The 56,635-nt window shown below is 45.6% G+C and carries 49 protein-coding genes; 25 read left to right on the forward strand and 24 right to left on the reverse strand.

Going from position 1 to position 56,635, the window contains the following annotated elements; translation table 11 throughout:
• Positions 1 to 708: 708 nt before the first annotated feature.
• Both SAPGRDRAFT_RS00005 and SAPGRDRAFT_RS00010 read right to left on the reverse strand, forming a co-directional pair.
• Positions 709 to 1,056, reverse strand: coding sequence for an Hpt domain-containing protein (locus SAPGRDRAFT_RS00005; RefSeq protein ID WP_002656127.1), 348 nt, complete (start codon positions 1,054 to 1,056; stop codon positions 709 to 711).
• A 10-nt stretch (positions 1,057 to 1,066) separates the two neighbouring features.
• The gene (locus SAPGRDRAFT_RS00010) at positions 1,067 to 2,344 is read right to left on the reverse strand and encodes a sigma 54-interacting transcriptional regulator (RefSeq protein WP_002656129.1); all 1,278 of its coding nucleotides are present in this window, start codon (positions 2,342 to 2,344) and stop codon (positions 1,067 to 1,069) included.
• A 246-nt stretch (positions 2,345 to 2,590) separates the two neighbouring features.
• Here SAPGRDRAFT_RS00010 and SAPGRDRAFT_RS00015 point away from each other — a divergent pair, with 246 nt between their 5' ends.
• From SAPGRDRAFT_RS00015 to SAPGRDRAFT_RS00080, 14 genes are all read left to right on the forward strand, one after another.
• A complete protein-coding gene (locus tag SAPGRDRAFT_RS00015) occupies positions 2,591 to 3,172 on the forward strand; it encodes a TetR/AcrR family transcriptional regulator (protein WP_002656130.1) in 582 nt (193 codons plus the stop codon).
• A gap of 98 nt (positions 3,173 to 3,270) precedes the next feature.
• Positions 3,271 to 5,349: an alpha-ketoacid dehydrogenase subunit alpha/beta gene (locus SAPGRDRAFT_RS00020; RefSeq protein WP_002656132.1), complete on the forward strand. Its 2,079-nt coding sequence runs from the start codon at positions 3,271 to 3,273 to the stop codon at positions 5,347 to 5,349.
• 199 nt (positions 5,350 to 5,548) lie between these two features.
• On the forward strand, positions 5,549 to 6,619 hold the full coding sequence (gene paaE, locus SAPGRDRAFT_RS00025; RefSeq protein WP_002656134.1) for a 1,2-phenylacetyl-CoA epoxidase subunit PaaE: 1,071 nt from the start codon (positions 5,549 to 5,551) through the stop codon (positions 6,617 to 6,619).
• A gap of 91 nt (positions 6,620 to 6,710) precedes the next feature.
• Entirely contained in the window at positions 6,711 to 7,673 is a 963-nt protein-coding gene (paaA, locus tag SAPGRDRAFT_RS00030; protein WP_002656135.1) for a 1,2-phenylacetyl-CoA epoxidase subunit PaaA, read from the forward strand.
• A gap of 155 nt (positions 7,674 to 7,828) precedes the next feature.
• Complete coding sequence (paaB, locus tag SAPGRDRAFT_RS00035; RefSeq protein WP_002656138.1) at positions 7,829 to 8,113, forward strand: 1,2-phenylacetyl-CoA epoxidase subunit PaaB; 285 nt, start codon at positions 7,829 to 7,831, stop codon at positions 8,111 to 8,113.
• A 33-nt stretch (positions 8,114 to 8,146) separates the two neighbouring features.
• A complete protein-coding gene (gene paaC, locus SAPGRDRAFT_RS00040; RefSeq protein ID WP_002656140.1) occupies positions 8,147 to 8,905 on the forward strand; it encodes a 1,2-phenylacetyl-CoA epoxidase subunit PaaC in 759 nt (252 codons plus the stop codon).
• A 173-nt stretch (positions 8,906 to 9,078) separates the two neighbouring features.
• The gene (paaD, locus tag SAPGRDRAFT_RS00045; protein WP_002656141.1) at positions 9,079 to 9,570 is read left to right on the forward strand and encodes a 1,2-phenylacetyl-CoA epoxidase subunit PaaD; all 492 of its coding nucleotides are present in this window, start codon (positions 9,079 to 9,081) and stop codon (positions 9,568 to 9,570) included.
• A 9-nt stretch (positions 9,571 to 9,579) separates the two neighbouring features.
• Positions 9,580 to 10,365, forward strand: coding sequence for an enoyl-CoA hydratase-related protein (locus tag SAPGRDRAFT_RS00050; protein WP_002656143.1), 786 nt, complete (start codon positions 9,580 to 9,582; stop codon positions 10,363 to 10,365).
• A 10-nt stretch (positions 10,366 to 10,375) separates the two neighbouring features.
• Positions 10,376 to 11,533 carry a 3-hydroxyacyl-CoA dehydrogenase NAD-binding domain-containing protein gene (locus SAPGRDRAFT_RS00055; RefSeq protein ID WP_002656145.1) on the forward strand — a complete coding sequence of 386 codons (1,158 nt, stop codon included), beginning with the start codon at positions 10,376 to 10,378 and terminating at the stop codon, positions 11,531 to 11,533.
• Positions 11,526 to 11,960 carry a PaaI family thioesterase gene (locus SAPGRDRAFT_RS00060; RefSeq protein ID WP_002656147.1) on the forward strand — a complete coding sequence of 145 codons (435 nt, stop codon included), beginning with the start codon at positions 11,526 to 11,528 and terminating at the stop codon, positions 11,958 to 11,960. Before SAPGRDRAFT_RS00055 ends, SAPGRDRAFT_RS00060 begins: the two co-directional genes overlap by 8 nt.
• 267 nt (positions 11,961 to 12,227) lie before the next feature.
• Complete coding sequence (locus SAPGRDRAFT_RS00065) at positions 12,228 to 13,445, forward strand: acetyl-CoA C-acyltransferase (protein WP_002656150.1); 1,218 nt, start codon at positions 12,228 to 12,230, stop codon at positions 13,443 to 13,445.
• A gap of 257 nt (positions 13,446 to 13,702) precedes the next feature.
• On the forward strand, positions 13,703 to 15,769 hold the full coding sequence (gene paaZ, locus SAPGRDRAFT_RS00070; protein WP_002656153.1) for a phenylacetic acid degradation bifunctional protein PaaZ: 2,067 nt from the start codon (positions 13,703 to 13,705) through the stop codon (positions 15,767 to 15,769).
• A gap of 181 nt (positions 15,770 to 15,950) precedes the next feature.
• A complete protein-coding gene (locus SAPGRDRAFT_RS00075; protein ID WP_002656156.1) occupies positions 15,951 to 16,724 on the forward strand; it encodes an enoyl-CoA hydratase/isomerase family protein in 774 nt (257 codons plus the stop codon).
• A 15-nt stretch (positions 16,725 to 16,739) separates the two neighbouring features.
• Positions 16,740 to 17,342: a transferase hexapeptide repeat family protein gene (locus tag SAPGRDRAFT_RS00080; protein ID WP_002656157.1), complete on the forward strand. Its 603-nt coding sequence runs from the start codon at positions 16,740 to 16,742 to the stop codon at positions 17,340 to 17,342.
• Positions 17,343 to 17,381: 39 nt separating this feature from the next.
• On the opposite strand, the gene SAPGRDRAFT_RS00085 is transcribed toward SAPGRDRAFT_RS00080, so the two are convergent.
• A complete protein-coding gene (locus SAPGRDRAFT_RS00085) occupies positions 17,382 to 17,750 on the reverse strand; it encodes a helix-turn-helix domain-containing protein (protein ID WP_002656159.1) in 369 nt (122 codons plus the stop codon).
• Positions 17,751 to 18,766: 1,016 nt separating this feature from the next.
• Positions 18,767 to 19,420 carry a MarC family protein gene (locus SAPGRDRAFT_RS00100; protein WP_002656161.1) on the reverse strand — a complete coding sequence of 218 codons (654 nt, stop codon included), beginning with the start codon at positions 19,418 to 19,420 and terminating at the stop codon, positions 18,767 to 18,769.
• Positions 19,421 to 19,634: 214 nt separating this feature from the next.
• On the opposite strand from SAPGRDRAFT_RS00100, the gene SAPGRDRAFT_RS00105 reads away from it, so the two are divergent.
• Together SAPGRDRAFT_RS00105 and SAPGRDRAFT_RS00110 are read left to right on the forward strand one after the other, a co-directional pair.
• Positions 19,635 to 20,096 (forward strand): Lrp/AsnC family transcriptional regulator, encoded by a 462-nt coding sequence (locus SAPGRDRAFT_RS00105; RefSeq protein WP_002656162.1) that lies wholly within the window; start codon positions 19,635 to 19,637, stop codon positions 20,094 to 20,096.
• Positions 20,097 to 20,309: 213 nt separating this feature from the next.
• Complete coding sequence (locus SAPGRDRAFT_RS00110; protein ID WP_002656164.1) at positions 20,310 to 21,224, forward strand: glycoside hydrolase family 73 protein; 915 nt, start codon at positions 20,310 to 20,312, stop codon at positions 21,222 to 21,224.
• A 163-nt stretch (positions 21,225 to 21,387) separates the two neighbouring features.
• Here the strand turns inward: SAPGRDRAFT_RS00110 and SAPGRDRAFT_RS00115 are convergent, their stop codons facing one another.
• Positions 21,388 to 22,053, reverse strand: a complete 666-nt coding sequence (locus SAPGRDRAFT_RS00115; RefSeq protein ID WP_002656166.1) for a recombinase family protein — start codon at positions 22,051 to 22,053, stop codon at positions 21,388 to 21,390.
• Between the two features lie 646 nt (positions 22,054 to 22,699).
• On the opposite strand from SAPGRDRAFT_RS00115, the gene SAPGRDRAFT_RS00125 reads away from it, so the two are divergent.
• Entirely contained in the window at positions 22,700 to 23,752 is a 1,053-nt protein-coding gene (locus SAPGRDRAFT_RS00125) for a hypothetical protein (RefSeq protein ID WP_002656168.1), read from the forward strand.
• On the opposite strand, the gene SAPGRDRAFT_RS00130 is transcribed toward SAPGRDRAFT_RS00125, so the two are convergent.
• The 12 genes from SAPGRDRAFT_RS00130 to SAPGRDRAFT_RS00190 form a co-directional block, all read right to left on the reverse strand.
• On the reverse strand, positions 23,746 to 24,660 hold the full coding sequence (locus tag SAPGRDRAFT_RS00130) for a nucleotidyl transferase AbiEii/AbiGii toxin family protein (protein ID WP_002656170.1): 915 nt from the start codon (positions 24,658 to 24,660) through the stop codon (positions 23,746 to 23,748). The genes SAPGRDRAFT_RS00125 and SAPGRDRAFT_RS00130 overlap by 7 nt on opposite strands.
• A complete protein-coding gene (locus SAPGRDRAFT_RS00135; protein ID WP_156001771.1) occupies positions 24,653 to 25,567 on the reverse strand; it encodes a type IV toxin-antitoxin system AbiEi family antitoxin domain-containing protein in 915 nt (304 codons plus the stop codon). The genes SAPGRDRAFT_RS00130 and SAPGRDRAFT_RS00135 overlap by 8 nt, the downstream gene beginning before the upstream one ends.
• A 205-nt stretch (positions 25,568 to 25,772) precedes the next feature.
• Positions 25,773 to 27,176, reverse strand: a complete 1,404-nt coding sequence (gene pyrF, locus SAPGRDRAFT_RS00140) for an orotidine-5'-phosphate decarboxylase (RefSeq protein ID WP_002656174.1) — start codon at positions 27,174 to 27,176, stop codon at positions 25,773 to 25,775.
• Positions 27,177 to 27,484: 308 nt separating this feature from the next.
• Positions 27,485 to 28,918 (reverse strand): amidophosphoribosyltransferase, encoded by a 1,434-nt coding sequence (purF, locus tag SAPGRDRAFT_RS00145; protein WP_002656176.1) that lies wholly within the window; start codon positions 28,916 to 28,918, stop codon positions 27,485 to 27,487.
• A gap of 2 nt (positions 28,919 to 28,920) precedes the next feature.
• Positions 28,921 to 29,502, reverse strand: coding sequence for a phosphoribosylglycinamide formyltransferase (purN, locus tag SAPGRDRAFT_RS00150; protein WP_002656178.1), 582 nt, complete (start codon positions 29,500 to 29,502; stop codon positions 28,921 to 28,923).
• A 154-nt stretch (positions 29,503 to 29,656) separates the two neighbouring features.
• Entirely contained in the window at positions 29,657 to 30,922 is a 1,266-nt protein-coding gene (gene purD, locus SAPGRDRAFT_RS00155; RefSeq protein WP_002656180.1) for a phosphoribosylamine--glycine ligase, read from the reverse strand.
• Between the two features lie 379 nt (positions 30,923 to 31,301).
• Positions 31,302 to 32,666, reverse strand: a complete 1,365-nt coding sequence (purB, locus tag SAPGRDRAFT_RS00165) for an adenylosuccinate lyase (protein WP_002656182.1) — start codon at positions 32,664 to 32,666, stop codon at positions 31,302 to 31,304.
• Between the two features lie 3 nt (positions 32,667 to 32,669).
• Positions 32,670 to 33,605: a phosphoribosylaminoimidazolesuccinocarboxamide synthase gene (locus tag SAPGRDRAFT_RS00170; protein ID WP_002656183.1), complete on the reverse strand. Its 936-nt coding sequence runs from the start codon at positions 33,603 to 33,605 to the stop codon at positions 32,670 to 32,672.
• 176 nt (positions 33,606 to 33,781) lie between these two features.
• Positions 33,782 to 35,383: a bifunctional phosphoribosylaminoimidazolecarboxamide formyltransferase/IMP cyclohydrolase gene (gene purH / locus SAPGRDRAFT_RS00175; RefSeq protein ID WP_002656185.1), complete on the reverse strand. Its 1,602-nt coding sequence runs from the start codon at positions 35,381 to 35,383 to the stop codon at positions 33,782 to 33,784.
• A 173-nt stretch (positions 35,384 to 35,556) separates the two neighbouring features.
• Positions 35,557 to 36,372: a phosphoribosylformylglycinamidine synthase subunit PurQ gene (locus SAPGRDRAFT_RS00180; RefSeq protein ID WP_002656187.1), complete on the reverse strand. Its 816-nt coding sequence runs from the start codon at positions 36,370 to 36,372 to the stop codon at positions 35,557 to 35,559.
• Between the two features lie 32 nt (positions 36,373 to 36,404).
• Complete coding sequence (locus tag SAPGRDRAFT_RS00185) at positions 36,405 to 39,416, reverse strand: phosphoribosylformylglycinamidine synthase subunit PurL (RefSeq protein ID WP_037349545.1); 3,012 nt, start codon at positions 39,414 to 39,416, stop codon at positions 36,405 to 36,407.
• A gap of 60 nt (positions 39,417 to 39,476) precedes the next feature.
• A complete protein-coding gene (locus tag SAPGRDRAFT_RS00190; protein ID WP_002656190.1) occupies positions 39,477 to 40,556 on the reverse strand; it encodes an AIR synthase-related protein in 1,080 nt (359 codons plus the stop codon).
• Positions 40,557 to 41,291: 735 nt separating this feature from the next.
• Between SAPGRDRAFT_RS00190 and guaB the strand changes: the two genes are divergently transcribed.
• Both guaB and guaA read left to right on the forward strand, forming a co-directional pair.
• Positions 41,292 to 42,758, forward strand: coding sequence for an IMP dehydrogenase (guaB, locus tag SAPGRDRAFT_RS00195; protein ID WP_156001773.1), 1,467 nt, complete (start codon positions 41,292 to 41,294; stop codon positions 42,756 to 42,758).
• Between the two features lie 10 nt (positions 42,759 to 42,768).
• The gene (gene guaA, locus SAPGRDRAFT_RS00200; RefSeq protein WP_002656193.1) at positions 42,769 to 44,301 is read left to right on the forward strand and encodes a glutamine-hydrolyzing GMP synthase; all 1,533 of its coding nucleotides are present in this window, start codon (positions 42,769 to 42,771) and stop codon (positions 44,299 to 44,301) included.
• A gap of 38 nt (positions 44,302 to 44,339) precedes the next feature.
• On the opposite strand, the gene SAPGRDRAFT_RS00205 is transcribed toward guaA, so the two are convergent.
• Positions 44,340 to 44,843: a hypothetical protein gene (locus tag SAPGRDRAFT_RS00205; protein WP_037349547.1), complete on the reverse strand. Its 504-nt coding sequence runs from the start codon at positions 44,841 to 44,843 to the stop codon at positions 44,340 to 44,342.
• Between the two features lie 47 nt (positions 44,844 to 44,890).
• Here SAPGRDRAFT_RS00205 and SAPGRDRAFT_RS00210 point away from each other — a divergent pair, with 47 nt between their 5' ends.
• Positions 44,891 to 45,835 carry a dihydroorotate oxidase gene (locus tag SAPGRDRAFT_RS00210; protein ID WP_002656195.1) on the forward strand — a complete coding sequence of 315 codons (945 nt, stop codon included), beginning with the start codon at positions 44,891 to 44,893 and terminating at the stop codon, positions 45,833 to 45,835.
• A 109-nt stretch (positions 45,836 to 45,944) separates the two neighbouring features.
• Here SAPGRDRAFT_RS00210 and SAPGRDRAFT_RS00215 read toward each other — a convergent pair whose 3' ends face one another.
• From SAPGRDRAFT_RS00215 to SAPGRDRAFT_RS00225, 3 genes are all read right to left on the reverse strand, one after another.
• Positions 45,945 to 46,808, reverse strand: a complete 864-nt coding sequence (locus tag SAPGRDRAFT_RS00215) for an IS3 family transposase (RefSeq protein WP_037349549.1) — start codon at positions 46,806 to 46,808, stop codon at positions 45,945 to 45,947.
• Between the two features lie 20 nt (positions 46,809 to 46,828).
• Positions 46,829 to 47,251: a transposase gene (locus SAPGRDRAFT_RS23230; protein WP_037349551.1), complete on the reverse strand. Its 423-nt coding sequence runs from the start codon at positions 47,249 to 47,251 to the stop codon at positions 46,829 to 46,831.
• 687 nt (positions 47,252 to 47,938) lie between these two features.
• Complete coding sequence (locus SAPGRDRAFT_RS00225; protein WP_002656199.1) at positions 47,939 to 48,931, reverse strand: hypothetical protein; 993 nt, start codon at positions 48,929 to 48,931, stop codon at positions 47,939 to 47,941.
• On the opposite strand from SAPGRDRAFT_RS00225, the gene SAPGRDRAFT_RS00230 reads away from it, so the two are divergent.
• Positions 48,921 to 49,100, forward strand: coding sequence for a hypothetical protein (locus tag SAPGRDRAFT_RS00230; RefSeq protein ID WP_037349553.1), 180 nt, complete (start codon positions 48,921 to 48,923; stop codon positions 49,098 to 49,100). The genes SAPGRDRAFT_RS00225 and SAPGRDRAFT_RS00230 overlap by 11 nt on opposite strands.
• 186 nt (positions 49,101 to 49,286) lie before the next feature.
• Here the strand turns inward: SAPGRDRAFT_RS00230 and SAPGRDRAFT_RS23730 are convergent, their stop codons facing one another.
• Complete coding sequence (locus SAPGRDRAFT_RS23730) at positions 49,287 to 49,418, reverse strand: hypothetical protein (RefSeq protein WP_002656201.1); 132 nt, start codon at positions 49,416 to 49,418, stop codon at positions 49,287 to 49,289.
• Between the two features lie 101 nt (positions 49,419 to 49,519).
• Positions 49,520 to 50,476 carry a glycosyltransferase gene (locus tag SAPGRDRAFT_RS00235; protein ID WP_002656202.1) on the reverse strand — a complete coding sequence of 319 codons (957 nt, stop codon included), beginning with the start codon at positions 50,474 to 50,476 and terminating at the stop codon, positions 49,520 to 49,522.
• 91 nt (positions 50,477 to 50,567) lie between these two features.
• Between SAPGRDRAFT_RS00235 and SAPGRDRAFT_RS00240 the strand changes: the two genes are divergently transcribed.
• The gene (locus SAPGRDRAFT_RS00240; RefSeq protein ID WP_037349556.1) at positions 50,568 to 51,467 is read left to right on the forward strand and encodes an OmpA family protein; all 900 of its coding nucleotides are present in this window, start codon (positions 50,568 to 50,570) and stop codon (positions 51,465 to 51,467) included.
• A 67-nt stretch (positions 51,468 to 51,534) separates the two neighbouring features.
• Here SAPGRDRAFT_RS00240 and SAPGRDRAFT_RS00245 read toward each other — a convergent pair whose 3' ends face one another.
• The gene (locus SAPGRDRAFT_RS00245) at positions 51,535 to 52,593 is read right to left on the reverse strand and encodes a tryptophan 2,3-dioxygenase family protein (protein ID WP_002656204.1); all 1,059 of its coding nucleotides are present in this window, start codon (positions 52,591 to 52,593) and stop codon (positions 51,535 to 51,537) included.
• A 471-nt stretch (positions 52,594 to 53,064) separates the two neighbouring features.
• On the opposite strand from SAPGRDRAFT_RS00245, the gene SAPGRDRAFT_RS00250 reads away from it, so the two are divergent.
• The 3 genes from SAPGRDRAFT_RS00250 (at position 53,065) to SAPGRDRAFT_RS00260 (ending at position 56,440) form a co-directional block, all read left to right on the forward strand.
• Entirely contained in the window at positions 53,065 to 53,703 is a 639-nt protein-coding gene (locus SAPGRDRAFT_RS00250) for a ParA family protein (protein WP_002656206.1), read from the forward strand.
• Positions 53,704 to 54,004: 301 nt separating this feature from the next.
• Positions 54,005 to 54,235 carry a hypothetical protein gene (locus SAPGRDRAFT_RS00255; RefSeq protein ID WP_002656208.1) on the forward strand — a complete coding sequence of 77 codons (231 nt, stop codon included), beginning with the start codon at positions 54,005 to 54,007 and terminating at the stop codon, positions 54,233 to 54,235.
• An 834-nt stretch (positions 54,236 to 55,069) separates the two neighbouring features.
• The gene (locus SAPGRDRAFT_RS00260; RefSeq protein WP_002656209.1) at positions 55,070 to 56,440 is read left to right on the forward strand and encodes a replication initiation protein; all 1,371 of its coding nucleotides are present in this window, start codon (positions 55,070 to 55,072) and stop codon (positions 56,438 to 56,440) included.
• The last annotated feature ends 195 nt before the right edge of the window (positions 56,441 to 56,635 follow it).

The following is a 56,635-nucleotide window of genomic DNA, read 5'->3' on the forward strand; positions in this document are numbered from 1 at the left end:
CCTTGGGGTTTGCTATTTGCGACCAGTTGGCCGTTTAAAGCCCCTAGCGGCCCGCCTAAGCGATTTAAATCCCTTTGTGGTGTATTGGGTCCAGACGGTTGGTGAAAGTCGCTTAGAAGCGAACTGAGGGCCTTTTGGGTGGGTGGCTGCTTGGCCTTGGCGAAAACTGGGGGCGAATCTGAATTTTGAAAAAAAAATGGCCCCTTCTCGTCATTGGGGTTTGCTATTTGCAACCAGTTGGCCGTTTAAGCCCCCTGGCGGCCCGCCTAAGCGATTTAAATCCCGTTGTGGTGTATTGGGTCCAGACGGTTGGTGAAAGTCGCTCATAAGTGAACTGAGGGCCTTTTGCGCTGCTGGCCTCATTTTGCGGACAGAGGCGAGCGCAGCGAGCCGGCTTAGGGATGGGCAGCAGTGGCCGGCAGGCCAGACCCAGCCCCAAAAAACGCTCGGCGTTTTTTGGGGCGCAGGGCCGAGCGAATAGCGAGCTGTGAGACAGCCCGACCCGCAGGCCCAGAGGGCCGAAGGGGAAGCCCCTAAATAGCGTTATTAAATTGATTTAAAACCTGCTACTTGAAAATATTAGGGCCTTGGTTTTTGGCTTAACTTGCCCTAAGTTATTGATTTTCAGTATAAAGATTTCTTTATTTAACGGAATCTTTATTTCGTTAATTCTTTAATTAAAGAATTCGTTATATATACGAAAAATGTTTATTTGGGCCAGTTTTGGGCCTCTAGTTCTATGCATTTAAGCAGACTTAAAAAGTCTTGAAAGCTGTCTGTAAACAGGCTCATTTTTGGAGATTTCAGTTGAGTAAAAGCCTCTAAATCTTGGGCATTTTGATAAGCTTCTAGGCAGCCAAACAAATATAAATTGCTTTTTAGTTGATGTAGTAGTTGGCTAATTTTGGACCAATTATTATTGATTTTGGCGCTTTTTAGGGCTGCTTGCATCTGTTGAAGTTCTTGAGCGAAATCAAGAAGAAAGGGGCGCCATTGTTCCTCTTCTTGGCCCACTAACTGTTTTAGGCGACCTAATTGGATGTGTAGAGCAGTCATATTTTGCTATTTATTCTTCTTGTTCTAAGATGCGGTAAATGGTGGATTTTCCGATACCTAGGGCCTGAGCGGCTTTGACAACATGATTCTTTTGGACATAGAGTTGATGCCTAATAATTTGTCGTTGGTAGGCTTGCATGCTGCTTCCGTTTTTGATCCATTGTTGGACCTCTTGTTTAAAGTCATCTTCTAGCCAAAGGTCTTTACTCTTAATAAAACGGCCAGTGCTCAGTAGGGCCGAGCGTTCGATCAGTTGTTTGAGCTCGCGGAGGTTTTCGCTAAAGTACCAATTTTTCAGGCGGTTTTGTGCCGATTTTTGCAGGCTCTTTAGCTGCAGGCCCTGCTCTTCACAAAACTGTCTTAAAAACTGCTGGCTAAGCTGAATCAATTCGCCTTTTCCTCTTTCTGACAAAGAGGGAATGCGTAGTTTCCTTTCTTTTAGTTGCTGGAGTAGTTGGCTAGAAAACTTCTTTTGTTCTTGCAAATAATCGAGATCTTTGCTGCTACTCAGATACAATTTTTGGTTGAGAAAAACGGGACTATCGCCTTGGGGTAAAATGTATTTTTCTTCTTTTAATAATTTGGCCAATAGTTCTTGTAAGTCAAAGGGCAGTAGCTCTATATGTTGAATCAAGAGGGCCTGAAATCCTCGGCTAGAGAGCAGGCCAAAATGCCGTTCACGGCCTTTTTTTTTGCCTTGGCCAAAAAGCAAGCGCTCCAAATCTTCCAGTTTGTGGTCCATCAGGCTAACCCTCATAAAGGGCTCTTGCTCGAAGGGAGAAAGGCCATGCATGGCCCCCGCCAACCAGCTTTTTCCGCTACCTGCTGGCCCTTGCAAAAAGACAAAGTCCTTGCTTTGGGCCAAAAGTTTGGCTCGTTTAAAGAGACGAATCATCAGTTTGCTTTGCCCCCAAAGCCCTAGCTCGGCAAATTCGGCCAAAATAGCCTCCTCTTCCTGATCCAAGGCCATTTGCTCCTTCCACCAAGCTTGCAGAAAGGGCAAAAGCTGCTGCACAAAAATGGCGAAAGGCGCCCGAAATACCAACACCTGCCGAGCCAATAAATCTTGATAATCTTCCCAGCTGATTTCGGGCGCCCAGCAAAATATTTGCCCCAATTGACGCACTTGACTGGCACTCAAATCAGCCAAAGCCGAAAAAGGCAAAATAGAAGCTCCCAGTTTTTCCTCCCCCAATTCCCAATGCTTTATGCTTTGCAAACTGGCCAGTAGCACTTGCTTTTCTGCTTTGGGCCAAGCCCATAATCCCAGTCGTAAAGGCGCTTTCATCAGATAAAAATTGAAGAAATAAGAGGATGTTTATTTTTTGGGGCCTCCTGCCTGCGGCAGGCGCTACGTTTCGCAGCTCGCAGGTCTGCTCGGCCCTTCGGCCTAACGGCCTCGGTCTGCGGCTTCGCCGCCCCCTTTCGCATCGCTAGGCCGAGGGCCCTTTCCAAGCCTTAGGCAAAAGTTGGGGCTTTTTTGTAATTTTGGAAAACGCTCGATTTCCTTTGGGCCAAAATGAAAATAAAACTTATGCCTAGTTTAGAAAAAGAAAGCAAAAAATCTCAAATTTATCGAGCCGCCGCTCAACTCTTTAAAGAAAAAGGCTATCAAGCAGCTTCCATGCGCGACCTAGCCGAGCGAGTAGAGCTTCGAGCCTCTAGCCTATATAACTACATCGGATCCAAAGAAGAGATTTTGCAGCAAATTTGTTTTGAACATGCCCAAGATTTTCTCAAAGCCATGCAAGAGGTCGAGCAGCTGCCCATTAGCCAAGGCCAAAAAATTGAACGCCTGCTGCGCTTCCATATTCGCAAGGCCCTCAAAGAGGTCAGTAGCCTAACGGTCTTCAATGATGAGTGGAAACACCTCAGTAGCCCCCAACTCGAAGAGTTTAGAGCCCTGCGCAAAGATTATGAAAATCGCTTTAGATCCATTATTCAGCAAGCCGTAGCTAAGGAAGAATTGCCAAATTTAGATACAGAGCTCTTGCTTTATGCCCTGCTCAATGCTATTCACTGGCTACCCAATTGGAATCATCGGAATAGCGAACTTACCGCCAGCGAATTAGAGGAACAAGTGCTGCGCATTTTGCTCAAAGGAATTCAAAAATAAATGCTTGAAGGCCTTTTTTTTGAAACCAAATTTATAGAAACGAACATTTGTTCGTATTATTTAGCTCGCCCAATTCAATCAAGAGAAATAAACTACTTATGGAAAGCAATATGAGCACCCAAATCGATAAGGCGACTTTGCGCCAATCTTTCTTTTTGGCCAGCCAAGCTAGAGCTATGGCCAGCCTTTATGAAGATAATTTCAAGTTGGTCTCTAAGTATGTGCATGCCACTTCTAGAGGGCATGAAGTTTTGCAAGTGGCCTTAGGTAGCCAATTGCTTCCTCAAGATTTTGTGGCCCCCTATTACCGCGATGATGCACTTTTGCTGGCTATTGGTATGCAGCCCTATGATTTGATGCTGCAATTGCTCGCCAAAGCAAATGATCCCTTTTCTGGAGGCCGAACGTATTATTCGCACCCCAGCCTAAAGGATGAGGATAAACCCAAAATTCCCCACCAATCTTCGGCCACAGGGATGCAAGCTATTCCCACCACCGGAGTAGCCATGGGAATCCAGTACAAAGAAAAAATGGGCCTTTATACCGAAGATTTTCAGGGCCAACTCCCTATTGCAGTTTGCTCTTTGGGCGATGCTTCAGTTACAGAGGGTGAGGTGGCAGAAGCTTTCCAAATGGCCGCCCTCAAACAGTTTCCCATTTTGTATGTGGTCCAAGATAATGGCTGGGATATTTCTGCCAATGCCGAAGAAACCCGCGCCCAAAATGCCTTTGAATATATTCAAGGTTTTCACGGCATCGAGGCCCGCCAAATCCAAGGCAATAACTTTTTAGAGAGCTATCTCGAGATTCAAGATATTCTGCGCATCATGCGCAAAGAACGTCGCCCCTTTTTACTACACGCTTCGGTGCCCTTGCTCAATCACCACACTTCTGGAGTGCGTATGGAGTGGTATCGAGACGACCTCGAAGAACAGCGCAAATTAGATCCTACACCCATTTTTATCCGCCAAATGCTCACTGAAGGCTTTAGCCAAAGCGATATTGAAGAGATCGAACAAGCCGCCAAAGAAAAGGTACAAGCCGATTTTGAACGCGCCCTGGCCCAAGAAGACCCTCAAGCAGAAGATATTTTTAAACATGTTTATGCCCCCACGCCTGTTAGCAGCGAACAAGGCGAACGCCGCCCAGCCAATGGAGAGGAAAAAGTGATGGTGGATTCTGCTCTCTTTGCCGTTCAAGAACTCATGGAGGACCACCCCGAATGTTTGCTCTATGGCCAAGATGTGGGCGGCCGCTTAGGTGGGGTCTTCCGCGAAGCCGCCACCCTGGCCCAAAAGTTTGGCGATGACCGAGTGTTTAATACGCCCATCCAAGAGGCCTTTATTATTGGAAGTACGGTGGGCATGGCCGCTACTGGCCTTCGCCCTATCGTAGAGGTCCAGTTTGCCGATTATATCTGGCCCGGCCTCAATCAGTTGTTTACAGAGGTTAGCCGGTCTTACTACCTCTCTAACGGAAAATGGCCCGCAAGCATGATTCTCCGTGTGCCTATCGGCGCTTATGGTAGTGGTGGACCCTATCACTCTTCTAGCGTAGAATCAGTCCTCACTAATATCAAAGGAATTAAGATTGCTTACCCTAGTAATGGCGCCGACCTAAAAGGCTTGATGAAGTCGGCTTATTTAGACCCCAATCCCGTCGTCATTTTTGAACACAAAGGGCTGTATTGGTCTAAGGTGCCTGGCACCGCCGCCGCCCGAACGATTATGCCCGATCGCAATTATGCTTTGCCTTTTGGCCAAGCCAATATGGTCCTAGAAGCCAGCGAAGATAAAAAGGCGGAAGGCCCCGTGGCTTTGGTCGTTTCTTATGGTATGGGCGTGCATTGGGCCCTTAATGCGGCCAAGGCTTTCCCCGGCCAAGTTTCCATTCTAGATCTCCGCACTTTGGCTCCTCTAGATACCGAAATGATTTATACCCAGCTCAAAAAACATCACCGCTGCCTAGTCCTCACCGAGGAGCCTGTAAATTGCACTTTTGCCCAAAGTATCGCCGCCCGAATCCAAGAAAATTGCTTCGAGTCACTCGATGCCCCCGTCCAAACTTTAGGCGCAGAAGATTTACCCGCTATCCCTTTGCACGAAAATCTAGAAAAAGCCATGCTCCCCTCTAGCCAAAAGGTCCAAGCTGCTTTAGAAAAGTTACTGAAGTATTAGTTGGGGCCTCCCGCCTTCGGCGGGCGCTACGTTTCAGGGCTCGCAGGTCTGCTCGGCCCTTCGCCAGCAAGCTGGCTTGGTCTGGCCCTGAGGGCCACCCTTGTACATCGCTAGGCCGCTCCACCAAATAGCTAAGGCTGGGCCTTTTTCTTTGGCCGCCTAACCACTGAAGATTGAATTTAAAAAACACTGACTATATATGACCGAATTATATCCACTCCAATTGTCTGATGTTCGCCAAGAAACAGAGGATTGCCGCTCTTTGGCTTTTGCCATCCCCCAAAACCTCCAAGAGACGTTTAAGTTTGTTCAGGGCCAATACCTGACCCTGCAAACCAAAATCAATGGAGAAGATGTTCGCCGTAGTTACTCGATTTGCTCTAGCCCCCTAGACCAAGAGCTTCGGGTGGCCGTCAAATTATTGCCCGGCGGTAAGTTCTCTACTTTTGCCAATGAAACTCTAAAGGTAGGTGATGAGCTCTTGGCTATGCCCCCTATGGGAAATTTCTATACAGATTTAGACCCCCAACAAAGTAAACACTATTTCTGTGTGGCCGCAGGTAGTGGCATTACACCCATGATGTCGATTATCAAAACGACCCTAGAAACAGAACCCAATAGCCAGATTACTTTGCTTTATGGCAATAAAAATACCCGAAATATTATTTTTCATGAGCAATTAGAAGGCCTGAAAAATAAGTACTTAGAGCGCTTTACGATCATTTATATCCTCAGCCGCGAAAAACTAGATGAAGATATCCTTTTTGGCCGCATCGATGCCCAAAAGTTTGAGGCCATTAGCCAAACTTTGGTCGATCTCAATACAGTTGATGAATGTTTCCTTTGTGGACCAGAAACCATGATTCTTGCCCTCAAAGAAGGCTTGGCCAATAAGGGCATTCCTCAAAAAAATATTCACTTTGAACTGTTTGGAACCAACCAAAAGGGCCAGAAAAAACCAGAAATTAAAAAAGAAAACCAAGGGAAAGTCGCCAAAGTAGAGGTCCGTGTAGATGGCCGCAGCTTTATGTTTGATTTGCCCTTTGGCCAAGATAATTTATTGGATGCCTCTATGAAGGAAGGTGCTGACCTGCCCTTTGCTTGCAAAGGGGGCGTTTGCTGCACCTGCAAGGCCCGACTCAAAAAAGGTGAAGTGGAGATGATGGTCAATTATGCCCTAGAACCAGAAGAGGTAGCCGATGGCCTCGTTCTCAGTTGCCAAGCTTACCCCAAATCAGAAGAAATCATGCTCGATTTTGATGATATTTAATTGAGCGTACGAACAAGCGTTCGTATTTTTCCTTATATTAAAGAATCGAGCCTTAAGTCTATCCTGACTAAGATGATAAAATAGAATATTTATGACCAAGTCAATCAATATTGCAAAATTAGAAGCGCGTTTTCAAGCTAAGGTAGATGCCGAACAAAAAATAGAGCCCAAAGATTGGATGCCAGAGGCGTACCGCAAAACCCTAATTCGCCAGATTTCTCAGCATGCACACTCTGAAGTAGTGGGTATGCTACCTGAAGGAAACTGGATTTTGAGAGCGCCCAGCCTCCGCCGTAAAGTGGCCCTTTTGGCCAAGGTGCAAGATGAAGCCGGCCACGGCCTTTACCTGTATAGCGCTGCCGAAACTTTGGGCATCAACCGAGATGAGCTATTTGAGCAATTGCTAACTGGCAAGGCCAAATATTCTAGCATCTTTAATTACCCCACCCAAACTTGGGCCGATATCGGAACGGTGGGCTGGTTGGTTGATGGTGCAGCCATTATGAACCAAGTAATGCTAACCCGCACCTCTTATGGTCCTTATGCCCGCGCTATGGTGCGCATTTGTAAGGAAGAAAGTTTTCATCAGCGCCAAGGCTACGAAATTCTTTTGGCCCTTAGCCAAGGCACCGAAGAGCAGCGAAAAATGCTACAAGATGCCGTAAATCGCTGGTGGTGGCCCTCTCTCATGATGTTTGGACCAAGTGATGCAGAATCTACGCATTCTGCCCAATCTATGGCCTGGAAAATCAAGCGAAAATCAAATGATCAACTCCGCCAAGAGTTTGTCGATGCAACGGTCCGCCAAGCCGAATACTTGGGCGTAACTTTGCCCGATCCAGACCTCAAATGGAATGAAGAAAGAGGCCATTACGATTTTGGCAAAATCAATTGGGATGAATTTTGGGCCGTGGTTAAAGGTCGAGGACCTTGCAATAAAAATCGCCTGAAAACAAGACGCAAAGCGCATGAAAATGGCGCCTGGGTCAGAGAAGCTGCTATGGCTCATGCCGAGAAGCGAGCCGCCCGCCAAAAGGAAGAGGGCATCGCCTAAAACGGAATTGGCCTAGCGATGTGAAAGGGTGGCGCAAAGCGCCAGACCAAAGCCGCCAAAGGCGGCTGCAGGGCCGAGCAGACCTGCGAGCCCTGTAACGTAGCGCCGACGAGCGAAGCGAGGCGGAGGCCCCAAAACATTAAAAATAACAAGCAATGGATAAGAAATCATGGCCTCTATGGGAGGTGTTTATCAGAAGTAAATCGGGTTTGCAGCACAAACATGTGGGCAGCCTGCATGCCGTAGATGCACAAATGGCCTTAGAAAATGCCAGAGATGTATATACGCGAAGAAATGAAGGTTTGAGCATCTGGGTGATCCCCTCTAGCCAAATTGTGGCCTCTGAACCCGAAGACGAATATATCTTCGAGGCAGCAAAATCTAAGGTGTATCGCCACCCCACTTTCTATGATATTCCCGATGAAGTGGGCCATATGTAGCCCTATTTGCTCAGACCAAAAAAACTGAATCTTATGGATCAAGCTGCCGCCTTACTGGACTATGTCCTCCGATTGGCAGATAGCAACCTCGTTTTGGGCCAACGCCTAGCAGAATGCTGTGGACACGCCCCAGAACTAGAGTTAGATATTGCACTCACCAATATTTCTTTGGACCTAATGGGCCAAGCGCGCTCACTTTATCAATATGCCGCCGAGCTGAAGGGCAATGGCTGCACAGAAGATGATTTGGCCTATTTTCGGACCGAAAGAGAGTTTCGCAATCCCCTCCTAGTAGAGTATCCCAATGAGGATTTTGCCTATACTATTTTGCGCCAATTCCTTTTCGATGCCTATAATCAACTCTTTTATCAGGCCCTAGAAAATAGCAGCGATGCCCGCCTAGCAGAAATCGCCCGCAAGTCGATTAAAGAAATTCGCTACCATCTTCGCTTTAGCGCCGAATGGTGCATCCGCCTAGGCGATGGCACCGAATTGAGCCGCCAAAAAATGCAAACGGCCCTAGATGACCTTTGGGATTATACCGCCGAGCTTTGCACGCCCAATGCTACCGATCAGACGCTTTTGTCTACTGGCATTGCCGTGGATTTAGAACAGCTCAAAGCGCCTTATTTTGAGCGAGTAGAAGAAATTTTGACCAAAGCTACCCTCAGAAAACCCGATTATGAACCCTTCCAACAAGGAGGAAAAGAGGGCAGTCATACCGAATTTTTAGGCCACCTTTTGGCCGAATTGCAGGTGCTTCAAAGAACCTATCCAGGAGCAGAATGGTAATGTTTTGGGGCCTCCGCTGAATATAATGTTGCGGCGGTTACTCCCTTCGGTCGTCGAACTGCGCCCTAAAGGGCTTGTTGTGGCCAGGCCCGCACTTGGCCCATTAAAGAAATAAAGATTCCGTTATTTCTTTAATCCGTTAATTCTTTATTTAAAGAAATCTTTATCCCATTATGGCGGTACAAATTGCAGAAGTAGAAGGCTATTTGGCTCAGGTCAAAGATCCCGAAATTCCGGTCCTATCGGTTTTGGATATGGGCGTGGTCCGGGCCATTCGCCCCTTTGAAGAAGAGGGGGTAGAAATCGACTTGACGCCGACTTATTCGGGCTGTCCCGCTATGAGTACCATTTCCTTTGATATTGTAGCAGAACTAGAGGCCCAAGGCATTCATCCCGTAAAAATCAACATGGTGCTTAGTCCAGCCTGGACCACCGACTGGCTGACGGAAGAGGGCCGAAAAAAACTGCGGGCCTATGGCATTGCTCCTCCTGAGGGGCAGGCGGGCCGCATCGATGCACTTTTTGGGGAGGCGCCAAAACCCGCCTGCCCCCGTTGCGATTCTAGAAATACGAAGCAGTTGAGCCAGTTTGGCTCTACCGCTTGCAAGGCCTTGTATCAATGCCAAGATTGCAAAGAGCCTTTTGACTACTTTAAATGTCATTAAAAAGCAAATATGTCTGACTTACTACTGAAAAAACAAGAAGGGGCCATTTTAGAGCTGTCGCTCAATCGGCCCAAACAATATAATAGTTTCAATCGCCCGATGGCTTTGGCCCTTATTGCCGCTTTGGAAGAAGCCGCTGCGGACCAAAGCGTTCGGGTGATTGTGTTAACGGCCCAGGGCAAAGGCTTTTGCGCTGGCCAAGACCTCAATGAAGTGACCGACCCCAATAATGGGATTAACTTTGAGGCCATTTTAGAAGAGCATTACAATCCCATTATTCGCCTAATTCGCCAGACCGAAAAACCCATTATTGCCGCTTTGCAAGGAGTGGCTGCTGGCGCAGGAGCCAATATCGCTTTGGCTTGTGATTTTGTAGTTTGTAGCGAAAAGGCCAGCTTTACTCAAGCTTTTAGCAAAATTGGTTTGGTACCCGATAGCGGCGGAAGCTATATTTTGCCCCGCTTAGTAGGTTGGCAAAGAGCCAACGCTATGCTCATGCTCAGCGAGAAGTTTACTGCTCAAGAAGCCCTAGAGCTAGGGATGATTTATAAAGTAGTGGCCGCAGAGGAACTAAACTCCGCCACTCAACAATTGGCAGAGCGCTTGGCCAATATGCCTGGTCAAGCTTTGGGTTGGACCAAACGCCTGCTCAATGCTTCTATTACGAATACCTTAGAAGAACAGCTCGATTTAGAATCGGACTTGCAAATTAAAGCAGGCTATTCGCCTGACTTTAAGGAAGGGGTGGCCGCCTTTTTAGAAAAACGTGCCCCCAAATTTAATCAAGACAAATAAAGTGATTTACATGAAAGTTGCTGTTATTGGAGCTGGATCTATGGGCAGCGGCATTGCTCAAATTGCCGCCACTCAAGGCCATTCTGTATACTTATATGACAAGTTTCCACAGGCCCTAGAAAAGGCCCTAGGAAAGCTAAAGAAAATTCTCAATCGCTTAGTTGAAAAAGGGCGTTTGGACCAAGAAGAGGCCAAAGCCATTTATGGCCGAATTGAGCCCATCTCTGAACTCGAAAAATTGGCCGATTCGGGCCTAGTGATTGAGGCCATTGTGGAAAATCTGGAGATTAAGAAGGCCGTTTTTCAAGAGCTAGAAAGTCTAGTGGCCAAGGATTGTATTTTGGCTTCTAACACCTCTTCGCTTTCTATTGCTTCTATTGCAGCAGCTTGCCAGCATCCAAATCGAGTATTGGGGATTCACTTTTTTAATCCCGCTCCCTTGATGAAGCTGGTCGAAATTATTCCAGCGGTCCAAACGGCCAATGAGGCCACCCAAAAAGCCAAAGCAATTATTGATGGCTGGGGCAAACTGACCGTATTGGCCAAGGACACCCCAGGCTTTATTGTCAATCGGGTGGCTCGCCCATTTTATGGCGAAGCCCTTCGCATTTTAGAAGAGGGCATTGCTGATGTGGCCACTATTGATTGGGCCATGAAGGAGTTGGGAGGTTTTAGAATGGGCCCTTTTACCCTTATGGATTATATCGGGAATGATATCAATTATACCGTGACCGAAACCGTTTTTAAAGCTTTTTATTACGATCCTCGCTATAAGCCTGCTTTTACGCAAAAGCGCTTGGCTGAGGCGGGATTCTTGGGCCGAAAAACGGGCCGTGGCTATTATGATTATGCAGAAGGCGCAACCGCCCCCGCTCCACAAAAAGAGGAGCTGTTGGGCCAGCAGATTTTGCACCGCATTCTGGCCATGTTAATCAATGAAGCTGCCGATGCCCTCTTTTGGCAGGTAGCTAGCGCCAAGGATATTGATTTGGCCATGACCAAAGGCGTCAATTATCCTAAAGGATTATTGGCTTGGGCCAATGAATTGGGCGCCGCTCATTGTGTAGAGCAACTCGATGCCCTTTATGATACTTATCGAGAAGATCGTTATCGCTGTTCGCCTTTGTTGAGAAGAATGGCCCAAGAAAATACCTCTTTTGATGTCTAAAGAAAAAGCAGAATGGATCGTGGGCGAACAGATGTTGGCCAAAGATGCCTTTAGCCAATGGCTAGGCATTCAGGTAGATGAAATTCGCCCAGGTTTTGCCGAGCTAAGCATGCGGGTTCGTCCCGAGATGACCAATGGTTTTGGTATTGCGCATGGCGGCATTTGCTATTCTTTGGCCGATACAGCCTTGGCTTTTGCGGCCAATGCACATGGTCCAAAAAGCCGCTCGATCAATACCTCTATTGTGCATACTTTGGCGGTGGCGGATGGCGAAAAATTATTAGCGAGGGCCGAAGAAGAGTATTTGCACCCCAAATTGGCCCATTATAAGGTCCATATTTATAACGGAAAAGGCGAACAAGTAGCCATTTTCCAAGGCTCGGTTTACCGCTCTTCTAAAAGCTGGACCCCAGAGGAGCTGGCCTAGCCGAGACAGGCGGCGAAGCCGCCGCAGGCTTAGGGATGGATAGCAGTGGCCGTTAGGCCAGACCCAGCAGGCGAAGCCTGCGCAGGGCCGAGCGACCCGACCAACGGGAGCCGACGCAGCGAAGCAAGTAACAGCGAGCTGCGACAACCAGCCCCTAAAGGGGCGCCAGTTCGACGACCAACGGGAGTACCCAGCCCGACCCGCCCGCAGGGCGGGGAAGCCCCCCTATTTTAAATGCGTTCTAAGAGAACAACAAGCAACAACAATATGTCTAAAGCAAGTTTTTTGGTGGATGGTGTACGCACGGCCATCGGTAATTTTGGCGGGACTTTATCGCCCGTTCGGACCGATGATTTGGCGGCCCATGTGATTAAGGAATTGGTGGCCCGCCATCCCAATATTTCGCAAGATAGTTATGATGATGTGATTTTGGGCTGCGCCAATCAGGCCGGAGAAGACAACCGAAATGTGGCCCGTATGGCGCTTTTGTTGGCCGGTTTGCCTTATTCGGTACCCGGCGAAACGGTGAATCGACTTTGTGCTTCGGGTATGTCAGCGGCTATTCATGCGCATCGGGCCATTATGGCGGGCGATGGCGATCTGTTTTTGGCTGGCGGCGTGGAGAACATGACCCGCGGTCCTTGGGTCATTTCTAAGGTCTCAAAACCTTTTGGCCGAGATGCGCAGATGCATGATTCTAGCTTTGGTTGGCGCTTTGTGAACCCCAAAATGAAAGAAATTTATGGGGTAGATGGTATGGGCGTAACGGCCGAGAATTTGGTCGACCTTCACCATATTTCAAGAGAAGATCAAGATCTTTTTGCCTATCGCTCTCAAATGAAGGCGGCCGCCGCTCAAGAAAAAGGCATTTTGGCCGAAGAAATTGTGCCGATTGCCATCAAAAGGCGCAAGCAAGAGGACCTTATTTTTGATCAAGATGAGTTCATCAAACCCAATTCTAGTCTAGAAGTTTTGGGCAAGTTGCGGGCGGCTTTTCGCAAGGAAGGCGGTAGCGTGACGGCGGGCAATTCTTCTGGTCTCAATGATGGCGCAGCGGTCAACCTTATTGCTTCGGCAGCAGCGGTAGAGCGCTACCAATTGCAGCCCTTAGCCCAAATTATTAGCTCGGCGGTGGTGGGCGTAGAGCCTCGAATTATGGGGATCGGTCCCGTAGAAGCTAGCCGAAAAGCCTTGGCCAAAGCTGGACTCAGCCTCGATCAAATGGATGTGATTGAGCTCAATGAGGCCTTTGCTGCCCAAAGTTTGGCTTGCACTCGTAGCCTCGGTCTAGCCGATGATGATCCCAGAATTAACCCCAATGGCGGCGCGATTGCCATTGGCCATCCCTTGGGGGTAACGGGCGCCCGCATTCTGTTGGCTGCCGCTCGAGAGTTGCAGCGCAAAGGCGGAAAATACGCTTTGGTGACGATGTGTATTGGCGTGGGTCAAGGTTATGCAACTATCATCAAAAATGTAAATGTATAAGGTGTTTTGGGGCCTCCGCTGCGGCTTCGCCTTGCGGCGCTACGTTTCGCAGCTCGCTATTCGCTCGGCCCTTCGCCAGCTTCGCTGGCTCGGTCTGGCCTTCGGCCACTGCTGCACATCGCTAGGCCAAATAACAGTCTTGCGCTTTGGCCCTAAAATTTACAACTAGCTGATAAGTAGCTATTTGGGCCAATAAAGATTTCTTTAATTAAAGAAATAAAGAATTAACGGAATAAAGATTTAAAGAAATAAAGAAGATGTCAACAACTCCCAATATTCCCAACTTTGCGTTGGGGCAATGGCAGCCACATGAAGGCGAAGGCATTGCACAATACAATGCCATTACGGGCCAATTGATTAGCACCGTAGGCAGCCAAGGTTTAGATTATGCGGCCATGGCTCAATACGCCAGAGAAGTCGGTAACCGCAATTTGCGCAAAATGACTTTTCACCAAAGAGGTAGAATGCTCAAGAAATTGGCCTTGCACCTTTATGGAATGCGCAAGAAATATTATCCCCTGAGTTACCAAACTGGGGCCACCAAAGTCGATAGCTGGATTGATATTGATGGGGGAATTGGGACGCTCTTCGCTTATGCTTCTTTGCGTAAAAAATTTCAAGACCAACCCTATTTTGTAGATGGCGAAACGGCTCCTTTGTCTAAAGAAGGGACCTTTGTGGGCCAACATATTATGGTCCCTCGTCGTGGGGTGGCCATTCATATCAATGCCTTTAATTTTCCCATTTGGGGAATGCTAGAGAAATTGGCGGTCAATCTTTTGGCCGGTATGCCTGCTATTGTCAAACCTGCTGAGCAAACTTCTTATTTGACCCAAGCCATGGTGCAAGATATTGTGGCTTCTGGCATTTTGCCCGAGGGCGCTTTGCAGTTGGTTTGTGGTTCTGGGGTTGGCATTTTGGATCCGGTGACTTCTCAAGATGTGGTGACCTTTACGGGCTCGGCTAGTACGGGCCGTATGCTCAAAAGCTTGCCCCAAATTCTCGAGCAGGCGGTTCCCTTTAATATGGAAGCGGACTCTTTGAACTGTTCTGTTTTGGGCCTCAATGCCTTGCCCGGCACGCCCGAATTTGATCTATTTATCAAAGAGGTGCGCAAAGAGATGACCGTAAAAGCAGGACAAAAATGTACGGCTATTCGCCGCATTTTGGTCCCTCGCCAGCAAATGGATGCGGTCCAAGAGGCGTTGAGCCAACAATTGGCCAAAACAGTAGTGGGCGACCCTCAATTAGAGGGGGTGCGCATGGGCGCCTTGGCGAGCAAAGAGCAGGTTGCCGAAGTGCGCAAACAAGTTGGTCTTTTGTCAGAAGAAAACGAATTAGTTTTTGGCCAAATGACCGACTTTGACGTGATGGGCGCTTCTGCAGAAACAGGGGCATTTTTGGCCCCTATGCTCATGCGTTGTGCAGATGGTTTCAAAGCCAGTCGAGTACATGAACTAGAAGCTTTTGGTCCAGCCAGTACCTTGATCCCTTACGATAATACAGAAGAAGCTGCGGCCTTGGCCCGAATGGGAAAAGGCTCTTTAGTAGCCTCTATTGTTACTGCAGACGACACAGAAGCTAGAGATTTTGTCATGGAGGCGGCTAGTCATCATGGGCGTATTTTGATTCTCAACCGCGATTCGGCTAAAGAAAGCACTGGACATGGTTCGCCCATGCCTTTATTGAGCCATGGCGGTCCTGGACGAGCAGGTGGTGGAGAAGAAATGGGCGGAATCCGTGGTGTTAAGCATTATTTACAGCGAACCGCCTTGCAGGGAAGTCCAAGCAGCCTTTCTAATATCACGCAAACCTATCAGTATGGTGGCCGCTATATTGAGGACCAAGTTCATCCTTTCCGCAAGCATTTTGAAGAATTGCAGGTAGGCGAAACTTGGATCACGCACAAACATACCGTTAGCGAGACCGATATTACCAACTTTGCCAATGTGAGCGGCGACAACTTTTATGCGCATATGGATGCCACCTCTTTGGAGGGGACCATTTTTGAGCAGCGAGTGGCACATGGTTATTTTGTCTTGGCCAAGGCCGCCGGTTTATTTGTTGAGCCCAGAAAAGGGCCGGTTTTGCTCAATTATGGCTTAGAGGAATGCCGCTTTGTCAAGCCCGTTTATCCAGGAATGACGATTGGTGTGCGCTTGACGGTTAAGGAAAAAGTGGCCCAAGAAAAGCGAGAGCCAGAAGATATTGCTAAGGGCATTGTCAAGTTTTTGGTAGATGTCTATGATGAAACTGGCGAAAGTGTGGCCATTGCCACCATTTTGACTATGGTCAAGATGTTGGACCAAAATGGAATTGACTAAATTTGGGCGTAGAGGCGGGCCGAAGGCCCGCCTGGCCTAGCGATGTGCAGCAGTGGCCGAAGGCCAGACCGAGCCAGCGAAGCTGGCGAAGGGCCGAGCAGACTTGCGAGCTGCGAAACGTAGCGCCTGCCGAAGGCAGGAGGCCCCAAAACATTAAAATATAGTATAAAAACGAGATAGCATGGAAGATAAGAGGCAGTTAGGAAAAGTAGAATTGGCGGTAGAGAAAGGCGTGGCAAAAATTAGTTTTTACCATCCTGCGCATAACTCTTTGCCTGGGAAATTGCTGGCCAAATTGGCCAATACGATCACGGAAGTATCGGCTATGGAGGCGGTAAAAGTGATTGTTTTGCAGAGCGAGGGTAATCGCACATTTTGTGCGGGAGCTAGCTTTGATGAATTGATTTCGATTAAGGATTTGGAGACCGGAAAGGCCTTTTTTATGGGTTTTGCCAATGTCATCAATGCTTGCCGCAAATCTTCAAAATTGATTATTGGCCGAGTACAGGGTAAGGCGGTAGGCGGCGGAGTTGGTTTGGCTTCTGCCTGCGACTATTGTTTTGCCACCAAATACGCCTCCGTAAAATTGAGCGAATTGGCCATTGGTATTGGTCCTTTTGTGGTGGGGCCAGCGGTAGAGCGCAAAGTGGGACTATCGGCTTTTTCGCAAATGGCCATCAATGCGACACAATGGTATTCGGCAGAATGGGCCAGAGAAAAAGGACTCTTTACCGAAGTATTTGAGCGTGCGGAATTGATGGATGAGGCCATCTTGAAATTGAGCTTCAACTTGTCAAATTCTAGCCCTGAGGCCATGCAAGAGCTCAAAGGAATTTGCTGGAAAGGCAGTGAAAACTGGGATGAGCTTTTGGCCGAGCGAGCGGCCATTAGTGGGCGTTTGGTCCTTTCGGAGTTTACCGTAAATGCCATCAATGACTTTAAGGCCAAGGCCTAAGCAAAAGCGAAAAACATGTTTTACGAGTTTAGAGGATACCGCCCAGTGGTGCATGAAACGGCTTTTGTGCACCCTCAGGCCAATGTAACGGGCAATGTGTTCATTGGAGCGCATTGTTATATTGGGCCGGGGGCTGTTTTGCGTGGAGATTGGGGAGAAATTCGCTTAGAAGAGGGCTGCAATATTCAGGAAAACTGCGTGGTCCATATGTTTCCGGGCCGCTCGGCTTATTTTGGAGCTGGGGCGCATGTGGGACATGGAGCCATTATTCATGGGGCGCATTTGGAAGAAAATACGATGGTCGGTATGAATGCGGTTTTGATGGATGATGTTCGCCTAGGGGCCCATAGTATTGTGGGCGCTTTGAGTTTCTTAAAAGGCGAAATGCAGATTCCGCCTCGTTCTTTGGTGGTTGGAAATCCCGCCAGAATTATCAAAGAGCTAAGCGATGAAATGATTGCTTGGAAGCGAAAAGGGACCGGACTTTACCAGCAATTACCCAAAGATTGCCAAGAGAGTTTAAACGTTTGCGCGCCACTACGGCAAGCAGAAGAAGGGCGGCCTGGCCGTCAAGCTTTTGCCGAATTTGAAAGCCTGAAGCGAACAAAGCGGAAATAAATGAAAAAGCCCCTGCAAATTGTAGGGGCTTTTTTATGGCTAAGTTGTTTCTGTTTCTCTAAAAGAGAATTGAATATCAATGTTTAATCCAGCTAAAATCTTTAAAAGAGAGGAGAATTGAATATCTGCCTTTTTATTTTCTACTCTTGATATATAGCTTGCTTTTAGTCCTGTTTTTTCGGCTATATTTTCTTGCGTGAGTCCTGCTTGCTCCCTTATTTCTTTGATTAGCCCAAATATTTCCATGGCTTTGTCTTGACGAGCACTAATGTTTTCGGCAGGAATTTCATTCATCTCCTCATTAAAATGCATAAGCAAACTAGCAGTGCTAAAATTTGCTCTTTCCTTTGTATTAGGAGCGCCATACTTTTGACTAATCAGTTCATTGACACTAGTTATTTTCTTCATAGAATTTTATTTTTGCTTGTTTGCAATAGCTATGTGCCTGTTATAATCTTTAGTTCCTTTTTTTAGGGAAAAGTTTGTAAGGATAAAAGGAGTAAAAGCTTTTTTTCTTCCATTGTGTCGATTTGCTTAATAACAGGAGCTTAAAATCTGAACTTACCATCTAATAAATGTATTATTGCCCTTGTTAAGCTATGCTTCCTCCTCTCTAGCAGATCCATCTGCTATGATGAAAGTTAGTAAAAGATTTCAGTTTTTAACTGAATAGACTCACTGCAGCCAGCGCATATGCGCTGGCTTTTTTATGGCCAAAATTTACTGGTCCCTCAACTTTTTCCTTTTAATAAGAAAAAAGTGAAAAAGTCATTAAAGCTGCTTTTATAGGAGGGGAGCTAGCTGTATAATTTGGGGCCCGCGGCCAGCAAAGCTGGCCGCCGCTATGCTGCGCGGCTCGCAGGTCTGCTCGGCCCTGCAGCCGCCTCTGGCGGCTTTGGTCTGGCCCTTTGGGCCACCGCTGCGCAGCGCTGGGCCGCTCATCCATTTTTTTCAGCCTATCTTTTTTCTTTGGCCATTTTTTGATAAAAAATTTAAGCTAGTCAAGGCATTTTTAAAGGCATATAGCCGCTTGTTTTTTGTGCAAAATTTTGCTTCAATGGTTTTGGATTTAAAGCTAAATGCCTGATTTACAGCGAATAGTAGCAATAAAGAAATCTTTAATTAAAGAATTAACGAAATAAAGATTCCGTTAAATAAAGAATTAAAGATTTAAAGAAATAACGGAATCTTTATTGCTGCCGTGGACCAATTTTGCAGTTAGAGGCGGCGAAGCCGCCTGGCTGAGGGATGGTAAGGGGGGGCGGCGCAGCCGCAGACCCAAGGCAGGCATCGCCTGCCTGCAGGGCCGAGCGAAGAGCGAGCCCCGACACAGCCCGACCCGCCCGCAGGGCGGGGCAGCCCCAAAACAAAAAAGCCCTTCCCAAAAAAGGAAGAGCTTTATAAAGTGAGTATTTTGTCTTTAATTAGGGGCTGACCACCGCCAAAGAGGGAAAAATGCTGGCCAAAATGGGGCGCAAACCGCTGAGGAAAAACTCTACGGCGATCACCATCACGATCAGGCCCATCAGGCGGAGCATAATTTTGTTGCCCGTTTCGCCCAGCCATTTCGAGATGGTTGAAGAGGCATATAAAATGGCATAAGTGAGGGCTAGAATAAGGGCCATACTGCCAATGAGAATAAATTTTTGAGCAATATTATCGGCATCCTGCATCAGGATAATCGAGTTGGTGATTGCGCCGGGGCCACAAATAAGCGGAATGGCCAAGGGCGTAATGGAAATATCGGTAACATAAGATTTTACTTCTTCCTCACGGACCTTAATGCGGCCCAAGCGGGCTTGCAACATATCGGAGCCCATTTGGAAAAAGATGATTCCGCCCACAATGCGAAAAGCATTGGCCGAAATACCAAAAAAGGAAAACAAAAGCTGCCCAGAAAGGGCAAAGGCCAACATAGTTAGGAAGGCGGCAATGACGGCTTTTTTTGCTGTGGCCCGCTGCTGTTGTTTTGTCAATTCGCTGGTCATGGTCATAAAGACAGGCATAGTGCTCAATGGATTGACAATAGAAAAGTAGGAGGTGAAGGCCAAAAGGCCAAAAGCCAAGTTTTCGCTCATTGTAGTTGTTTTTTTATTGCGAATGAGTTGGATTTGTTTTGCGGGGCAAATCTAGAGCAGCAGACTAAATTTTTAGCGTTTTTTCCTTAAAAAAATCTATTTTTAGAAAATTGAACTGCTAAACTGTTTTTTAGCAGGAAATATTTTTTTTTGCCTACTCAAAAAGGCCCTGCCAAAGTAATTTTCTCCTTATTTAAAGAAAACATTAAGCCGCATGAAACTGGACCCCACTGATTTGAAGATCTTGCAACTTTTGCAAGCCGATGCCAAGTTAAGCATCAAAGAAATCTCGGCTGATTTGGGCCTGAGCAGCACGCCCGTATATGAGCGCATCAAGCGCTTGGAAAAGCGAGGATATATTAAAGGCTATGTGGCCTTGGTCAATCGAAAAAAAGTAGAAATGGGCCTAATGGCCTTTCTCTCGGTTTCCCTAAAAGAGCATTCGCAAACGGCCCTCTTAAAATTTGAGCAGGAGATCAGCAAATTCCCTAAAGTAATGGAGTGCTATCATATTGCGGGGCAATACGACTTCATCCTCAAGATTGTGGTCCGCGATATGCAAGATTATCACGACTTCACTTTTAATCGCTTAGCGGCCATGGATAATATTGGGCATGTGCAGACCGATTTTGTGATGAATGACATTAAGTACTCGACTGAAATCCCTTTAATTTAAAACAATATGTTTTAAAAAGGGCCGGTAAATTTTTTTAAGCAGCAATAACTTGCTATAAACTAGCCTGTAAAGCGCTTTTAGCTTGCTTTTGGGCCAGCAAACAGCAGAGCGGCAGCGGCAAAAAGTTGGAATTTCTTGCAGAATTGAAACAAATTGTTTTAAATTTGTGTAGGAAATGGCAACTCATCTTGCTCACCAATCAAAACAATCGCTATGCTTGAAAAAAATCTCAGCCTTTTGCGCCACAATATTGCTGTGGTCTGGAAAAACCCCAAAAGCTTGCTCATTTATCCACGACAAATGAGCAGAAAAGCCAAATTTCAATGGGTCGTTTTAGGTAGTTTGGCCTTTTTGCTCTCTCAAAGAGAATTGTCTTTTCAATTATCTTTATCTGTACCCGAAGTTTTAGAAACTGGCCAAGCTGAATTGCCCCCAACTACAGCTCGCCCACAACTTGCTGCAATACAAACTGTTGCAGCTCCTTGGTGGAAACAGATTAAGGAAAAATCTAAAGACATTAGAGATAAACTCAATTTGGCCAATGCCGCAACTGCCGTAGGTGCCGCTTTGAGTACAGAACAACAAGCCGAGGCGGCCAAATATTCTAATTTGGGCTTTGTGCTCAACCCAACTTTACCCAAACGCTTGGGTGTATCTGCTGAAGTTGTTGCTTTTAAGGTAAAAAAGTGTACTGATTATGTAGATAAATACGCCAAAATTGCTGTGGAAGAAATGGAGCTTTACGGTATACCCGCAAGTATTACTTTGGCTCAGGGGTTATTGGAAAGCAATGCCGGTGATAGCCGCTTGGCCAAAAATGAAAACAATCATTTTGGCATCAAATGCAAGAAAAAATGTTTGGGCTGCCGATGTGCCAACTATACCGACGACGATAAATATGATATGTTCCGAATTTTTGAATCGCCCTGGTACAGCTTTAGAGAACATAGCAAATTGCTACAAAGCAAACGTTATAAGCACTTATTAAAATTAGAAATTACAGATTACAAAAACTGGTCTCGTGGCTTGCAATCTGCTGGCTATGCGACCAATCCAAAATATGGCGTTACGCTTATCGAAATTATAGAAAAACTGAACCTACAACGTTTTGATAAGGCTACAAATTAGAGCTGCTGATTGTTAATTTTTCAAGCCGAAGGGCCCTAGATTTTTTCTAGGGCCCTTTTTTTTCTTGATTTTCAGCTGCTTAGCTCAATAAAGAAATCTTTATTTAAAGATTTAACGAAATAAAGATTCCGTTAAATAAAGAATTAAAGAAATAACGGAATCTTTATTTTTTGGGTCCATCTTTTTTGCGCCAGCCCTTTTGTTTGAGCCATCGATTGAGGTTGGAGGGGGTTGTTTTATAGCGGTCGGCAATATAACGTTGGCTGCTGCCCTGGGCCAAAAGCGCTTGAATTTCGGGCCAAAAAGGATCGAGTTTAGAGCGGCCGGGTCCTTTGGGTCGGCCCAAAGGCAGGCCCTTAGCTTTGCGAGCGGCTAGGGCTTCTTTGGTTCGTTGGGCAATTAGGTCACGCTCAATTTCGGCGGCCATAGAAAAGACCAGGGCCATAATTTTACTCTGCAAACTTTCGTCGAGTTGCCAGCCGCCCTTAACCGCATAAATCCGAATTCCTTTTTTGAGGGCCAATTGCAAGACCTCCATAATTTCCAACATCGAGCGGCCAATCCGAGAGAGCTCATTAACGATGATCGTATCGCCTTGCTCCAATTCTTCAATAATTTGGCCCAGCCAGCGCTCCCGCCAATTTTTTCGGCCCGATACTTTTTCGGCAATAAAAAAGACCTTGCCCAAATTTTTATCATTGGCCAAAAATAGAATCTCGGCCTTATTTTTCTCTAAATTTTGTTCTTTTGTAGACACCCGCAGGTAGGCCAGAGCCTTTGCGCCTTTTTGCCGCTTAAATTTTTGCCAAACGGCCTGATTTTCTGCCATAATGCTGCTTTTTTAGCAAAATTCGCTAAAAACCATTAAAGACCTAGTTTTTAGACAATTTTTATTGTTAATTTATCCGTGAATTATTTTACAATTTTTATTATAAAATAATGGAGGGTTTTTAATAAATTTTTTAGGATTTGGGGCCCGCGGCCAGCAAAGCTGGCCGCCGCTATGCTGCGCGGCTCGCAGGTCTGCTCGGCCCTGCAGCCGCCTGTGGCGGCTTTGGTCTGGCCCTTCGGGCCACCGCTGCGCAGCGCTGGGCCAAACAAACGCCTTGCGCTTTGGCCTAAATACTTGATCTAGAGTGTCTAGCAGCAATAAAGAAATCTTTAATTAAAGATTTAACGAAATAAAGATTCCGTTAAATAAAGAATTAACGGAATCTTTATTGCCGCCATGGACCAATTCTGCATCTAGAGGCGAGTTCATGAGGGGTTTAGCCCTCATTTATAAATCATCGCGAAGCGATACCATTTTGCTGTGGGTTTCCACCCACAGTATCGGCTGAGGGATGGTAGGGGGTGGCCGAAGGCCAGACCAAGCTTTTGAGCGTAGCGAAAAAGCGCAGGGCCGAGCGAACAGCGAGCCCCCGCACAGCCCGACCCGCCCGCAGGGCGGGGCAGCCCCAAAACATCAAAAAACTATGAAAACAAATTTGTTTGTCCTCAGTATATTGCTTCTTTTTGCTGCCTGTAGAGGGCCAAAACCTCAAAACCAAAAGGAAGTTGCAGCTTTTGCCCTAGCGCAATTGGATTCGGGCCGCATAGATTGCTTTGCCCCTCATTTTGACTCGATCGAGCAGCGCTGGACCTTCTGTGAGGGCTCGGCTTTGGCCTATTGGGCCGATCATTTTTATTTGGTTTCGGATAAGTCTTTGCCGCCAAATTTGGGGAGTCCTTTGCTCAAAATGGAGGCTCCTTTAGCTGGAAAAGCCCAGTATTTTCCGGCCAATTATTTGGCTGAAGTAGAAAAACTGGAAGCCCTGGCTGCTGGGCCAAAAGGACTTTGGGCCATGACGGCATTTGATCGTTTGAAAGCTGATGATTGGGCGGGATACAACCAACTTTGGTTTTGGAAAAATGGCGAAAAACAGCCCTTTTTAGTGGGGGCAGAAACGCAAGAAAGCTCTGGGCAAAAGGGGAGTTTGGCCCTGCAAAAGGCCATTAAAGAGCATTTGGGCCAGCCTTATTTTAAGCTAGAAGGCTTGGCAGAGGGGCCCAATCAACAGCTGTTTTTGGGCCTGCGTGCCTTGGGCAAAAGCTATAAAGAATTTGACTATCAGCGGCGCATTTTATGCTTAAAATACGACTATAATGCAGCGGGAATACCCGTTTTGGACCTCAATATCGAGGAGCTAGCGCTTGATTTGCCCAGCTGGGCCAAAGACTTGCCTTTGGGGCTTTCTTCCTTAGAATATCGAGCAGAAGAGCAGGCTTTTTATCTAGCGACGAGCATGGAAATCGAGGGCCAAGCTTTGAGCAGTTATGTTTGGCGTTTTCCCTATCAAAAAGGGTCAAAAAAGGCGGATTTAGCGGTTTTGCAAGGGGCCAAAAAACAGCCCTTTAAGGTTCCGCATAAGGCAGAAGGCCTTTGTTTTGGGCCAAAAGGCGAGCTTTACTTGCTTTTTGATGATGATCGGGAGTTGCTCTGGGGGCGGCAGCCGCATCAGTTGGATTATTATCGTTTGCGCTATTGATTTAAAGCTTTGAAAATAGATCTAGTGAGCCCTTTAATATAGGTTTTCAACTCCTTGTAGTTAATAGCTCTTTCTTCTTCAGGGAGTGTTAATTTGAGTTGCTCAAAATTACCATAATGGTAATCAAAATCTATAGTTATTAAAAAGGCGAGAGGAACCTGTTTTTTACTGAAAATAGTCTTTAGTAACCTAAGATTATCTTCAGCGCACAAATCGTTATCTGTAATTCCTTTCTTAGTCATTAAGATCATGATATCATAAAAGTCTTTTGGTCGAGGGGTTCTATATTTAGGATTGCGCCCAATAAGCTCAGGATAATGGATATCTTGTTGACAAATAGCCCTTAATTTTTCAAAAATGACCATTGCTGGACTGTATATATAAATGTATACAGATTCAAAATCAGTTTCTAGAGCTTGTTCGCAATACTCAAAAAGACTGAGGTCTATTTTAAAAACGGTAGAACCTTTTTTACCTACAGCCAATGCTCTTCTTCTGCAATCCTCTAGGTTACTTTCTTTATCTATAGCTGTTGAGCTCAATTTGAATTCAACTTCGTAGCCACCCCAAAATGAAGCATATTTTTGATCTTGAACCTTAGGTTTTTCCTTAAATTTATAATCAAACAAATAGTAACGTTCTGATTCAAGCCCTTGCTCAAAGCCCTTTTTAAGTACATCTTCTATACGTTGAGCAATATTTTGCTCAGAAATGACCGATCGATTATCAACAGTCAAGGAAAAGTCAATATCTATTGAGGGGCGTTTTGTTACTCCCCAGATTAGTTCGAGTAATGTACCTCCTTTTAATACAAGAAAATCCGCAAGTTGATCATCTTCATATAAAGAGTTAATAATTATGGTCTTTATTTGGTTAATGAACTTTTGAGAAGGTGTTGGATTAGCCATTTATGATTAAGTGTTTAGGGTAAAAAAGCTGCCATTTTTCAGAAAATGAAGTTTCTTTCATTTGATAATGTAAGTAGAACCTTTTTTCGATATTAAATCGCTGCAATATTTTTTCATAGTCCTTCTGAGGATAACCACTGATTTCAAGATAAAAACCAATAGCTTGATGATAAGGATAGTTAAGCTTCATCCTTTTTAAATAAGAAGTTAGCCTATTGATTGATAGCTGCTCCTTTGCCAACTCAAAGGCTTTTATAATTTCTAAGACCCCTCCACTATAAGCAGGGCGTATACTACAATCAATGAGTGTGCGCTCTAAATTAGATACCCTTAATTGTTCTTGATCATTTAATAAAAGCTGCTCAACCCCTAATTGTCCTTGATTTGCAGATTTTAATAAAAAAACCTGCTCTGTTTTGTATTGACAAAAATTTGTAGAAATGCGTTGCGCTTTTTTAAAGGCTAAATCAATAGCAGTCTGATGGATGTCTTCAGCTTTTATTGTAGGTTGTTTTCTCTCAATACTTAGGTAATGGCTTGTAGCAAGCTGCTCTGTTAAGTTATGTATTTGAAGGGCCGAATAATGACTAAAATACGCTTGAGGTCCTAAAGCTAAAAGTAACTCTCTAAAAGAGTTTGGCCCCCAACTAAATAGACGTTTTTTTTGTCTTGGAAAATTAAATATCTGCTCCTCTAAACCTATTTCTCTTTTTGCCTCTGCTATAAATTGTTCAAAGTTCATACTTTGAGCTAAGTCCCAACTATATCGGTAACGATCAAAAAAAAGCTGTAGCTCTTTTAATCCATAAATGCTTTTTTCTGCAAGCTGAAAACTTTTAACAATTTTAGGCTTTGCAATACTAAACTTTGTTTTTCTAGGCATTGTTATAACTTTTATAAGTTGCATATATGCAACTTATATTTCATTAAAGCTAAGGTTTTTTATTGATAAAACGGCTATTTGGAGCAACTTTTTACAAAAAATCTACGTTTAAAATACATATATGTATTTTAAACTACTAGATGTTCACCATCTCTATAAAACTAAAAAGCAGTATGGGCAACTCCCATACTGCTTGAATCTAAGTATTTTCTTCCACTTTTTGCTTGTTTTACAATCGCTTCAAATAGGCTTCCCAACCTACTTTTCGGTATTCGGCGGCCTTTTGGGCGGGCTGCTCATCTTGGTAAATTCCTCGGCCCACAATCATCAAATCAATGCCTCTTTTTTCAAAGGCTTCTTGCGGACTATTGTATTGCTGGCCCAAATTATCAGAGCCACCGCCTAGCTTAATGCCTGGGGTAAACATCAAAAGTCCCGCATCTCTTGGTCGTTTGTTTTGGCTAACCACGCCCACAACCACTTCTTGCTGCTCTTGAGCAATGGCCAAGGCTTTTTTCATGTACTCTCTGCTGGTTAAGGTATCTACAGTCGACATTTGGGCCACTACTATCAAACCCACATTTTTTTCTAGCGCAATTTGCTTTAAGGCTTCTACACTAGAGGCACCCGCCACCACATGCACGGTAATCAGATCGGCCCAATCGGCAATGCAGTAAGGGGCGGCCTTAAATTGTTGTTGAACGATATGCCCAATATCGGCAAATTTGCGGTCCTCAAATAAGAGGAAATTATGGCGTTTGGCCAAAGCTTGCAGCTCAACAACCAGCTCTTGATCAAAGTCTTCAATGCTGTCCATATGCGTTTTCAAAACGGCAATATATGGTCCTACTTCTTGGGCCAATTGCAGCAACTTGGCTTTGGTCCCCACATCCGCAGAGCAACAAAGATTGGTTTGCTTTTGCTCCATGATGTCAATGAGGCGCTTGGTGACCCCATTTTCTGCATTCACTTTGATGGTCGAGTAGTTGAGGCGGGGAACGGCCTTGCGCTGCAAACGCAATTGCTCATAACCAATCTGGTTGTTCTGCACAAAGGCCAAGGTCAAATTATACATCTGCTCATCAATGCGATCATGCCGATACAAAATGTCCAAAATCTCAGCAATGGTATAGACCGACAAGGCCTGATAACCTTGTTTTTCCAAGGTCGATACGCCCCCCTGCATACGATCCACAATCGAAATGACATAGTCCACTTCCAAGCCTTCGGCCTCAATAACTTCCAAGGTCTCAATCATCGAGATGCCACTACTGATGACGTCATCAATAACAACGGCTTTTTGGCCCTCTTCAAAGACACCTTCTACCATTTTTTTGGTCCCATGCTTTTTCACTTCCTTGCGCTTGACGATCATCGGCTTGTTGTGCATCATCGATAAGGCCGAGCTGAGCGAAAGGGCCGCATAAGGTACCCCACACAAATGGTCAAATTCCAAATCTTTGATCAATTCCCAAAGTTGCTCGCTAATTTCTTGCAGCAGTTTGGGGTAGGCCACCACTCGTCTAAAATCTAAGTAAAAAGGCGAGGACAAGCCGCTCTTTAGCGTAAACTGCCCAAATTGTAATACGCCCAATTCTTCCAATTTCAGTAAAAGCGCTTCTTTCTTTTGCATAGTTTTATTAGTTGTGATGATGTTGTTTTAATGTTTTTTTGGGGCCTCCTGCCTGCGGCAGGCGCTACGTTTCAGGGCTCGCTATTCGCTCGGCCCTTCGCCAGCAAGCTGGCTCGGTCTGGCCTGACGGCCACCCTTGCACATCGCTAGGCCGCTCATCTTTTGTACAAATTCTAAGTCTTATATCGCTGGCCTCAAACCCTAAACCGCTGATTTACAGCTATTAGCCGCAATAAAGAAATCTTTAATTAAAGATTTAACGAAATAAAGATTCCGTTAAATAAAGAATTAAAGAAATAACGGAATCTTTATTTCTTTATCGCCAAACGCTCGGCCTCAATTTGGGCCAAAGCCTCTTTTGCAGCCGGGGTCGGATAAGCCCCATCCAAGCAAGCCATGCAAAAATCAGCATGCTCAAAAATAGCTTTTAGGTCCTCTAATTTTTGATAAATTAAGGCATCAGCTCCAATGTAATCGCAAATCTCTTGATCGCTGCGACCCACCGCCAATAACTCCGTACTCACTGACATGTCAATCCCATAAATACAGGGATGCTTGATGGCCGGCGCTGCCGAAACAAAATAGACTTTTTCGGCCCCAGCTTCTCGCAAAATTTGGACGATCCGCTTGGAGGTCGTGCCCCGAACAATAGAATCATCAACTACCAATAATTTTTTGCCCTTGATGGTCCTTGCTATGGGATTGAGCTTGCGCTTGACCAAAGCCTCCCGCTCTACCTGTGAGGGCGAAATAAAACTGCGGCCAATATAATTGCTTTTGACTAAGCCCCTTTTGTAGGGAATGTCTAAGGCCTCCGCCAAACCCGAAGCCGCAAAATAACCCGAACTTGGCACATCTATAACCATATCGGCTTCTAGGCCCATTTCCCGAACTTTTTGGGCCAGCATTCTACCCATTTTTACTCTTTGACCCGCTACTAATTTGCCCTGCAACTCACTGTCTTCTCGCGCAAAGTAGATAAACTCAAACACACAGAATTTCTCCGCCGTTTTATGGCCCAAACTACTATGCAATTGACGATTTTCATCAATAAATACAATCTCTCCCGCCTTCAATTCCCGAATGGGCGTATACCCCAAATGATCAAAACAAACACTTTCTGAAGCAAAACCATAAACGGGCTGCCCATCAGGCCCTTCTTTTTGGCCCAAAACTAAGGGCCGAATCCCATTGGGGTCGCAAAAGGCCAAAAGGCCATGATTGGCAATGGCCGCAATGACCGAATAAGCCCCATGTACCTTTTTTTGGGTCTCGCTAACGGCATCAAATATATCGGCTGGACCAATCTGGGCCAGGTCTTTTTTATTCAATTCCGAGCTAAAAGTATAGAGCAAAAGCTCTAAATCATTACTGGTCGCTGGCAAAATATGATACTCCTTATACAAGCGATTATGCACTTCTTCAAAGTTGCTCACATTGCCGTTGTGCACCATCGCAATCCCAAAAGGATAATTGGCCGCAATCGGCTGGGCGTTAATGAGTTCATTGCTGCCATGGGTGGTATAACGCACATGCCCCAAACCAATGTTTCCCTGCAAACGATCAGCATGCCGCTGCGCAAAAACATCATTGACTAAGCCCAATCCCTTTTTGATATGAAAGCTTTTTTCAAAGGTAATAATGCCCGCCGCATCTTGCCCCCTGTGCTGCAAAGCACTCAAACCCAACATCAAGTCATAGACAATATTGGGCTTTCCATAAAAACCGACAATTCCACACATATTTATTGCTTGTTTTTGCTGCTAAAAAGTTGATACAAGGCCTGAGGATAAAGCTGATGCTCTACCGCCAAACCTCTCCGCTCTACCTCTTCTATCGTTTTAACCCCCTTTAAATCAACTGGAGCCTGAGCGATTATTGGACCTGTATCTAAGCCCTGATCGACCAAATGCACGGTGATTTTTGTTTCTTCCAATCCCCCATCAAAGGCCCATTTATAGGCCCCCAATCCCTGATGAACTCGGGTGTCCGCAGGATGAATATTGACAATTCTTCCCGCATAAGCGGCTACAAAAGGAGCCGATAGTACCCGCATATAGCCCGCTAAAACAATGTAATCAGGCCGATATTTTTCTAATAAAGCCAATACTTCAGCATCAAAATCAAGGCGCTTTTTGCCCCAACTCGGAATGCAATCTACCGCCAAACCCAAGGCCTCTACTTTGGCCAAAACAGGCGCCTTAGGCTGGTTGGAAAAGACCAAAACGGCCTCGGCCAGATTCGCTAAACATCCATTTTGCATGCTCGCCAAAATGTTCATCAAATTGGACCCCCGTCCAGAGGCAAATAGGGCTATTTTTTTCATTTTTTTTGATCTTTTGGGGCCTCCGCAGCAATGCTGCGGCGCTATGTTCCAGGGCTCGCAGGTCTGCTCGGCCCTGCAGCCGCCTGCGGCGGCTTGGGTCTGGCCCTTTGGGCCACCCTTGCACAGCGCTAGGCCATTAGGGCCTGGCTGTGTTTTAGGCTTTTAATACTTTATAGGTTCTCTGGCCAATATCTTTACGGTAAAAAGCCCCCTCAAAACTCAGTTGCTGACAAGCCTCATAGGCTTTTTCTTGGGCTGCTTTTAAGGTAGGCGCTTGGGCCATCATGTTTAATACTCTTCCCCCACTGCTGCAAAGTTGCCCATCTATTCGACTGACGCCAGCATAAAAAACAAGGACATCTTCAGGCATTTGGCCCCGACAAAGTAGGGGCATCCCTTTGGGATAAACACCAGGGTAACCTGGCGCAACTTGGACCAAATCCACAAAGTAGCCCGGCCAAAATTCCATTTCCGCCCGATCCAATTGACCCGATAAACAGGCTTGAACTAAGGGCAAAAGCGGCGTTTTGAGCTGTGGCAAAAGCACCTCTGTTTCCGGGTCCCCAAAACGAACATTGTATTCTAAGAGCTTTGGCCCCTCTTCCGAAAGCATGACACCAAAATAAATAACACCTTTGTAGTCTAGGTTTTCAGCAGAAAGACCAGCCATAGTAGGGGCAATAATTTCTTCTTGAATTTGGGCCAAAATGTCTTCATGGCAAGCAGGAACAGGAGAAATTACCCCCATTCCGCCCGTATTGGGCCCCAAATCGCCATCCAATAGCTGTTTGTGGTCCTGTGCTGGGGGAAACAATTTACAGTTTTGGCCATCGGTAAAGCCCAAAATGGAAATCTCGTCGCCAATGATTTTTTCTTCTAATAAAAAGCGAGCGCTGGGACCATATTTTTTAATCAGCTCGTCCAAAGCGGCTGTTAATTGGTCCATATTGCTGCAGACAAAAACGCCTTTGCCGCCCGCTAGACCATCAAATTTTAGGACCAAATTTCCCGAATACTGGGCCGCAAATGCTTTGGCCTCAGCCAATTCTTGGCCCGAAAAAGCCTTAAACTTGGTGGTGCTGACGCCATGCTTTTGCATAAAGTTTTTGGCAAAAATCTTTGAGGCTTCTAACTGGGCCGCCGCCTGAGTTGGCCCAACAATTTGAATATTAGTATGTGCCCGAAAATAATCGACAATGCCATCGGTTAGGGGCTGTTCTGGCCCCACAAAAATATAATCGATTTGCTGGGCTTGGCTATATTGGGCCAAAGACTCAAAATCCTGAATATCAATAGCTGCTGAATTGGGAATACCCGCATTTCCAGGCCAGCAAAAAACATTTTCTTGGCCCAATTCCTGGGCAAATTTCCAGCTTAGGGCATGTTCTCTGCCCCCACTTCCTAAAATGGCAATACGCATAATTCAAGAGTATTTATAAATGTCTTTTGGAGAATAAAATCAGCTGATTTTGGGTGCTACAGGGCGCAAAGCGCCCGCAGGCAATAGCCAAATTTAAACGCACTCACTTTTATAGTTTGCAGCAATTTCCCGCTAGTCGGCCCTATTTTTCTCGGCCATAGCGAAGGCTATGCCCTTAAAAAATAGCTAGCCTAGCAGAAAATTCATAGCCAACTATGGCCAAAGCAGCGCGATTAAATCTGGCTGAGGGGCTGTAGCAGGGCCGCCGAAGGCGGCAGACCAAAGGCTTTTGTAGCGAAGCGAAAAAGCCTGCAGGGCCGAGCGAACAGCGAGCTGCGAAATGGCCCGACCCGCCCAAAGGGCGGGGCAGCCCCAAATCCTACTGCTTCAAAAGCAGCTGCGTTTGTTCCAAAACGAGCTCACAAATGCGAACCGCATCGCCCAGATAAGTATGCGGACGCAGGACCTTGCAGCGGTTTTTGATCTCCTCGGAAATATCGAGTCCATCCACCAAGGCAAAAAGGCTGTCTAAAGTGGGTTTTTTGCCTCGAGAAGCCACTTTGAGGAGATTATAAGGATCTTCTACACCAGCAATTTTGAGAATAGTTTGGATGGGCTCGGCCAAAAGCTCCGGACTTTGGTCCAAAACGGCCGCGCATTGGGCCTCATTTACGGCCAATTTATTCAGTCCTCTCAAGGTCTCGCCGATGGCCATATAGGCATGGGCCAGGGCCACCCCCATGTTGCGCTCCACCGTAGAATCGGAAAGATCGCGCTGCATTCTGGAGCGGCAAAGTTTATCGGAAAGCACCGTCAATAGGCCATTAGAGAGCATCATATTGCCCTCGCTGTTTTCAAAATTGATGGGGTTGACCTTATGCGGCATAGTCGAAGAACCAACCTCGCCAGCCTTGCTGCGCTCATAAAAAAGCTCATAAGAAATATAGAGCCAGCAATCGACATCTAGGTCCATGACGATATTATTGAGGCGGCGACTGAGATCGAAGTAGTCGGCCCAGCTATCATGGTCCTCAATTTGAGTGGTGGCCAAGTTCAATGCAAAGCCTTCTTGGGCCAAGAAATTTTGGGCAAAATCTAGCCAATCTACCTCTGGAAAAGCGGCCAACATGGCCGAATAATTACCCACCGCCCCGCTCAATTTGGCATAAAAGCGATGATTTTTCAGCTTTTCATATACCCGAGCGATGCGATTGATATAAACCGCCAACTCTTTGCCCACCGTAGAAGGCGACGCTTTTTGTCCATGGGTTTTTGTGGGAAAAGGGATGCTTTTCCAGTCTTCGGCCAATTGCATGAGCTTTTGCAAAAGTTGCTCAATTTGAGGCAATTGGACCTCTTCCAAATAGCCTTTGAGCATATAATTGTAGGCCATATTATTGGCATCCTCAGAGGTCAGGGCAAAATGAAAAAGTTGGTCCTGACTGATCTGAGTTTTCTCTCGCAAGAAGATTTCGCAAGCCTTGACATCATGCATTGTTTTTTGCTCAATGGCTTTGATGGCCTGATAATCTTCTTCTGAAAAATGCTCAATGAGGTCTTCTAGTCGCTGCCGTTCTTCGGCAGAAAGGGCCGGAAAAACACCCAGTTTATCTAGGGCCAAAGCATAGCGCAATTCTAGTTTGCAGCGATTGTACATCAGGGCAAATTCAGAAAAATAGTCGCCATGTTGGGGCAGTTTTCGGGCATAGCGCCCATCTAAAGGAGAAATCGCTTTATGGTTCATAGTTTATTTTAATTCTACGGTGGGAAGCTGCTCCACTAAGCCAGCTTTTAATAGATTTTTGGCCATTCTTTGGGCCGGTTCTTCGCTTGAGGGCGACCATTTTTCGCCTAGAATACATTCGTAAATTTCACGATAGCGGCGACTGGTTTCTTGGGCGACCGGTTCGGGCAGTTCTTGAGGCAATTGGCCCTCTATTTTATTGGCCAGCATCCATTGCCGCAAAAATTCCTTATCGAGTTGCTCGACGATCAAGGGGTCTTTTTCATAATCAGCCTGTCGCCAAAATCGAGAAGAATCTGGAGTATGGATTTCATCAATCAAAATGATTTGATCGCCAATTTTGCCAAATTCATATTTGGTATCGACTAGCAAAATGCCTTTGGGGGCCAAATATTGCTGCCCAAAAGCAAAAAGCGCCAAGGCTTTTTTGGCCAAATAATCCCATTCTTCAGCGCTGGCCAAGCCCGCGGCAATAATTTCAGCTGGACTCATTTCCTCATCATCTTCCGTTTTGGCGGTGGGCGTTAAAATGGGCTGCTCAAAAGCCTGATTTTTGCGCAAACCATCGGGCAATTCTAGGCCCGAAAATAGGCGTTTGCCCTTTGTATAAGCCCGCCAAATGGAGCCCGTCAAATAGGCACGGACGACCAACTCAATTTTGAAGCTTTTGGCCTCTTTGACCAAGGTCAAATTGGGGTCAATTTGGGCCAAAAAATGATTGGGAATAATCTGCTGCGTTTGCTGCATCCAAAAGTTGGCAAGGCTATTTAGTATGGCCCCTTTTTCTGGAATTGGGGTCTTAATTTTCAGATTAAAAGCAGAAATTCGATCACTCAAAGCAATCAAACGCCGCTGCTCATCCACCCCAAAACTATCCCGAACTTTTCCCGAATGTAAAAGCGGCAATCCGCTGATGCTCAGTTTTTTTATTTGCTGCATATTGATGACTGTTTTGTTTTTTGGGGCCTCCGCAGCTTTGCTGCGGCGCTACGTTGCGGGGCTCGCTATTCGCTCGGCCCTTCGGCGGCAAAGCCGCCTCGGTCTGGCCCTAGGGGCCACCCCTTCACATCGCTAGGCCAGCGGGCTGCGCCCGCTTCCAAACGAAAATGGACCATTTAATGCTTAAAGTGACGCAATCCAGTAAATAACATGGCCATATCGGCCTGATCGCAGGCGGCAATTACCGATTTATCTCGAATAGAGCCGCCGGGCTGCAAAATATAGCGGATGCCTGCTTGGGCGGCTAGTTCTACATTATCGGCAAAAGGGAAAAAGGCATCAGAAACTAGGTAGCATTGGCCCAAAATGCCAGCTACATCTTCTGCGCCTTCTCTTTGCAAGTTTTCTTTGGCCTTCTCAATGGCTAATTTAGTGGCAACTAGGCGGTTGGGCTGGCCTGCCCCCATGCCCAAAATGCGGTATTGCTGTTGATTTACCGCTTGGACCAGCGCAATCGCATTAGATTTTATGCTCTTAATGGCCTGCAAACCAAATTCAACTAAGCCTTTGGCGGCTTCATCTTTGGGGAATGGGCGTGCTGTGACCGATTCTTGTTGCTTGTATAGGGCCAGGTCCGCTTCTTGGACCAACAAACTGCCGGAGAGATAGCGATAATCGACGGCCTTTTCAAGGCGAGCGATATCGAGCTCTAAAACCCGCAAGTTTTTGTGTTGCTGCAAGTATTCTAGGGCTGCAGCAGTAATTTTTGGGGCAATAACGACCTCCACAAACTTGCGTTGGCTGCGGTCCTCGGCATCTAACTGAAAAAACTCGGCAGTTTTGAGTTCTAAAGGTTGATTGAAGGCGATGATAGAGCCAAAAGCAGAAATGGGGTCGCCAGACCAAGCAGCTTCTAGGGCTGCTCTTTGGTCCATACTTTTGGCCAGGCCGCAAGGATTGCTATGTTTGACCACCGCAACAGCCTGTCCGCCTAATCCCCGAACAGCATCTACAGCGCCTTGTACATCCAAAAGATTATTATAAGAAAGGGCCTTACCATGCAAAATGCGAATATCGGCCAAGCTGAGGGCCGAGCTATTTTCTCGGTAAAAGTCGGCGGCTTGATGGCTATTTTCGCCATAGCGCAAAGAGCGGCCTTGTTTAAAGCTGAGGCGGAGGCTCTTTTTGCCCAATTCTTCATCCATACGCATAGCAATGCGGGCATCATAATCGGCGGTATGGTTAAAGGCCTTGGCCATCAATTGTTGGCGGAGGGCCAGGCTAGTTTGGCCATTTTGGCTTTGGAGTTCGGCCAAAAAGCCTTCATAATCGCTAGATTGGACCAAAACGGCCACATCCTTAAAGTTTTTGGCGGCGGCTCTAATCATGGTAGGTCCACCAATGTCAATATTTTCGATTAGGGTGGGGAAATCGGCGCCAGCTTCTTGGACCTTTTGGAAGGGATAGAGATTGCAAACCACCAAATCAATGCCCTCAATATTTAGGTTTTGGGCCTCTTGGGCATCGCGTTCTCGGTCGAATAAAAGGGCCGAGCCAATTTGGAAAGAAATCGTTTTCATTCGGCCACCAAAGGCTTCTGGATTTCCCGTAACGGCTTGAATATCGGTATAGGGAATTTTGGCCTCTTTTAGCCTTCGGCCTGTGCCGCCCGTAGAAATCAGTTCAACGCCTAAATTTTGAAGGCCTTGGGCCAAGGGAATCAAATTCGACTTATCGGAAACAGAGAGAAGAGCTCTTTTAATTTTGCGAAGCTGCATAAGAAGCAATTGAGAGAGAAGTGAGAGAAAAATTAGTGGTGCATTTGGCCTAGCGATGTGCAAGGGTGGCCGTCAGGCCAGACCGAGCCAGCGAAGCTGGCGAAGGGCCGAGCAGACCTGCGAGCCCTGAAACGTAGCGCCGCAAGGCGAAGCCGCAGCGGAGGCCCCAAACCTTAATTCGCTTGAATATGTTGCACAATATTTTTGAAAAACTTCAGGCCCCAGCCTTCATCGGAAAGTTGAGGATTTTGGCGTTTCATTTTGGGCCAATTGGGGTGATTATAGAAGCTTAAAAAAGCTTCTGGATGGGGCATTAGGCCGAACACCTGGCCTGTGGGGTCGCAAAGTCCGGCGCAAGAGAGTTCTGAGCCATTTGGATTGGCGGGATATTCTGTGGCTGAGTCGCCATTTTCTAGGCAATAGCTCAGGCAATTGAGCGCTTTTGTGCGGACAATCTGCTTGAGGGTTTCATCGCCAAAGAGGAGGCGGCCTTCTCCGTGGCGGACTGGCAGCGGGATAATATTGATCCCCTTGAGGAATGGGCTTTCGGAATTGGGATTGACCTTACAGTAGACCCAGCGGTCCTCGTATTGGCTAGAGAGATTGGGCAAAAGGCTAGATTGTTGGGCAAAACTGAGGCGGGTATTGGGCAAAAGGCCTAGGCGCACCAACATTTGGAAGCCATTGCAAATGCCCATAATAAAATGGCCATTATTGAGGAAAATTTTGAGTTCATCGAGCAGGCTATTGCCGTTGGGGAGCTGCTTATATCGGATTTTATTGGCCATCACTTTGCCCGAGGCCAGATCATCTCCGAAAGAGAAGCCGCCGGGGAAGTGAATCAATTGATATTGGTGAATATTGTGGCCCTCTAGAAGGACCTCATTAAAGTGGTGGATATGAGCTTGGGCGCCTGCCAATTGGTAGGCGGCGGCGGTTTCTTCTTCGCAGTTAATCCCAAAGCCAGTTAGCACAAGGACTTGTACCATAATAAGTTATTTAGTAAAGGGAGGTCCAGAAATTAGAGAGAAAGCGTTTGCGACCAGGCCATTTCCAACTGCTCATTGGAGAGTTGGACCAGCTCCTCTTGGCCGAGTTGGATAGTCAGCTGTTGGTCTTCGCTCACTTGGCCCAAGAAAAAGGCAGCATCGCCCATAATTTCTTCAAAAGCAGCTTGATTTTGGGGAGCGATAGAGACCAAAAAGCGAGAATTTGACTCGGAAAACAGCAGTTGCCAGGCCGTCAAATCGCCCAATTGATCCAATTGAATATTGGCGCCCAAATCGCCACCGAAACAAGACTCGGCCAAGGCAACGGCCAGGCCGCCATCGGATAAATCGTGGCTAGAGGTGATCAATTTAGCTTCATTAGCCTGCATGACCTTGAGATAAAGAGCTTTGGCGGCTTCTTTTCGGACCTTAGGAACATTGGCGCCCAACTCGCCAAATAGCTGATAAAACTCAGAGGCGCCCAATTCATTGTAAGTGGTACCGACTTGATAAATAAGATCGCCAGCAACTTTAAAATCAGAGCTAATCGCTTGGCGAACATCCTTCATTTTGGCGGTAAAAGAATAGAGAATAGTGGGCGGGACCGAAATCTTTTGGCCCTCTGCCTTAAAGTCGTTTTTCATGCTATCCTTGCCTGAAGTGAGGGGGATATCGAAAAAGCTGGCCATATCATAAAGCGCTTGGCACATCTGCACCAATTTGGCGAGTTTGAGTTTGCCGTCTGGATTATGTTCGGGATGAAACTCCGAATCGGGCACACAAAAGTTATCGTTAATGGACCAGAAAACATCATCGTTTTCGGTCATATTGGGTAGGCGACCGCCCACCGAAATAATTTGGCGGAGCGCCTCATCAAAGGCGCTGGCTGACATCTGATAGGCATCAATATCGCCATAGCGGGGAATAATGCCATTAGAAACGGCCACCCCTTGATAATCAGAGAAATCAAAGCGAAGAACAGCCGCATCTTGAGGGGCTTTTCCCTTGGCGCCCATTAGCGGTTTGAGAATCGTTTTGCCTTTGACCTCATGGTCATATTGGCGGATAATACTTTCTCTAGAGCAGATATTTAGGCTACTCATAAGAGCTAAGAGTAGTTGATTATAATCTAAGCTTTCGGGAAGCGCTGGCTCTTGGAGTTTTGGTTTTTCCCATTCGGCCCACATTTCTTTTTGGGGAACGCCTTCATGCAAAAACTGCATACTCAATAAGGCAATTTGTTCCTCTTCGTAGCGAATATCTAGGTAGCCATCATTGGTGAAATAGCCAATATCAGAGAGCTCCACTTCATATTGTTGCGCAAGTTTTTCTAAAGCGGGCCATTTTTCTGTTTCCACGACCAAAGTCATGCGTTCTTGCGACTCCGAGACAAATATTTCCCAGGGGCGAAGTCCTGCATATTTTAGCGGTACTTTTTCCAATTGGACCAAAGCCCCGCCGCTAATTTCGGCCAATTCGCCTACCGAAGAAGAGAGTCCCCCTGCGCCATTATCCGTGCTACATTTGATGAGTCCTTGAGCGGTAGCTACCCGCATAAAATCGTAAAGCATTTTTTGGGTGATAGGGCTACCAATTTGGACCGCAGACATAGGGGAATGCTCATCAATCTCGATAGAAGAGAAGGTAGCGCCATGAATGCCATCTTTGCCCACTCTACCGCCGGCCATAATGATGCGATCATTCGCATCAATTGGTTTTTCCCAGCTATTTTTGCCTAAATAATCATAGGGCATAATGCCTCCTGTACCACAATAGACCAAAGGTTTGCCGCTATAGCGTTCATCAAAGACGATTGAGCCGTTGACCGTGGGCACACCCGACTTATTTCCACCATCTTCGATCCCCGAAACCACCCCTTCCATGATTTGGCGGGGGTGCAATTGGCCCTTGAGTAGGGCTTTGCTGTAGTTGGGGGGGCCAAAACAAAGGACATTTGTATTAAAGAGCAGTTGAGCACCTCCCACTCCTGTTCCGAGTGGATCGCGATTGTTTCCCAAAATGCCTGTAATTGCCCCACCATAAGGATCGAGGGCCGAAGGCGAGTTATGCGTTTCTACTTTCCAGACAAACAGATGTTTATCCGTAGCTTTAACCACTCCAGCATTATCAGAAAACACCTTAACCAGCCAATCATTTCCTTTTTCGGCCAAAGAAGCGGCCACATTATCGGTAGCCCCTTTGATGAAGGTCTTAAAGAGCGAATGAATCTCTTGTTCTTCGCCAGTTGCTAGGTTTTTATAGTGAATCAAGGCATTAAATTCCTTGTGTTTGCAGTGCTCGGACCAAGTTTGGGCCAGCACTTCTAGCTCGCAGTCAGTTGGTTGGGCGGGCAAGCCTTTGGTCGCTCTAAAGGTTTGGACCGCCTCACTGCCATAATAATCTCGAATGGCTTGCATTTCGGCTAAATTGAGGGCCAAGACCATTTCCTTAGACAGTCGCAGCAGCTCTTCATCGCTCAAAGGGGCCAAATCAATCAGTTGACGCTCTTTATTGGCTTGTATCTGTACTTTAGGAACATAAAAAGGGCGATCAAAACCACCTTCTAGGGCCTTGAAATAGCTAAAATGATGAATTAGTGGGTTGCCCAAAAGGCGCTGGGCCAAGGCCTTGAGCTCTTTGGCCGTCAACTCTTTTTCTATGAGGTAGATGGTTTGGCTAAAGATGCGCTGTTCTTCTGGCTCGAAGGGCAGATTGAAAAAATCGGCCCAGGCCATTTGGGCCGAGCGGCCCTCATCATCTGTAACGCCAGGCAATTGGGCAATGGCGACAGCCGAGGAAAAACCTGCGGGCCAGTTTAATTGATTGATTTCAATTTGGTCCGTCAAAGGATCTTGAATACAAGCCTCGGCAAAGGCCAATAGCTGCTCCTCTTGGGCCTCTTCGGCCAAAGAAAAGAGCTGAACCAAACGGATTTCGCCCGTTTTGAGGCCTAGCTGTCGATTGGCAGCTTGCACAATCTTCTGGCCCTGCCAATCGGCTAAATCGGGGCGCAGATAACGGAATATATGTGGGTAGTTGCTCATTAAATTAGGTATCTGGTCCAAGAAAAAAAGACTGCCCAATTTGGGCAGTCTTTTCTATGCTTAGAAATTGTAGTTCAATGTTTTTTCCTCCAAGACAAGCTGAATATTAGGAGTAGCCGTAATTTCTCCCGCTCGAACTAGCTGATAAGGAGTATCTTGGGCCAAGGCTAAAGCAGCATCTAACTGCTCGGCTGGCAAAACAGCTAAAAAGGCATTTCCCATGTTCCAGTATAAGTAGGCGTCTTCTAAGGTAATTTCCCCTAAGCTCATGACTTTTTTCATCATTGGCAAGGGCGCAAAGAGATTTTCTAGACGAGCCCCCTTATTTTTTCGCTTAAGCAAGCGCCTGAAGTTGTCGGCTATGCCGCCACCCGTAATATGGACCAAACCGCTGGGCAAAATATCATGGCTTAACCATTTATTGATGAGCGGAGCACAAATTAAGGAGGGCGTCAAGAGTTTTTCGCCCCAACTGCAAGTTTCATCATAGGGCGCATGCTGCCAATCTGGACCAAAGTTTTTTTCCATGATTCGCCTAATTAGCGAAAAGCCATTGCTTCTAAAGCCTTGGCTTTTCACCGCCACAACAACTTGTCCCTCTTCTATTTGGCTGCCATCTATGGGCTGGGCCAATTGCGAGGGCAAATGCCCAATGGCCGTAGAACACCAGTTGAAGTGCATCCCCTCGCCATAACCCGAAATGCGATTGCCCAATTCGGCAATTTCGCCTCCCGTGATGCTCACTCCCGTAAATGCACAGGCCTCCGACAAGCCTTTCATTAGCTCGTTGATGACCTCCTGGTCCAAATGATCTACATCAATAATGTTGGATAAATTAGTGGGTTCAAAACCAGCTGTGGCCAAGTCATCGGCCACCATAGCCAACAAATCAAAACCCAAAGTATCATATTTTTTGCTTCTTTCGGCCAACTCAATTTTGGTCCCAATTCCATCCGAAGCAATGCCAATTCGCTCTTGGCCAAAGAGTAGTAAGTTCGAAAATCCGCCTTCTAAATTGGGCGCCAAAGCCCCAGCCTTTCCTGCTCTTTGCACAAAGGTCTTTTTGGCCCAAGCATAGGCATCCTGAGAACAGGAATTGCCCAAATTGATATCCATTCCGCTAGCCGCTTTCTTTTCCATATTGCTTTTTCTTAAAGATTCAAAAATCTGGCTTTGGAAGAACTTTTTGTTTTTTTTGGGGCCTCCTGCCTGCGGCAGGCGCTACGTTTCAGGGCTCGCAAGTCTGCTCGGCCCTTCGCCGCTTTCAGCGGCTCGGTCTGGCCCTGCGGGCCACCCTTCCACATCGCTAGGCCGCTCCTCTTTTAGACAAAGGTTTAGCAGTTTGCTTTGGCCCCCAAGCATTAAAGATTCCGTTATTTCTTTACATCTTTAATTCTTTATTTAACGGAATCTTTATTCCGTCAATTGGTCTAATTGTCCTCATCTCTATCCGCCCAAAGGGATCAATTTATAAGGCATCGCGAAGCGATACCATATTGCTGTGGGTTTTAACCCACAGTATCGGCTGAGGGATGGACAAGGGTGGCCCGCAGGGCCAGACCGAGCAAAAATGCGCAGCATTTTTTGCGAAGGGCCGAGCAGACCTGCGAGCCCTGAAACAGCCCGACCCGCCCGCAGGGCGGGGCAGCCCCAAAAACATAAACAACTGATAATCAATAGATAATTTTGAGATCAGTCTTTAATGAGCTGCAAAACTAGGGATAATTAGCTAGACTTGCCCAAGGGTACAATTTGAATTAACAATTAGTTAAACGCTTAGGGCCAAAAAGGCCCCTATTTCTAGCAGAAGATGCTTACTTTTGCTTGCAATTTTTTCACAACTGGCAGTCTATGCTGCTCAATCAATTATTTTTTATGGAAAAATTGCTCAAAACGGGCCTCACCTTTGACGATATTCTGCTCGTCCCCGCCTATTCTGAGGTCCTTCCGCAAGAAGTCAATTTATCGACTCAACTTACCGCCAAGATCCGATTGAATATACCTTTGCTTAGTGCAGCCATGGACACCGTTACGGAGTCTAGGATGGCCATTGCTATGGCCCGCCAAGGCGGTTTGGGCATCATTCATAAAAATATGTCTATTGCTCAGCAAGCCGAGGAGGTGGACCGGGTGAAGCGCTCGCAAAATTTCATTATTTCTAAGCCGTTTTATCTCGGCCCCGATCATTTTGTGCATGAAGCCGAAGCTTTGATGTCAAAATATCGAATTTCGGGCGTACCGATTTGTGATGAGAACAAAAAGCTCTTGGGCATATTAACCAATAGAGATCTGCGTTTCGAGACCAATTTTGACCAAAAAATTGGCGAAGTGATGACCAAAGAGGGCCTAATTACGGCTCCTATCGGCACCACTTTAGAAAGCTCCAAGGCCATTTTGCGCCAACATCGGGTAGAGAAATTGCCTTTGGTGGATGAGCAAGGCCGTTTGGGTGGGCTCATCACAATTAAAGACATAGAAAAGGCCGAACGCTACCCTCAAGCCGCCAAAGATGAGCAAGGTCGTTTGTTAGTGGGGGCCGCTTTGGGCACCTCGGCAGATACCATGGAAAGGGCCGCTGCTTTGGTCCAAGCGCATGTAGATGTGGTTACGGTAGACACGGCGCATGGACATTCGGCCAAGGTCTTGGCCACCATCAAGGCGCTAAAACAAGCTTATCCCGATTTGCAAATCATTGCGGGAAATGTAGCGACTGCTCAGGGAACCTTGGCCCTGATTCAAGCTGGGGCCGATGCCGTTAAAGTGGGCATTGGCCCTGGTTCTATCTGCACCACTCGGATTGTAGCAGGGGTGGGTGTTCCTCAAATTACGGCCATTTACGACTGTGCGCAGGCGGCCAAGGCCCATAATATTCCCATCATTGCCGATGGGGGAATCAAATACTCCGGCGATTTGGTCAAGGCCTTAGGTATGGGCGCTAACGCTTGCATGATGGGGAGCATTTTTGCGGGTTGCGATGAGAGCCCGGGCGCTATGGAGCTCTATAAAGGCCGAAAATTCAAAGTCTATCGAGGAATGGGTTCTATTGCGGCCATGGAACAAGGCAGCAAAGACCGCTACTTCCAAGATGAGCAAAAAAACAGCAAAAAACTGGTCCCTGAAGGTGTAGAAGGTCGAGTAGCTTACAAAGGCTATGTAGAAGACAGTATTTTCCAATTAGTGGGCGGGATTCGCCAAGGGATGGGCTATGCAGGCACGGCAACCGTGGCCGAATTGAGCGAAAAAGCACAATTTGTCCGCATCACCAATGCAGGCCTCAAAGAAAGCCATCCACATGATATTCAAATTACGAAAGAGGCGCCAAATTATAGCCTAGACGCTTAAAGATAAAACTATGCAAAAAGAAGTCGTTCTGGTCCTTGATTTTGGGGCCCAATACAATCAACTCATTGCTCGAAGATTAAGAGAGGCCTCGGTGTATTCCGAAGTCGTTTCGGGCCAAATTACCGCCGAAGAGGTCAAGGCCAAAGGCGCCAAAGCTATTGTGCTTTCTGGTGGTCCTGCAGTTGTTTATGCAGAGGGCGCGCCCTCTATGGACCCCGCTATTTTAGATTTGGGCTTACCCATTTTAGGCATTTGTTATGGAGCGCAGCTCTTGGTGCATTTGTCGGGAGGCAAAGTAGCGCCAGCCTTGGCTAGAGAGTATGGCAAAAAAGAGCTGCAAGTGCAGCCAACGGCTATTTTTAAGTCGGTTCCCGCTCAATCTGATTGCTGGATGAGCCATACTTATCAAGTGAGTGAATTGCCTGCGGGCTTTGAAGCCATTGCGAGCACTGATCATTGTTCCGTGGCGGCTTTTGCCCAAAAAGAAAAGCAAATTTATGGCTTCCAGTATCATCCAGAGGTCATGCATACGGCTTTTGGCCAGCAAATGCTCCACAACTTCCTCTATGAAGTGGTGGGCCTAAAAGGCGATTGGCAAACGGATAACTTTATTGAGGCCAGTTTGGCCGAAATCCGAGCAAAGATTGGCGATAAGAAAGTACTTTGTGCCTTATCGGGTGGTGTAGATTCTTCGGTAGCGGCCATGTTGGTCCATAAAGCAGTAGGCAAACAACTGACCTGCATTTTTGTAGACAATGGTTTGCTTCGCAAAGATGAGGCAACAGAAGTCGAGCAGCTCTTTACGAAAGAGTTAGACCTACAACTCATCTGTGTAGATGCCAAAGAACGCTTTTTGAGTCAATTAGCGGGCATTAGCGACCCAGAAGAAAAGCGCAAGCGCATTGGCGAGACCTTTATCCGAGTGTTTGAAGATGAGGCCAAGAAAATCGGCGAAGTCGACTTTTTGGTCCAAGGAACGATTTATCCCGATGTGATTGAAAGCGGGGCGGGACATGCTGCCGTGATTAAATCTCACCATAATGTGGGCGGCTTACCCGATGTTGTTGATTTTAAAGAGTTGATTGAGCCACTTCGCCTACTTTTTAAGGATGAGGTGCGGACCGTTGGAGCGGCTTTGGGCTTGCCCAGCTATTTGGTCAATAGACAACCTTTTCCTGGACCAGGTTTGGCCATTCGAGTAATTGGAGATATCACCGAGCCCAAATTGGCCATTTTGAGAGAGGCCGATTATATCTTCCGAAGCGAAATTGAAGCCGCCGATTTAGAGGAAGAGGTTTGGCAATACTTTGCCGTACTCACAGGCATCCGAACCGTAGGTGTTATGGGCGATGAAAGAACCTATCATTATACTTTGGGCCTAAGAGCGGTCTCTAGTGTAGATGGCATGACAGCGGATTGGTCCAGATTGCCACTTCCCCTTTTGGCCAAAATCTCTAACCGCATTGTCAATGAGGTCGAGCAGGTCAATCGCATTGTTTATGATATTACTTCTAAACCACCTGCAACAATTGAGTGGGAATAAATAGAAAAGGGCTGTGTATACAGCCCTTTATTTTATATCTAGAACAACTTTCTAATGCAGCATAATTGGAGAACACCATTGTTTCCTCTACAAACAATGGCATATTGCTTAGGATCACTTTTGCGGCGTACAACAGAGCAATCTCCATTACATTCTATTGAACCTGCTTGTCCATCTGCCCAAGAACAAGTTTTGGTAGATTGATTATCATCCCAGTAGCCAGCTTCCACCAATTTAGTTATAGTGGCTTCATCCGCAAATTCCCAGTCATCGGGTAGTCCTTCATCTGTAGTAGTAACGACTTGAAATCCTTTGCTGGCTAAAGCTTCTCGCTCCTCGATAGATACTTCAACCCAATCGTCTGGTAATCCTTCATCTGTGGTGGTGACAACATGCAAGCCTTTCTGGGCCAAAGCTTCTCGCTCTTCTTCAGTTACAATTCTGTATTTAGCTGCATCTAGATCATTCGATTCAGAAGGTTGAATTTGTGCAAAAGCAGTATTTGCTAGCAAAACAACCATAAATAAAAATAAAGTTTTCATAATTAAATATTGATTTGAGTTATTCAATTATCTAATTTAAAAAAAAAATGCTACAAACAAAAATAGCGAACATTAAATTAGCCAACTGTATATACAATGCTTCTGGTCCAGCCTGCAGCAGCTTAGAAGAGTTGCAAGCCCTTGGACAGTCTGCGGCGGGAGCTATTTTATCCAAAAGCGCCACCCTAGCGCCCAGAGCGGGAAATCCCGCTCCCCGCTATGTAGATACGCCCTGGGGCAGCATCAACTCTATGGGTTTGCCCAATAAGGGCCATGCCTATTATTTGGCGGCGGCCAAGGAATTGGCCAGTTTTCAAAAGCCTTATATCGTTTCGGTTTCGGGCATGAGTTTGGCCGATAACCTCAAGATGATTGCGGCCATGCAAGAGGAGGAAAACATTGCGGCTATAGAGCTGAATTTGTCTTGTCCCAATTTGCCAGGCAAACCCCAAACGGCCTACGATTTTGAGCAAACCGAAAAAGTATTAGCGGCTGTTTTTGCCCAAAACAACAAGCCTTTGGGGGTCAAATTACCGCCCTATTTCGACCTGCTGCATTTTGAGCAAATGGCCCAAATTCTCAATCAGTTTCCCTTGTCTTTTGTGAGCTGCATCAACAGCATTGGCAATGGCTTGCTCATTGATTGGGAAAAAGAAGAGACCTTAATTCGCCCCAAAGATGGCTTTGGCGGTTTGGGCGGCGATTATATCAAAGCCACCGCCTTGGCCAATGTCCGACAGTTTTATTTGCTCTTGCGGCCAGAGATTTCGGTGGTGGCCGTGGGCGGCATCAAATCGGGCCAAGATGCCTTTGAGCATATTTTATGTGGGGCCAAGGCCGTACAAATTGGCACGCATCTGATGAAAACTGGTCCAAGTTGTTTTGCGCAAATTAGTGCCGAACTAACGGCCATTATGCAAGCCAAGGGCTATCAATCGATAGAAGATTTTCGAGGAAAATTGAAGACCGCTTGTCCCGTCCTGAAAAACTGATACAGAATTTAAAGCAATAAAATTCTGATTAAATACGGGTAAAAAGTTATTCTGGAAGATTTTGACCTCCTTCAAAAAGGTCAAAAAATCTTACGGAAATAACTTGTTGTCAATTTAACAACTCTGGCTTAAGATGATCTTGGGCTAGAGTTGTTTTCTTTTTATAGCTCTTATATTCGAGCTCTTGTTGTTGGTGCATTTCAGCAGGCGGCATAAATTGACAAGACCAATGTGGTCGCGCTTGGTTGTAAATATCAATACTTTGAGCCACTATTTTCTTCATCGCATCTAGCCCTAAATGGAAAAAATCTGCAATAAACTCTTGCTTTAATATTCCATTTATTCGCTCTGCTACGGCATTTGCATAAGGATCGTAAGACTCTGTCATAGAACAACTTATGCCTAGTTTTTTGAGCAGTTGCTGATAATCATTTGAGCAGTATTGAATGCCCCGGTCAGAATGATGAATCAGCTCTTCATTAGGATATTGACGACGCTTTGCAGCCTGTTTCAAGGCTCGAATAGAGCCAATGCTGCTTAAGCTGTTAGAGACATCATAACCCATTATTTGCTTAGAATAAGCGTCTGTGACCAAGGCTAAATACATCGGATTTTCTCTCGTTCCAATGTAAGTAATATCTGAAACCCAGACTTGCTCTGGTCGATAAATTTTCAAATCAGCTATTTTGTTCTTATGTTTTCTGTAGTGGTGGAAGGAATTTGTCGTTGTATGATAGTTCTTTCGAGGTCGAACCAGCAGATTATTGGCCCGCAAAATAGTAAAAAATTTATCTCGGCCTACTCCTAGAGCCTTCAACTCAGCTTGAAGTAAATGATACAATTTGCGGCCGCCTAAGCGAGGCATTTTGTTCCGTACTTCTTGAACTAAGGCAACTACTTTTTCTGCCAAACCCTGATTAGATCTAACTTTTGCCTTCGATCTATAATACTTTTGACGATTTATCCCGACCAATCGACATAAGCTACTTAAGCTTATTTTTTCTTCTTTTTGGAATTTATCAACTGTTCGGGTAAAGACTTTTTTCTGATTGGAATTTCAAATTCTTCTTCCGCTATATCTATCATCATATCAAAAAACAAGGCCTTCTTATCTGCCTGATTTAGCTCCTTTTCCAAGCGACGATTTTTCTTCTCTAAAAGCTTCAATTGCTGACGCAACGCCATCAATTCTTGTTCTGGACTCTTCTTCATACTTCTTAATTTATAGCTTTTATCATATTGGCCATGTTTCTCGATCCATGTCCGAATTGTTCTGTCTCCTTGTATCCCATACTTGCGTTGAGCGGCCTTTAAGCCAATCTCTCCATTTTCTACTTCCGACACAACTTGGAGCTTAAAAGCTAAGGTATAATCTTTTTGTGTCCGCTTAACATACTGACCTTCTTTATTTTCCATCTATCTTCTGATTTTGTTGTATCAGTATATCAGGACAAGACAGCTGCTCCTATTTAAAGACGTTCTGCCTGTTGGCTGGAAGGTCTTTTTTTTTAGGGTTTGGGGCTGCCCCGCCCTGCGGGCGGGTCGGGCTGTGCGGGGGCTCGCAAGTCTGCTCGGCCCATCGCTTTTTTTCGCTTTGCTCAAAAAAACTCGGTCTGGCCTTCGGCCCCCCCCTACCATCCCTCAGCCGATACTGTGGGTTAAAACCCACAGCAAAAAGGTATCGCTTCGCGATGATTTAGAAATGAGGGCTAAACCCCTCATGAACTCGCCTCTAGATGCAAAATTGGTCCATGGCGGCAATAAAGATTCCGTTATTTCTTTAAATCTTTAATTCTTTATTTAACGGAATCTTTATTTCGTTAATTCTTTAATTAAAGATTTCTTTATTGCCGCAAGTTACTGTAAATCAACTATTTGTATTTTGGTGGTTGCCGCTAGCTATGCTTTATTGGGCCAAATGGGCTAGGCTAAAGACAAAAGAAAAGGGAGTGCCTAAAGACTAGGCCTCCCCTTTTACCCTGTTTTTGTTCTTCTTTCGCTCTATTTTGTTCCTGTTTTTCCTAGGTCAAAAGAGCGGATCTAGAGCACATTTTTTAATGTTAAAACTTAAAGCGAAAAAGTTGAGGGACTAATAAAATCCTCTTACCAATTTAATTTAAAATTTTGGGCTGTTGGATAATTTTGCAGGAACTCCTCTTTGGCTTCTGGGCCTTTGGCGGCCTTATAGACCTGCCAGAAAATTTGCCAGAAGCTTTCTTTTTGGGCCACATAATTTTTGTGTGTTCGGGCAAAGGCATCTAGGCTAAAGATATCGGCTTTTTGCATACTGAGGCGATAAATATAGAGGTAGGCCAAATCGGACCAATAGCCTTTTGGGTAGCCGAGGCGATAGGTTTCAAAATTGCGAATATTGGTACTATTGGCAATTTTGATAAAATCTTCGGCGGCCTGTTCATTTTGGATGGCCTTATTTTTAGGAAATCGTTCTTCAAAGTTGCTGTAGCTGCTCCAGCCATAGAGTTGGGTATAGCTATCGAGCAGGGCCATTTGGAAGAGGCTATCTTCTTTTGGGGAAACAGAATCTAGGCTAGCTTGATGTTTTCTAAAAAAGCGTTCATAGGTTCTAAAGTCGTTAGTCATTTGGGCTAGAATCCAGGCTCGTTCATTTCGGGCATTTTCAATATGTTCTCGATGAGATTGAGAGGGAAACTTAAAATTTTCGATAAGTTCTTGATAGGCGGCATAGCTATTTTCTTTTTTGGCTTGGGCTTGGGCTTTTTGCAAAAGTTGGAGTTGCAGGCCCTCAATTTCTAGATGGCTCAACTTATTTTTTTGCAACTTGCGGATGCCTTTAGTATCTAGGGTAGCATATCGTCTTTGGGCCGATTTGGCATATTGAAAAGCTTGTTTGAGGTTAAAAAAATCTTTGTATTTGGGGTTGGCAAAAATGCGGGCCAGTTGGTATTCGGCTTCTACGCCAATATATACTTTGGGGTCTAGGATACGGGCTTCAAAAAGCGTGATGGCCTCTTCGACCTTTCCTTTTTTGAGGGCCTTATAGGCGGACTTAAACTGGGCAAAAAGCGGAGTTGCGCCTAAAAAAAGGAGGGTAAAAAGCAGGTATTTGATTTTCATAAAGTACTATTTATCAGCAATTAAAATTTGTATACTTAATAGTGTTAAAGATTCCGTTATTTCGTTAATTAACGGAATCTTTATTTCTTTATTTAACGGAATCTTTATTTCGTTAAGTGATTGGACAGGCGGCTTTGCCGCCTTGGCCCGCAGGGCCAAAACGGCCTAGCGATGTGGAAGGGTGGCCCGCAGGGCCAGACCGAGCCAGCGAAGCTGGCGAAGGGCCGAGCAGGCCTGCGAGCCCTGCAACGTAGCGCCGCAGCGAAGCTGCGGAGGCCCCAAAAAAAGGGATAGATAAAAGAAATGCCCTAGTCCGGCAAAGGGATTAGGGCATTTCAAGAAAGGGGCCTAAACATTAGTTAGGCATAGGGAGAGAGTCGCCATTCATGCTATAGACATAGGCCCAAAGGACGACAAAAAGGATAACAGAAAGGGCGAGTCCGAGGAGAAACTTTTCGGTTCCCCATACTTTTTGATGATTGCTCATTGTGGTTGTATTTTCAATAGTCAGAAATCTATAGATTCAAGTGAAGGGCAAATTAAAGAAATAAGTCTAAAGAAGGCTTATAGAGGGGGGCAAAATTTGGCTTATTGCATAGCTTTTATTTTTTGAAAAATGCTTTTGAGGGCTCCTTTTCGGAGAAGTTGGCTGAGTTCTTTCCATCGGAGGCGTTTAAAGTAAGTTTTCATTTTTTCGGCTACGGCATAATGTTGTTTTGGGGCATTTTGGAGGGGCAGTATTTTTAGCTCTAGGGGCTGTTCGAGCATATTTTGGCCTAGGCGGATAGCATCGCAATGGGCGCCACTGCCATCGAGGCCAATATTTTTGACCAAAGAGCGGTAGGGGTGTAGGGCGAGGCCATTTTGGAGAAAGATGCTAGCGTGCCAATGGCAGGCCCAGGTATTGAGTTGGCCAGATAGATTTTGATTTAGCTGTTTATAGAAGTCTTCTTTTTGGCCTCCATTAAAGACAAAGGGGTCATAATTCTTATTGATTTGGTTTAAGATATTGGTTGTATCATCTTGGTAATATTTCCAGGCTCTTTGCCAGCTTGCCCAGCCCCAGCAGCTATTGACATTATAAAAAAAGCTACTTCCCAGCTCCTCTTCTTCTAGTTTGAGTGGATAAATAAAGCCGCTAATGTGCATTACTTTCTCCACATCTTGATAGAGATTTAGGGCCTGATTCATATAGCGCAGAAAATATGGGCTAGTGACAATATCGTTTTCTAGGATAATGGCTCGTCCGTATTTTTCCATCACTTCGGTTACTCCAGATACAATATTTTTGCGCAGGCCCCAATTTTCTTTCCGCTCAATAATCTGTAGTTTTTTTGCCCAAGTTTGTGCTCGGATCAATTGGCGGACGGCAGCAATATCTTCCAAATCTTTAGGGCTAGCATTGGGTTTGGGTCCATCCGAATAGATATAAATTGGGCTTTGGCTGGCCTCTTCATTTTGGGCCAAGGCGGCTAAAGTTTGGGCCAGATGATCGGGTCGTTGGTAGACAAACAGTATAACTGGGGCAAAAGTCAATAAAGACATAAGTTTATGGTTGTTTATAAGGGCAAATATATATAGAAGCGCTGTATCTTAAAGGCCCCGATATCAGAACACCTATAATTTATTATTACGAATGAGAAGAATAAGCTTTTGGCTCTTTTTGCTATTGCTATTATATAGTACAAAAAGTTCGGGCCAAAAAACAGCATTTGCCGTAGAACTGGCCGCCTTTGAAAAACAAGTAGAGCTCAATTATTTTGGGCCAATCAAAGGAGTATATGAGCTTTATGATGTCAATGATTTTTATCGCTATCAAATTCCGGCCAAAACAAAAGCCGAGGCCGAAATCCTACTGGCCGAAGTAAAAGCGGGTAAATTTCCCTATGCTCGCATCATTGATTTTAAGGCCAGAGAAGAGGCCTGCAAAAATGCTTGTGGTTTTTGGGCCCCAAAATATACGGGTCGAAACAATGATAATGACCAACAAGAAGAGGCTTGGGCCAATACCCCAAACGCCAATCCACCCAATCAACTTTTGGCCCCCAAACCAAAAAAAACAGCCCTAGCGGCCCCCAAAGAAAAACGAAGTTTGGGCAGTTTGGCCGCCCCAGAAAGAGGACTGAGCTCGGCTATATTTTTTAACTTTAATAGCAGCGATATTCCCGCAGAAGAAGGCTATAAAATCAATTATATCAGCGATCTGATGATCAAAAACCCAGAATATACTTTGGTACTTGATGGCCATTCGGATGCCATTGGCGAGGAAGACAAAAACCTCAACCTCTCTAAAGAACGACTCGAAAAAGTGATGCTCAGCCTCTTTATGAAAGGGGTGGAAGGCGAACGCATGCGAATTCGCCCCCAAGGCGAATTGGCTCCCATTGCCATCAATGAGTATCCCAATGGCAGCGATAGCCCAGAAGGCCGACGATATAATCGCCGAGTCCAACTTCAATTATTAGATGGAAATGGAGAAGAATTGCCCGTTTTGGCCCCCATCGAAATTCCCGCACAACTTAAAATTGAAGACTAAAACAACAGTTTTAAGCAAAAAAAAAGGGCCTTTCGACAAGTCGAAAGGCCCTTGCTATTTCCCCAAATTAAAGCCTAAATGATAGGTCTTTAACCAGTTTTTGATCCAATTCAGGCAGCAAATTTCTTGGAATTAAGTAGGTGGCCAAACCCGCCAAATCGCCAAAAATGTGGTGTTTGTTCATGGCCCCTTCTAAGTATCCTGCCCCAGAAGACCCCCCAGTTCCAGCACGCATACCAATCATTCTACGCACCATAATCATGTGCCGATAACGGAAAGTAGACATCAATTCATCCAACTCTAAGAGCTTATTTAAGAGCTGAAATGGCTGCTGCAATAAAGGATATTCTCGGTATAAATAGATAAATAATGCCGAGCGACAAGCCTTTTCACTCAATCGAACTGGGCGATTTTCTTGGGCAAAAAAGAGCTCATCAAAGGCTTTCATACTAATTTCTGAACGCTCAGATCCCTTCAATCCCGCCAAATAAATGCCTCTATAATGAGCCCAAAATGGATGCATTTCTGAGTTTTCTTCCGCCTTTTGCTCAAAGTTTTGCCAATAATCCAATTGCCAAAAAGGCATCCGAGCCAACCAATTATCCAGTAATTCAAACAAAGAAAGACTGTTTTCTGCCGCTTTTATAGCCTCAATATGCTCCACCCTAAGCTGCTTTTCATAGTATTTTTTAGCATGGCGATGATCCATTTTTAAGCCCAAACGAGTCTCAATTAAACGAAATTGAAAGCTCTGAAAACCCGAAGCAGGAGTCAGTAAATCTCTAAAATCTAAGAAATCCATAGGCGTCATGGTCTCCATAACCCGCACCTGAGCTACCAATAATTTCCAAATTTCTACCACCCGATTCAAACGATGTGTAGCCACCTGCAAGCCCTTAGAATTGTCATTGATATACTGCTCATCAAAGATATTTAAGATAGAACTCAACTCATGCTGAACCTGCTTAAACCAAAGCTCATATGCCTGATGCACAATGATAAACAACATCTCATCATGCGCATCTACCCCCTGGGCCTCACTTTCCAATTGCTGGGCAGACAAAATTTTATCTAAACCCAAATAGTCATTGTAATACTGCTCTTTACCAGTATAAGAGTTTTTCATAGTAGCTGTTTTAGTGCGACTCTCCGCCGCGTTTCCTGCAACTTTAGGCAATTTTTAGCAGCTCTCCAATTCCAAATCAAAATTCTAAGTCAAGTATAATATTTTGGCTTTTAAGCATACGTTTCTCTAATTTTTTCCCCTTTAAGCATACGTTTTTTTAGGGGCCTCCGCAGACAAGCTGCGGCGCTACGTTACGGGGCTCGCAAGCCTGCTCGGCCCTTCGGCGGACAAGCCGCCTCGGTCTGCCGCTTCGCGGCCCCCCTCCACATCGCTAGGCCAAGGCCCAAGCCTAGTCAAAAAAACAAAACCCCGATTCTATGGGCCTTTGAGCCATAAAGAATTAAAGAAATAAAGAATTCTTTATTTCTTTAATTCTTTATTTCTTTATTGGATTTACCAAGCCAAATCCTTAGCTTTAAGCTAGACAATTAGCCCTTTTTGGGCCATTTTTTTGCCTCAAAATATTATCGTATGCCCATCAAAATAGGGGTCGTTTCCCAAAAAGGAGGCGTCGGAAAAAGTACGCTTTGCCGCCTACTCGCCAGAGAATATGCCGCCAATGACTGGGAGGTCAAAATTGCCGATATGGACGTATCCCAATCCACTTCCTTCAACTGGAATAGCCGCCGATTACAACAAAATATCCAACCCTCTATCTCTGTAGAACAGTTTGCAGAGGTCAAAAGAGCTCTCAAACTTAGCCAAAATCATGACCTCATTATCTTTGATGGCGCCCCCAGCTCTAACCGCCTTACCCTAGAAATTGCCCAAACTGCCGACCTCATTTTACTCCCCACTGGCACCGCTCTAGACGACCTAGAACCCACCATTAAATTGGCCCACGAACTCAAAAAACGAAAGATTCCACGCCAAAAAATTGCTCTGGTCCTCTCCAGAATTGGTACCTCCAAAGCCGAAATCGAAGAGGCCAAAGACTATATTTCTATCACCGGATATACCCTAATTGATGGCCTGCTAGAAGAAAAAACAGCCTACCGTAGAGCTAGCGATTTGGGCCAAGCCCTTACCGAAACCCCCTACCCTAGCCTCAATCAAAAAGCCGATTTTTTGGTCCAAAATATTATCCATTATCTCAATAAATTAGACTGATTTTTAGCCTAAATTTAAGCCCAAAAACGACCAAAACATCCTCCTAAAACGACCCTTTTTTACCCCCTAAAACGACCAAAATATTATCCCCAAACAACTCAAAAACGACTTCTCTCTAAAAAATAAAACGCTTACCATCCCCATTTATTTTCGACGTTTTTAACAAGTCGCCTAAACTTTTATCTGTTTTTTTTAGCTCCCATAATGTTAGTAACTGTTGTTTTTGCATTAAAAACCCATAGCGTTAATCACTTTTCGTAAATAATTTTACATCCATTTTTTTAGATATAAATATGTAATTATGGCCAAAATACCCGCTCCAAAAAAGCTAAAAAGTAGCAAAGGACAGCCCCCAAAAGAAGAAAATAGCAGCAATAATTTGGAAAAAAAACCAAAAAAAGAACGTGTCGCACTCAATTTTTCAGTCGATGCAGACTTCAGAAAAGCGCTAAAATCTGCTGCCCTAGAAGAAGAGATTTCTATGGTAGAGTTACTAAAAAAAATGTTCGATTTTTATCAAAATAAACCCTAAAAAATTTAGCCGCTTTTTGGCCCATTTTTAAGCCGTCGTTTACTAAAAACGACGGCTTTTTTTAGCCGTTTTTTTCAAAATTTTGTCGTTTTTAACATTTAACCTAAAAACGACAAAACTAAATGCGTATACAAAAAAAGAGCCTCAAATAAAGTAAATATGGCGAATTTTAAAGGATTTACAATTTATAAAAATTTCAATATCTAAGCAAAACTTAAAGGTATACGAAAAAAACGCTTTTTAAATTTAAGCTTTAGCACTTTTTTCGTTTTTAAACAGTAGAAATGGCTTTTTTTTAGCGGTGGAAAACTCCATTTTTCGTATACAGTTTTAAACGGATAGAAACTGCCGTAGCTTGGCAAAAAAAATTTTAATTTTTAAAAAACAACAACAACAAAAAATAAAACAACAAAAAGATAAACGAAAATCTCAAGGGCAAGCCCGCACACACATGCGCGCGCTCGCGTGCGCGTATGCACGAAGGCCAAGCTCTTGGTAATACTCTTTTGTTGTTGTTTTCTTTAACAACAATACTTTTCTATATTTTCCGACCCCGCAACTAGTTGATTGTCAGCGAGTTACAAAGGCTAACAACGACGGATTTGGGGTGTTCGAACGACGGATTTGGGGTGTTTTTGGTTTTTAACGACGACGGATTAGGGGTAAAAAACGACAAATTTGGGGTGAAAAACGACGGATTTGGGGTGTTTTTAGCCATTTAAATTGCAGTTTTTTTTTGTCGCTGCGTTGATAATGCCATTTTTTGTGGATAACTTAGCCCAAAATTGTGGATAACTGCCCCAAAGCCCCATTTTATCTTAATAACTCAAGAATATGGAACAAAAAAATGAAAGACGGGTCTCTTCAACAGTTAGAGAAGCTAATGAGCTCATTGAAGCCAGCTACAGATTTTCGGTCTGGGAGGATCGGATTTTTTTGCTCACCCTCTCACAGATTCAAGCCGAGGATGATGACTTCAAAATTTACAAAATCTACGTCAAGGATTTGGCCCGAGAATATGGACTGGCTACTAAAAGTGTATACGAAAATGTCCGAGAGGCAGTCTCCTCCCTACAGCGCAAAACCATCAGCATCCCTTTTCGCTTTGACGAAGGGCAAGGAAAACTGACCACCAGCTTTTTCACTTCCTTTGGCGAATTGGACCAATCGGATTTTAGCCACGTCCTCGTCGAACTGCACCCCAAACTCAAACCCTACCTGCTCCAGCTCAAGGAGCGCTTCACCCAGTACAACATCTCCTTCCTGGTCCGCATGCAGAGCCACTACTCCAAGCGGATCTACAAACTTCTCAAGCAGTACCACCCTTTGAGTAAACGCAGGATTAGCATCCAGCAACTCAAGCAGATTCTGCAAATCGAGCCCGAGGAGTACAAGCGCTACTTCGACTTCAAGCGCCGGGTGATCCTCAAGGCCCAAGAAGACCTGGCCGAGTACACAGACCTGAAGTTTGAGTTTGAGGAGGAGCGAAAGGGCCGAAAGGTGCAAGCCATTTTGTTCACTATTGACACCAACGAAAAAAACGAAATTAAAATCGGCCCAGCCCCAAAAAGCAAAAAATCCAAAAAATTGCAGGCAGCCCCCAGCCAAGGCAAGCTCTCAGCCGAGGCCCAAAAACTTTTTGAGCAAGTGGAACACTGGGGACTCTCGCAACAGGATTTTGAAAAATACCTCAAGCAAAAAACCCAAGAAGAATTTCAAACCTGCATCGACCTGACCCTGCAAAACGAAAAAGTTAAAAATCGAGTGGCTTACTTGGTGAGTTTACTGAAAAAAGAAAATTTAAAGGCTGTCAAAAAGTTAGATGATCCAAGCAAGCCACCTGTGCTCAAAAATTCCTTCCACGAGGAATTCAAAAAATTGGAGAAGGATCACCAGGCTCAGGTGAGCCAATGCCGAGCGCATTTCTACCAGCTGGCCCAAGCCGAGATTCAACGCCAACTCCAAGATGGCCCAAGCATCGAGCGCTTCATCAGCCAGTTTAGAGCCCAGAACTCCTGGATGCCCCTCAACCTGCAGGCCTTCCGCCAAGAATTTGCCGAGAGCCGAATGTTTCAGGGCCGAGTCTACAACCTCTTCCGGCTGGTGCTGCCCAAATTGCCCGCACTGGAGCAAAAGCGAGAATTGAAAATCAAAACGATGGAAAAAGAATTCTGGGCTTTGGTTCGGAAGATCAGGAATGCCTAGGAGGCCCCTAGCGGCCCGTCTAAGCGATTTAAATCCCTTTGCGGTGTATTGGGTCCAGACGGTTGGCGAAAGTCGCTTAGGAGCGAACTGAGGGCCTTTTGGGTGGGTGGCTGCTTGGCCTTGGCGAAAACTGGGGGCGAATCTGAATTTTGAAAAAAAAATGGCCCCTTCTCGTCATTGGGGTTTGCTATTTGC

The sequence above is a fragment of the Saprospira grandis DSM 2844 genome (assembly GCF_000275825.1).
Classification (GTDB): Bacteria; Bacteroidota; Bacteroidia; order Chitinophagales; family Saprospiraceae; genus Saprospira; species Saprospira grandis_A.

Excerpts from the sequence above, each read along its gene's own strand:
- SAPGRDRAFT_RS00005 (WP_002656127.1), bottom strand. The coding sequence starts at position 1,056 with ATGACTGCTCTACACATCCAATTAGGTCGCCTAAAACAGTTAGTGGGC.
- SAPGRDRAFT_RS00010 (WP_002656129.1), bottom strand. The coding sequence starts at position 2,344 with ATGAAAGCGCCTTTACGACTGGGATTATGGGCTTGGCCCAAAGCAGAA.
- SAPGRDRAFT_RS00015 (WP_002656130.1), top strand. The coding sequence starts at position 2,591 with ATGCCTAGTTTAGAAAAAGAAAGCAAAAAATCTCAAATTTATCGAGCC.
- SAPGRDRAFT_RS00020 (WP_002656132.1), top strand. The coding sequence starts at position 3,271 with ATGGAAAGCAATATGAGCACCCAAATCGATAAGGCGACTTTGCGCCAA.
- paaE (WP_002656134.1), top strand. The coding sequence starts at position 5,549 with ATGACCGAATTATATCCACTCCAATTGTCTGATGTTCGCCAAGAAACA.
- paaA (WP_002656135.1), top strand. The coding sequence starts at position 6,711 with ATGACCAAGTCAATCAATATTGCAAAATTAGAAGCGCGTTTTCAAGCT.
- paaB (WP_002656138.1), top strand. The coding sequence starts at position 7,829 with ATGGATAAGAAATCATGGCCTCTATGGGAGGTGTTTATCAGAAGTAAA.
- paaC (WP_002656140.1), top strand. The coding sequence starts at position 8,147 with ATGGATCAAGCTGCCGCCTTACTGGACTATGTCCTCCGATTGGCAGAT.
- paaD (WP_002656141.1), top strand. The coding sequence starts at position 9,079 with ATGGCGGTACAAATTGCAGAAGTAGAAGGCTATTTGGCTCAGGTCAAA.
- SAPGRDRAFT_RS00050 (WP_002656143.1), top strand. The coding sequence starts at position 9,580 with ATGTCTGACTTACTACTGAAAAAACAAGAAGGGGCCATTTTAGAGCTG.
- SAPGRDRAFT_RS00055 (WP_002656145.1), top strand. The coding sequence starts at position 10,376 with ATGAAAGTTGCTGTTATTGGAGCTGGATCTATGGGCAGCGGCATTGCT.
- SAPGRDRAFT_RS00060 (WP_002656147.1), top strand. The coding sequence starts at position 11,526 with ATGTCTAAAGAAAAAGCAGAATGGATCGTGGGCGAACAGATGTTGGCC.
- SAPGRDRAFT_RS00065 (WP_002656150.1), top strand. The coding sequence starts at position 12,228 with ATGTCTAAAGCAAGTTTTTTGGTGGATGGTGTACGCACGGCCATCGGT.
- paaZ (WP_002656153.1), top strand. The coding sequence starts at position 13,703 with ATGTCAACAACTCCCAATATTCCCAACTTTGCGTTGGGGCAATGGCAG.
- SAPGRDRAFT_RS00075 (WP_002656156.1), top strand. The coding sequence starts at position 15,951 with ATGGAAGATAAGAGGCAGTTAGGAAAAGTAGAATTGGCGGTAGAGAAA.
- SAPGRDRAFT_RS00080 (WP_002656157.1), top strand. The coding sequence starts at position 16,740 with ATGTTTTACGAGTTTAGAGGATACCGCCCAGTGGTGCATGAAACGGCT.
- SAPGRDRAFT_RS00085 (WP_002656159.1), bottom strand. The coding sequence starts at position 17,750 with ATGAAGAAAATAACTAGTGTCAATGAACTGATTAGTCAAAAGTATGGC.
- SAPGRDRAFT_RS00100 (WP_002656161.1), bottom strand. The coding sequence starts at position 19,420 with ATGAGCGAAAACTTGGCTTTTGGCCTTTTGGCCTTCACCTCCTACTTT.
- SAPGRDRAFT_RS00105 (WP_002656162.1), top strand. The coding sequence starts at position 19,635 with ATGAAACTGGACCCCACTGATTTGAAGATCTTGCAACTTTTGCAAGCC.
- SAPGRDRAFT_RS00110 (WP_002656164.1), top strand. The coding sequence starts at position 20,310 with ATGCTTGAAAAAAATCTCAGCCTTTTGCGCCACAATATTGCTGTGGTC.
- SAPGRDRAFT_RS00115 (WP_002656166.1), bottom strand. The coding sequence starts at position 22,053 with ATGGCAGAAAATCAGGCCGTTTGGCAAAAATTTAAGCGGCAAAAAGGC.
- SAPGRDRAFT_RS00125 (WP_002656168.1), top strand. The coding sequence starts at position 22,700 with ATGAAAACAAATTTGTTTGTCCTCAGTATATTGCTTCTTTTTGCTGCC.
- SAPGRDRAFT_RS00130 (WP_002656170.1), bottom strand. The coding sequence starts at position 24,660 with ATGGCTAATCCAACACCTTCTCAAAAGTTCATTAACCAAATAAAGACC.
- SAPGRDRAFT_RS00135 (WP_156001771.1), bottom strand. The coding sequence starts at position 25,567 with ATGCAACTTATAAAAGTTATAACAATGCCTAGAAAAACAAAGTTTAGT.
- pyrF (WP_002656174.1), bottom strand. The coding sequence starts at position 27,176 with ATGCAAAAGAAAGAAGCGCTTTTACTGAAATTGGAAGAATTGGGCGTA.
- purF (WP_002656176.1), bottom strand. The coding sequence starts at position 28,918 with ATGTGTGGAATTGTCGGTTTTTATGGAAAGCCCAATATTGTCTATGAC.
- purN (WP_002656178.1), bottom strand. The coding sequence starts at position 29,502 with ATGAAAAAAATAGCCCTATTTGCCTCTGGACGGGGGTCCAATTTGATG.
- purD (WP_002656180.1), bottom strand. The coding sequence starts at position 30,922 with ATGCGTATTGCCATTTTAGGAAGTGGGGGCAGAGAACATGCCCTAAGC.
- purB (WP_002656182.1), bottom strand. The coding sequence starts at position 32,666 with ATGAACCATAAAGCGATTTCTCCTTTAGATGGGCGCTATGCCCGAAAA.
- SAPGRDRAFT_RS00170 (WP_002656183.1), bottom strand. The coding sequence starts at position 33,605 with ATGCAGCAAATAAAAAAACTGAGCATCAGCGGATTGCCGCTTTTACAT.
- purH (WP_002656185.1), bottom strand. The coding sequence starts at position 35,383 with ATGCAGCTTCGCAAAATTAAAAGAGCTCTTCTCTCTGTTTCCGATAAG.
- SAPGRDRAFT_RS00180 (WP_002656187.1), bottom strand. The coding sequence starts at position 36,372 with ATGGTACAAGTCCTTGTGCTAACTGGCTTTGGGATTAACTGCGAAGAA.
- SAPGRDRAFT_RS00185 (WP_037349545.1), bottom strand. The coding sequence starts at position 39,416 with ATGAGCAACTACCCACATATATTCCGTTATCTGCGCCCCGATTTAGCC.
- SAPGRDRAFT_RS00190 (WP_002656190.1), bottom strand. The coding sequence starts at position 40,556 with ATGGAAAAGAAAGCGGCTAGCGGAATGGATATCAATTTGGGCAATTCC.
- guaB (WP_156001773.1), top strand. The coding sequence starts at position 41,292 with ATGGAAAAATTGCTCAAAACGGGCCTCACCTTTGACGATATTCTGCTC.
- guaA (WP_002656193.1), top strand. The coding sequence starts at position 42,769 with ATGCAAAAAGAAGTCGTTCTGGTCCTTGATTTTGGGGCCCAATACAAT.
- SAPGRDRAFT_RS00205 (WP_037349547.1), bottom strand. The coding sequence starts at position 44,843 with ATGAAAACTTTATTTTTATTTATGGTTGTTTTGCTAGCAAATACTGCT.
- SAPGRDRAFT_RS00210 (WP_002656195.1), top strand. The coding sequence starts at position 44,891 with ATGCTACAAACAAAAATAGCGAACATTAAATTAGCCAACTGTATATAC.
- SAPGRDRAFT_RS23230 (WP_037349551.1), bottom strand. The coding sequence starts at position 47,251 with ATGGAAAATAAAGAAGGTCAGTATGTTAAGCGGACACAAAAAGATTAT.
- SAPGRDRAFT_RS00225 (WP_002656199.1), bottom strand. The coding sequence starts at position 48,931 with ATGAAAATCAAATACCTGCTTTTTACCCTCCTTTTTTTAGGCGCAACT.
- SAPGRDRAFT_RS23730 (WP_002656201.1), bottom strand. The coding sequence starts at position 49,418 with ATGAGCAATCATCAAAAAGTATGGGGAACCGAAAAGTTTCTCCTCGGA.
- SAPGRDRAFT_RS00235 (WP_002656202.1), bottom strand. The coding sequence starts at position 50,476 with ATGTCTTTATTGACTTTTGCCCCAGTTATACTGTTTGTCTACCAACGA.
- SAPGRDRAFT_RS00240 (WP_037349556.1), top strand. The coding sequence starts at position 50,568 with ATGAGAAGAATAAGCTTTTGGCTCTTTTTGCTATTGCTATTATATAGT.
- SAPGRDRAFT_RS00245 (WP_002656204.1), bottom strand. The coding sequence starts at position 52,593 with ATGAAAAACTCTTATACTGGTAAAGAGCAGTATTACAATGACTATTTG.
- SAPGRDRAFT_RS00250 (WP_002656206.1), top strand. The coding sequence starts at position 53,065 with ATGCCCATCAAAATAGGGGTCGTTTCCCAAAAAGGAGGCGTCGGAAAA.
- SAPGRDRAFT_RS00255 (WP_002656208.1), top strand. The coding sequence starts at position 54,005 with ATGGCCAAAATACCCGCTCCAAAAAAGCTAAAAAGTAGCAAAGGACAG.
- SAPGRDRAFT_RS00260 (WP_002656209.1), top strand. The coding sequence starts at position 55,070 with ATGGAACAAAAAAATGAAAGACGGGTCTCTTCAACAGTTAGAGAAGCT.